This is a genomic window from Ruegeria atlantica, assembly GCF_947495585.1.
Classification (GTDB): Bacteria; Pseudomonadota; Alphaproteobacteria; order Rhodobacterales; family Rhodobacteraceae; genus Ruegeria; species Ruegeria atlantica_G.
Window position 1 is genome coordinate 1 of sequence record NZ_CANLZK010000016.1, and the last position, 53788, is coordinate 53788.

General features: G+C 56.9%; 68 protein-coding genes and 1 pseudogene (1 of these 69 cut by a window edge). 52 read left to right on the forward strand and 17 right to left on the reverse strand.

Going from position 1 to position 53788, the window contains the following annotated elements; all coding sequences use genetic code 11:
- On the forward strand, positions 1-77 hold a 77-nt coding region (locus tag QMP16_RS20230), incomplete at its 5' end, for a hypothetical protein (protein WP_211198660.1).
- A gap of 608 nt (positions 78-685) precedes the next feature.
- Here QMP16_RS20230 and QMP16_RS20235 read toward each other — a convergent pair.
- On the reverse strand, positions 686-1276 hold the full coding sequence (locus tag QMP16_RS20235; RefSeq protein WP_282153866.1) for a hypothetical protein: 591 nt from the start codon (positions 1274-1276) through the stop codon (positions 686-688).
- A gap of 391 nt (positions 1277-1667) precedes the next feature.
- On the opposite strand from QMP16_RS20235, the gene rpsJ reads away from it, so the two are divergent.
- The 7 genes from rpsJ to QMP16_RS20270 all read left to right on the forward strand — a co-directional run bounded on the left by rpsJ (position 1668) and on the right by QMP16_RS20270 (position 6506).
- Positions 1668-1982: a 30S ribosomal protein S10 gene (gene rpsJ / locus QMP16_RS20240; RefSeq protein WP_008756422.1), complete on the forward strand. Its 315-nt coding sequence runs from the start codon at positions 1668-1670 to the stop codon at positions 1980-1982.
- 18 nt (positions 1983-2000) lie between these two features.
- On the forward strand, positions 2001-2726 hold the full coding sequence (rplC, locus tag QMP16_RS20245; RefSeq protein WP_058272361.1) for a 50S ribosomal protein L3: 726 nt from the start codon (positions 2001-2003) through the stop codon (positions 2724-2726).
- Positions 2723-3340, forward strand: a complete 618-nt coding sequence (gene rplD, locus QMP16_RS20250; protein WP_050605826.1) for a 50S ribosomal protein L4 — start codon at positions 2723-2725, stop codon at positions 3338-3340. Before rplC ends, rplD begins: the two co-directional genes overlap by 4 nt.
- Positions 3337-3633, forward strand: a complete 297-nt coding sequence (locus QMP16_RS20255) for a 50S ribosomal protein L23 (RefSeq protein ID WP_058272362.1) — start codon at positions 3337-3339, stop codon at positions 3631-3633. Before rplD ends, QMP16_RS20255 begins: the two co-directional genes overlap by 4 nt.
- Positions 3634-3768: 135 nt before the next feature.
- Positions 3769-4779, forward strand: coding sequence for an aldose epimerase family protein (locus QMP16_RS20260; protein ID WP_282153867.1), 1011 nt, complete (start codon positions 3769-3771; stop codon positions 4777-4779).
- Between the two features lie 272 nt (positions 4780-5051).
- Positions 5052-6086: a fatty acid desaturase gene (locus tag QMP16_RS20265; RefSeq protein WP_282153868.1), complete on the forward strand. Its 1035-nt coding sequence runs from the start codon at positions 5052-5054 to the stop codon at positions 6084-6086.
- Between the two features lie 243 nt (positions 6087-6329).
- A complete protein-coding gene (locus QMP16_RS20270) occupies positions 6330-6506 on the forward strand; it encodes a hypothetical protein (protein WP_050605905.1) in 177 nt (58 codons plus the stop codon).
- A 189-nt stretch (positions 6507-6695) separates the two neighbouring features.
- Here QMP16_RS20270 and QMP16_RS20275 read toward each other — a convergent pair whose 3' ends face one another.
- Entirely contained in the window at positions 6696-7835 is a 1140-nt protein-coding gene (locus QMP16_RS20275; RefSeq protein ID WP_282153869.1) for an MBL fold metallo-hydrolase, read from the reverse strand.
- Positions 7836-7981: 146 nt separating this feature from the next.
- Between QMP16_RS20275 and QMP16_RS20280 the strand changes: the two genes are divergently transcribed.
- The 21 genes from QMP16_RS20280 to rpmD all read left to right on the forward strand — a co-directional run bounded on the left by QMP16_RS20280 (position 7982) and on the right by rpmD (position 18194).
- Entirely contained in the window at positions 7982-8554 is a 573-nt protein-coding gene (locus QMP16_RS20280; protein ID WP_282153870.1) for a TetR/AcrR family transcriptional regulator, read from the forward strand.
- 266 nt (positions 8555-8820) lie between these two features.
- Positions 8821-9663 carry a 50S ribosomal protein L2 gene (rplB, locus tag QMP16_RS20285; RefSeq protein ID WP_008757664.1) on the forward strand — a complete coding sequence of 281 codons (843 nt, stop codon included), beginning with the start codon at positions 8821-8823 and terminating at the stop codon, positions 9661-9663.
- Positions 9664-9666: 3 nt separating this feature from the next.
- Positions 9667-9945, forward strand: a complete 279-nt coding sequence (gene rpsS / locus QMP16_RS20290) for a 30S ribosomal protein S19 (RefSeq protein WP_010437056.1) — start codon at positions 9667-9669, stop codon at positions 9943-9945.
- A 3-nt stretch (positions 9946-9948) separates the two neighbouring features.
- A complete protein-coding gene (gene rplV, locus QMP16_RS20295; protein ID WP_039538267.1) occupies positions 9949-10329 on the forward strand; it encodes a 50S ribosomal protein L22 in 381 nt (126 codons plus the stop codon).
- Positions 10329-11039 (forward strand): 30S ribosomal protein S3, encoded by a 711-nt coding sequence (gene rpsC, locus QMP16_RS20300; protein ID WP_058272367.1) that lies wholly within the window; start codon positions 10329-10331, stop codon positions 11037-11039. Before rplV ends, rpsC begins: the two co-directional genes overlap by 1 nt.
- A 12-nt stretch (positions 11040-11051) precedes the next feature.
- Positions 11052-11465, forward strand: coding sequence for a 50S ribosomal protein L16 (gene rplP, locus QMP16_RS20305; RefSeq protein ID WP_058272368.1), 414 nt, complete (start codon positions 11052-11054; stop codon positions 11463-11465).
- A gap of 162 nt (positions 11466-11627) precedes the next feature.
- Entirely contained in the window at positions 11628-12176 is a 549-nt protein-coding gene (locus tag QMP16_RS20310; protein ID WP_058272369.1) for an amino acid synthesis family protein, read from the forward strand.
- A gap of 49 nt (positions 12177-12225) precedes the next feature.
- Positions 12226-12846, forward strand: coding sequence for a 2OG-Fe(II) oxygenase family protein (locus QMP16_RS20315; RefSeq protein ID WP_282153921.1), 621 nt, complete (start codon positions 12226-12228; stop codon positions 12844-12846).
- Between the two features lie 257 nt (positions 12847-13103).
- Positions 13104-13310, forward strand: coding sequence for a cold-shock protein (locus QMP16_RS20320; protein ID WP_010437077.1), 207 nt, complete (start codon positions 13104-13106; stop codon positions 13308-13310).
- A 184-nt stretch (positions 13311-13494) separates the two neighbouring features.
- Positions 13495-13713, forward strand: a complete 219-nt coding sequence (locus QMP16_RS20325) for a hypothetical protein (RefSeq protein WP_282153871.1) — start codon at positions 13495-13497, stop codon at positions 13711-13713.
- A gap of 193 nt (positions 13714-13906) precedes the next feature.
- Positions 13907-14113 (forward strand): 50S ribosomal protein L29, encoded by a 207-nt coding sequence (gene rpmC / locus QMP16_RS20330; protein ID WP_037311745.1) that lies wholly within the window; start codon positions 13907-13909, stop codon positions 14111-14113.
- A gap of 4 nt (positions 14114-14117) precedes the next feature.
- Positions 14118-14348, forward strand: coding sequence for a 30S ribosomal protein S17 (gene rpsQ / locus QMP16_RS20335; protein WP_058272371.1), 231 nt, complete (start codon positions 14118-14120; stop codon positions 14346-14348).
- Positions 14349-14424: 76 nt separating this feature from the next.
- Positions 14425-14793 carry a 50S ribosomal protein L14 gene (gene rplN / locus QMP16_RS20340; protein WP_008757934.1) on the forward strand — a complete coding sequence of 123 codons (369 nt, stop codon included), beginning with the start codon at positions 14425-14427 and terminating at the stop codon, positions 14791-14793.
- Positions 14794-14795: 2 nt separating this feature from the next.
- Complete coding sequence (gene rplX / locus QMP16_RS20345) at positions 14796-15107, forward strand: 50S ribosomal protein L24 (RefSeq protein WP_058272372.1); 312 nt, start codon at positions 14796-14798, stop codon at positions 15105-15107.
- Positions 15100-15660: a 50S ribosomal protein L5 gene (gene rplE / locus QMP16_RS20350; protein WP_058272373.1), complete on the forward strand. Its 561-nt coding sequence runs from the start codon at positions 15100-15102 to the stop codon at positions 15658-15660. The genes rplX and rplE overlap by 8 nt, the downstream gene beginning before the upstream one ends.
- Before the next feature lie 19 nt (positions 15661-15679).
- The gene (gene rpsN, locus QMP16_RS20355) at positions 15680-15985 is read left to right on the forward strand and encodes a 30S ribosomal protein S14 (protein WP_010437098.1); all 306 of its coding nucleotides are present in this window, start codon (positions 15680-15682) and stop codon (positions 15983-15985) included.
- Between the two features lie 13 nt (positions 15986-15998).
- Positions 15999-16391, forward strand: coding sequence for a 30S ribosomal protein S8 (gene rpsH, locus QMP16_RS20360; protein ID WP_008757119.1), 393 nt, complete (start codon positions 15999-16001; stop codon positions 16389-16391).
- 12 nt (positions 16392-16403) lie between these two features.
- The gene (gene rplF, locus QMP16_RS20365; RefSeq protein ID WP_058272374.1) at positions 16404-16937 is read left to right on the forward strand and encodes a 50S ribosomal protein L6; all 534 of its coding nucleotides are present in this window, start codon (positions 16404-16406) and stop codon (positions 16935-16937) included.
- Positions 16938-16948: 11 nt separating this feature from the next.
- Positions 16949-17308, forward strand: a complete 360-nt coding sequence (rplR, locus tag QMP16_RS20370; protein ID WP_010437103.1) for a 50S ribosomal protein L18 — start codon at positions 16949-16951, stop codon at positions 17306-17308.
- Between the two features lie 115 nt (positions 17309-17423).
- Positions 17424-17993 carry a 30S ribosomal protein S5 gene (gene rpsE, locus QMP16_RS20375; RefSeq protein WP_058272455.1) on the forward strand — a complete coding sequence of 190 codons (570 nt, stop codon included), beginning with the start codon at positions 17424-17426 and terminating at the stop codon, positions 17991-17993.
- 12 nt (positions 17994-18005) lie between these two features.
- Entirely contained in the window at positions 18006-18194 is a 189-nt protein-coding gene (gene rpmD, locus QMP16_RS20380; protein ID WP_008757946.1) for a 50S ribosomal protein L30, read from the forward strand.
- Between the two features lie 102 nt (positions 18195-18296).
- On the opposite strand, the gene QMP16_RS20385 is transcribed toward rpmD, so the two are convergent.
- Positions 18297-18728 carry a MarR family winged helix-turn-helix transcriptional regulator gene (locus QMP16_RS20385; RefSeq protein WP_282153872.1) on the reverse strand — a complete coding sequence of 144 codons (432 nt, stop codon included), beginning with the start codon at positions 18726-18728 and terminating at the stop codon, positions 18297-18299.
- A gap of 77 nt (positions 18729-18805) precedes the next feature.
- Here QMP16_RS20385 and QMP16_RS20390 point away from each other — a divergent pair, with 77 nt between their 5' ends.
- The 20 genes from QMP16_RS20390 (at position 18806) to QMP16_RS20485 (ending at position 37824) form a co-directional block, all read left to right on the forward strand.
- The gene (locus QMP16_RS20390; protein ID WP_282153873.1) at positions 18806-19174 is read left to right on the forward strand and encodes an antibiotic biosynthesis monooxygenase family protein; all 369 of its coding nucleotides are present in this window, start codon (positions 18806-18808) and stop codon (positions 19172-19174) included.
- A 21-nt stretch (positions 19175-19195) separates the two neighbouring features.
- Complete coding sequence (locus QMP16_RS20395) at positions 19196-19642, forward strand: hypothetical protein (protein WP_282153874.1); 447 nt, start codon at positions 19196-19198, stop codon at positions 19640-19642.
- A gap of 205 nt (positions 19643-19847) precedes the next feature.
- Entirely contained in the window at positions 19848-20063 is a 216-nt protein-coding gene (locus tag QMP16_RS20400; RefSeq protein WP_282153875.1) for a DUF1127 domain-containing protein, read from the forward strand.
- A gap of 1144 nt (positions 20064-21207) precedes the next feature.
- Positions 21208-21681, forward strand: a complete 474-nt coding sequence (gene rplO, locus QMP16_RS20405; RefSeq protein ID WP_108861240.1) for a 50S ribosomal protein L15 — start codon at positions 21208-21210, stop codon at positions 21679-21681.
- A gap of 109 nt (positions 21682-21790) precedes the next feature.
- Positions 21791-23155: a preprotein translocase subunit SecY gene (gene secY / locus QMP16_RS20410; RefSeq protein WP_282153876.1), complete on the forward strand. Its 1365-nt coding sequence runs from the start codon at positions 21791-21793 to the stop codon at positions 23153-23155.
- Positions 23152-23820 carry an adenylate kinase gene (locus tag QMP16_RS20415; protein WP_282153877.1) on the forward strand — a complete coding sequence of 223 codons (669 nt, stop codon included), beginning with the start codon at positions 23152-23154 and terminating at the stop codon, positions 23818-23820. The genes secY and QMP16_RS20415 overlap by 4 nt, the downstream gene beginning before the upstream one ends.
- 201 nt (positions 23821-24021) lie before the next feature.
- Positions 24022-24390, forward strand: coding sequence for a 30S ribosomal protein S13 (gene rpsM / locus QMP16_RS20420; RefSeq protein ID WP_058272383.1), 369 nt, complete (start codon positions 24022-24024; stop codon positions 24388-24390).
- A 14-nt stretch (positions 24391-24404) separates the two neighbouring features.
- Positions 24405-24794, forward strand: coding sequence for a 30S ribosomal protein S11 (gene rpsK, locus QMP16_RS20425; protein WP_037311698.1), 390 nt, complete (start codon positions 24405-24407; stop codon positions 24792-24794).
- A 114-nt stretch (positions 24795-24908) separates the two neighbouring features.
- A complete protein-coding gene (locus QMP16_RS20430; RefSeq protein ID WP_058272456.1) occupies positions 24909-25925 on the forward strand; it encodes a DNA-directed RNA polymerase subunit alpha in 1017 nt (338 codons plus the stop codon).
- Between the two features lie 118 nt (positions 25926-26043).
- Positions 26044-26466, forward strand: a complete 423-nt coding sequence (gene rplQ, locus QMP16_RS20435; protein WP_120633899.1) for a 50S ribosomal protein L17 — start codon at positions 26044-26046, stop codon at positions 26464-26466.
- A 105-nt stretch (positions 26467-26571) separates the two neighbouring features.
- Positions 26572-27681, forward strand: coding sequence for a TauD/TfdA family dioxygenase (locus QMP16_RS20440; RefSeq protein WP_282153878.1), 1110 nt, complete (start codon positions 26572-26574; stop codon positions 27679-27681).
- 82 nt (positions 27682-27763) lie between these two features.
- Entirely contained in the window at positions 27764-29149 is a 1386-nt protein-coding gene (locus QMP16_RS20445) for a trypsin-like peptidase domain-containing protein (protein ID WP_282153879.1), read from the forward strand.
- 4 nt (positions 29150-29153) lie between these two features.
- On the forward strand, positions 29154-30464 hold the full coding sequence (locus tag QMP16_RS20450) for a replication-associated recombination protein A (protein WP_282153880.1): 1311 nt from the start codon (positions 29154-29156) through the stop codon (positions 30462-30464).
- A 206-nt stretch (positions 30465-30670) separates the two neighbouring features.
- Positions 30671-31714 carry an RluA family pseudouridine synthase gene (locus QMP16_RS20455; RefSeq protein ID WP_282153881.1) on the forward strand — a complete coding sequence of 348 codons (1044 nt, stop codon included), beginning with the start codon at positions 30671-30673 and terminating at the stop codon, positions 31712-31714.
- Entirely contained in the window at positions 31711-32382 is a 672-nt protein-coding gene (locus tag QMP16_RS20460) for an HAD-IA family hydrolase (protein WP_282153882.1), read from the forward strand. Before QMP16_RS20455 ends, QMP16_RS20460 begins: the two co-directional genes overlap by 4 nt.
- Positions 32383-32386: 4 nt before the next feature.
- Positions 32387-33094, forward strand: coding sequence for an ATP12 family chaperone protein (locus QMP16_RS20465; RefSeq protein ID WP_282153883.1), 708 nt, complete (start codon positions 32387-32389; stop codon positions 33092-33094).
- A gap of 208 nt (positions 33095-33302) precedes the next feature.
- Complete coding sequence (locus QMP16_RS20470; protein ID WP_282153884.1) at positions 33303-34319, forward strand: amino acid ABC transporter substrate-binding protein; 1017 nt, start codon at positions 33303-33305, stop codon at positions 34317-34319.
- 126 nt (positions 34320-34445) lie between these two features.
- Positions 34446-35714, forward strand: coding sequence for an amino acid ABC transporter permease (locus tag QMP16_RS20475; RefSeq protein WP_282153885.1), 1269 nt, complete (start codon positions 34446-34448; stop codon positions 35712-35714).
- Position 35715: 1 nt separating this feature from the next.
- Positions 35716-37020 (forward strand): amino acid ABC transporter permease, encoded by a 1305-nt coding sequence (locus QMP16_RS20480; RefSeq protein WP_282153886.1) that lies wholly within the window; start codon positions 35716-35718, stop codon positions 37018-37020.
- A 12-nt stretch (positions 37021-37032) separates the two neighbouring features.
- Positions 37033-37824 carry an amino acid ABC transporter ATP-binding protein gene (locus QMP16_RS20485; RefSeq protein ID WP_058272392.1) on the forward strand — a complete coding sequence of 264 codons (792 nt, stop codon included), beginning with the start codon at positions 37033-37035 and terminating at the stop codon, positions 37822-37824.
- A 48-nt stretch (positions 37825-37872) separates the two neighbouring features.
- Here QMP16_RS20485 and QMP16_RS20490 read toward each other — a convergent pair whose 3' ends face one another.
- The 14 genes and pseudogenes from QMP16_RS20490 to rpmH form a co-directional block, all read right to left on the reverse strand.
- The gene (locus QMP16_RS20490) at positions 37873-38370 is read right to left on the reverse strand and encodes a SixA phosphatase family protein (RefSeq protein WP_282153887.1); all 498 of its coding nucleotides are present in this window, start codon (positions 38368-38370) and stop codon (positions 37873-37875) included.
- Positions 38367-39053, reverse strand: coding sequence for a ferredoxin (locus QMP16_RS20495; protein WP_282153888.1), 687 nt, complete (start codon positions 39051-39053; stop codon positions 38367-38369). Before QMP16_RS20495 ends, QMP16_RS20490 begins: the two co-directional genes overlap by 4 nt.
- Before the next feature lie 18 nt (positions 39054-39071).
- The gene (gene argB, locus QMP16_RS20500; RefSeq protein WP_058272395.1) at positions 39072-39935 is read right to left on the reverse strand and encodes an acetylglutamate kinase; all 864 of its coding nucleotides are present in this window, start codon (positions 39933-39935) and stop codon (positions 39072-39074) included.
- Between the two features lie 105 nt (positions 39936-40040).
- On the reverse strand, positions 40041-41444 hold the full coding sequence (locus QMP16_RS20505; RefSeq protein WP_282153889.1) for a PepSY-associated TM helix domain-containing protein: 1404 nt from the start codon (positions 41442-41444) through the stop codon (positions 40041-40043).
- 67 nt (positions 41445-41511) lie between these two features.
- Positions 41512-41880, reverse strand: a complete 369-nt coding sequence (locus QMP16_RS20510; protein ID WP_282153890.1) for a DUF2946 family protein — start codon at positions 41878-41880, stop codon at positions 41512-41514.
- A complete protein-coding gene (gene yihA, locus QMP16_RS20515; protein WP_058276193.1) occupies positions 41877-42530 on the reverse strand; it encodes a ribosome biogenesis GTP-binding protein YihA/YsxC in 654 nt (217 codons plus the stop codon). The genes QMP16_RS20510 and yihA overlap by 4 nt, the downstream gene beginning before the upstream one ends.
- Positions 42527-43264, reverse strand: coding sequence for an MOSC domain-containing protein (locus QMP16_RS20520; protein WP_282153891.1), 738 nt, complete (start codon positions 43262-43264; stop codon positions 42527-42529). Before QMP16_RS20520 ends, yihA begins: the two co-directional genes overlap by 4 nt.
- Complete coding sequence (gene yidC / locus QMP16_RS20525) at positions 43261-45090, reverse strand: membrane protein insertase YidC (protein WP_058276195.1); 1830 nt, start codon at positions 45088-45090, stop codon at positions 43261-43263. Before yidC ends, QMP16_RS20520 begins: the two co-directional genes overlap by 4 nt.
- A gap of 123 nt (positions 45091-45213) precedes the next feature.
- Complete coding sequence (locus tag QMP16_RS20530) at positions 45214-46746, reverse strand: putative bifunctional diguanylate cyclase/phosphodiesterase (protein ID WP_282153892.1); 1533 nt, start codon at positions 46744-46746, stop codon at positions 45214-45216.
- 71 nt (positions 46747-46817) lie between these two features.
- Complete coding sequence (gene ttcA / locus QMP16_RS20535; RefSeq protein WP_282153893.1) at positions 46818-47711, reverse strand: tRNA 2-thiocytidine(32) synthetase TtcA; 894 nt, start codon at positions 47709-47711, stop codon at positions 46818-46820.
- A 44-nt stretch (positions 47712-47755) separates the two neighbouring features.
- Positions 47756-49372 (reverse strand): acyl-CoA dehydrogenase family protein, encoded by a 1617-nt coding sequence (locus QMP16_RS20540; protein WP_282153894.1) that lies wholly within the window; start codon positions 49370-49372, stop codon positions 47756-47758.
- Between the two features lie 76 nt (positions 49373-49448).
- On the reverse strand, positions 49449-49688 hold the full coding sequence (yidD, locus tag QMP16_RS20545; RefSeq protein ID WP_282153895.1) for a membrane protein insertion efficiency factor YidD: 240 nt from the start codon (positions 49686-49688) through the stop codon (positions 49449-49451).
- Positions 49685-50111, reverse strand: a pseudogene (rnpA, locus tag QMP16_RS20550) (ribonuclease P protein component). The gene yidD and the pseudogene rnpA overlap by 4 nt, the downstream one beginning before the upstream one ends.
- Positions 50112-50136: 25 nt before the next feature.
- Positions 50137-50271 (reverse strand): 50S ribosomal protein L34, encoded by a 135-nt coding sequence (gene rpmH, locus QMP16_RS20555; protein WP_005632162.1) that lies wholly within the window; start codon positions 50269-50271, stop codon positions 50137-50139.
- A gap of 296 nt (positions 50272-50567) precedes the next feature.
- On the opposite strand from rpmH, the gene QMP16_RS20560 reads away from it, so the two are divergent.
- The 3 genes in view from QMP16_RS20560 to QMP16_RS20570 are tightly spaced (at most 18 nt apart) and all read left to right on the forward strand, a layout consistent with a single transcriptional unit that may run on beyond the window.
- Positions 50568-51299 carry a TVP38/TMEM64 family protein gene (locus QMP16_RS20560; protein WP_432653424.1) on the forward strand — a complete coding sequence of 244 codons (732 nt, stop codon included), beginning with the start codon at positions 50568-50570 and terminating at the stop codon, positions 51297-51299.
- Positions 51300-51303: 4 nt separating this feature from the next.
- A complete protein-coding gene (locus tag QMP16_RS20565; protein ID WP_282153897.1) occupies positions 51304-52722 on the forward strand; it encodes a dihydrolipoyl dehydrogenase family protein in 1419 nt (472 codons plus the stop codon).
- An 18-nt stretch (positions 52723-52740) separates the two neighbouring features.
- Positions 52741-53788, forward strand: partial view of an ATP-binding protein gene (locus QMP16_RS20570; protein ID WP_282153898.1) — the 5' portion only. The gene runs 335 nt beyond the window's last position; only the first 1048 of its 1383 coding nucleotides appear in the window; it begins with the start codon at positions 52741-52743; its stop codon lies off the right edge, out of view.

Below are 53788 nucleotides of genomic sequence, written 5' to 3' on the forward strand. Positions count from 1 at the left end.
AAAACGGCCTGCGTTTCGCCATCCGCGAAGGCGGCCGCACCGTCGGCGCCGGCGTCGTGTCGAAAATCGTCGAGTAAGTTGGCTTTGCCGACTGGTGGGCGGCAGTTGCTCTGAAAGAGCAGTGAGAGCCCACTCGGTTGAACTAAAGAAGGCCGCCCCATATCGGGGCGGCCTTTTTCTTATCACAGCGGGTCCTTGGTACTACGCATCAATCAACCGGCGGTAGTTGTACACTCGGATGGGCGGACTTGAACTTGGTTGGATCTTCCATGCCGAATGGATCAGGAGTGCAAGAAGATCGCCCACATGCCCGCAAGAAATCGACTTTAGGCGATCGGCTCAGAGCAGCTCGTAAGCGTTGTGTTGTTGCGTTTCTCAATTCGAGGCTAGCCACGTCCCATTGCGTGCATGACAATCGCAACACTTCTCAACTAACACTGGAAATTGCCAAGCCTTCGATTAGAAAACCGTTGCTCAGTGGCACTTCTCGCCGCACATCATTTTCCCACTCACGCTTATGCTTAAACATATCCAAGATGTTTTCGGATCGTTCTATACCTGCAAGCCAATCTCGAAGAGCGACAATAGGGCCGTCATCGAATTCTCTGATACTCCTTGAAAGCGCATTTCGTTTAGCTGGTAAGAGGAACTCATTTGCACCTCTCAGGTTGGACGTAGTGGTTATTCAATCAATCAACTCACCATCGGATGTCTCTAGGCGCCATTCACTCATCCAATGCCAATCATCAATTCTATGAGATTTTCTAGTCGAGAAACGATAGCGAAGGGAAGCTGTCGGTTCCGAGACCGGAGTTGCCAACATACAAATGCCCCTCGCAGCGAAGTCTCGCGGCACCAGTTCTACAATCGAAACCAGATAGGGGTTATCTGTGAAAAATATTGGATCACCAACCAGCAACCGAGCATTGCGAACGGGGTCCTGCCCAATTTCAAGCTGCACGCCACTCGCAGGATGAGCTAGCATTGGTGCGCGTCCGCAACTGGAATTGGCATCGGGGCAGTTAAGCTGCATTTGCCCACGCCAGTTCTTTAAAGGCCAATCAAGGTGAATGGATGAGATTTCTCGAGGGTCGAAATCCCAGAATTCGCCGCCGCGCAAGGCGGTTCGATCCTCATCCCCCTCACGCACCCAACTGCGGAGTTCGCCATACTTGTAGAAGTTCGCCTCCACAAGCAGAAGGTAGATGGATAGAATTGTGCAACTGATGAAGAAAAACGTCCCTCGTTTTCTTCGAAACAAGCCCACGACAATCACGACCGCGAATACAAAAGCTACAAGATACCAAAGGGCTAAAACGAGCGTAATGAATCTAAGCTTTCCAAAGCTTTAGTAGTCCTAACAAAGTGGAACACTTCACAAGTGTTCTGAGCAGAAAACGTCGCTCATAGAATGACCAACCACGCGGATAAATCAACGTATCATTCAATCGTGGGTTGAAGGCTCCGGGGATCATTGGTGCTTGTTTGTTTTGGCGAGTATGTTTCTATCGCTTCCCCCTTGCCAAACCCCACCAACCCCTGTAAATCGCGCGAGTTCTCTACAAGAAAATCGAGGCGGGGTGATTCCCGCCTTTTGGGTTCGAAGAGGGTTGGCGATGCGCGCTTGTCCTCCTCTCAACCTCAACGCCTGATAAAAGGCTGTTATTATGCAAAGCCAAAACATCCGTATTCGGCTGAAGGCATTTGACTATCGCGTTCTGGATGCCAGCACGCAAGAGATCGTCAACACTGCCAAGCGGACCGGCGCGAACGTGCGCGGCCCGATCCCGCTGCCGAACAAGATCGAGAAGTTCACGGTTCTCCGTGGCCCTCACGTTGACAAGAAATCCCGCGACCAGTTCGAGATCCGCACGCACAAGCGTCTGCTCGACATCGTTGATCCGACCCCCCAGACCGTTGACGCGCTGATGAAGCTCGACCTCGCCGCTGGTGTGGACGTCGAGATCAAGCTGCAGTCGTAAGATCGGAGGGTATAGATTATGCGCTCTGGTATTATCGCAAAAAAAGTAGGCATGACCCGCCTGTTCATGGAAGACGGCAAGCAGATCCCTGTGACCGTTCTTCACCTGGACGGCCTGCAGGTCGTTGCACAGCGTACCGCTGACAAAGACGGCTACACCGCCGTTCAGCTGGGCGCAGGTGCTGCCAAGGCAAAACGCACCTCGAAGGCTATGCGCGGTCACTATGCCGCTGCAAAGGTCGAGCCTAAGCGTAAGCTGGCCGAGTTCCGCGTCTCTGAAGATGGCCTGATCGAAGTGGGCGCCGAGATTTCGGCAGAACACTTCCTGGAAGGTCAGAAGGTTGACGTTTCGGGTACCTCGATCGGTAAAGGCTTTGCCGGTGCAATGAAGCGCCACAACTTCGGTGGTCTTCGCGCCTCGCACGGTGTTTCGATCAGCCACCGTTCGCACGGTTCGACTGGCCAGTGTCAGGATCCGGGCAAGGTTTTCAAAGGCAAAAAGATGGCCGGTCACATGGGTGCTGCCCGTGTAACCACCCAGAACCTGGAAGTCGTCAAAACCGACGCCGACCGTGGTCTGGTCTTCATCAAAGGCGCCGTTCCCGGACCAAAATCGGGCTGGGTTACCGTCAAGGACGCCGTCAAGAAGAAAGCACCGGAAGGCCTGCCTTTCCCGGCAGCCGTAAAAGGTGCTGCAACTGAAGCACCTGCGGAAGAAGCTCCCGCGGAAGGTGGTGAAGCATGAAACTTGATGTAATCAAACTGGACGGCGGCAAAGCCGGCAACATCGAGCTGGACGCCGATCTGTTCGGCCTCGAGCCGCGCGCGGACATCCTGCACCGTGTGGTCCGTTGGCAGCGCAACAACGCGCAGGCTGGCACCCACAAGGTCAAGACCCGTTCGGAAGTGTCCTACTCGACCAAGAAGATCTATCGCCAAAAAGGCACCGGTGGCGCACGCCACGGCGCTCGCTCGGCACCGATCTTCCGGGGTGGTGGCGTTTACAAGGGTCCGGTCGTGCGTTCGCATGGTCACGACCTGCCGAAGAAGTTCCGTAAACTCGGTCTGCGCCACGCGCTGTCTGCCAAAATGGCAGCTGGTGAACTGGTTGTGATCGAAAACGCCGAAGCCGAAGGCAAGACCGCTGCACTGGCCAAACAGGTTGCAAACCTGGGCTGGAAGCGCGCTCTGGTCATCGACGGGGCGACCGTGAACGAAGGTTTCCTGAAGGCGTCGCGCAACATCGAAGGTCTGGATATCCTGCCGTCGATGGGTGCAAACGTTTATGACATCCTCAAGCGTGACACTCTGGTGCTCACCAAAGCGGCTGTCGAAGCACTGGAGGCTCGTCTGAAATGAGCGCGAAGGCAGAACACTACGACGTGATCCGCAAGCCGATCATCACTGAAAAGTCGACCATGGCGTCCGAGAACGGCGCGATTGTCTTTGAAGTGGCGATCGACAGCAACAAACCGCAGATCAAAGAAGCGGTTGAATCGCTGTTTGGTGTCAAGGTGAAGGCGGTCAACACCACCATCACCAAAGGCAAAGTCAAGCGGTTCCGCGGCCAGTTGGGCAAGCGGAAAGACGTCAAAAAAGCATATGTGACCCTGGAAGAGGGTAACACCATCGACGTAAGCACCGGTCTCTGATCGGACTCGTTCTTTGGGAAAAAACATGGGGCCCCTGCTGATGCAGGGGCCTTTTTTGTTGGCGCAGCTCATCTGGCCGCGTTGAACTTGGCCCGGACCTGTGCACAGTGACCTCTAGGCAGTGAGACGGGTGATATGCAGGCTGAACAGCAGGTTCGCGATTTCGGGAAAACCCGGGATGGTCAGATCGTCAGAAGCATCGATATCGGGCAGGGGACGCTTTCTGCGCGTATCCTGACCTATGGCGCAACGCTGCAGGATCTGCGTTTGCAGGGTTTTGAGCATCCTCTGATATTGGGGTGGCCAGAGATCGCAGGCTATGAAGACAGCACTGCTTACCTAGGAGCCATGGTGGGCCGTTGTGCCAATCGGATCGCGCGCGCGTCATACAGTTTGGATGGTGCAAACTGCCAGCTGGATCGCAATTATTTGGGCACTCATACGTTGCACGGCGGAACGCAAGGTATGGATTGTTTGGTCTGGGAAATTTCCAGCGTTACACCGGGCGCGGTCACTTTGCAGCTGACCCTGCCTGATGGCCATATGGGCTTTGGCGGCGACTTGGAAGTGACGGTGACCTTCCGAGTCGAGGCGGAGGCTACATTGAGTATCGAAATGGAAGCGCGGACAACGTCGGCAAGCCTCTGCAATCTGACCCCGCATATCTACTTCAACCTCGACGGCGGCGCAGACATCCGCCAGCACGAACTAATGGTGCGCGCAGAACACTACACCCCTGTTGACGGGGACCTCATTCCCACAGGCGAAGCGCTTAGCGTTGAGGGCACGCCCTTTGATCTGCGGTCACCGCGACCTTTGGGGGGCTGGGCATACGATCACAATTTCTGCCTGTCCGATCAGCGTCTGCCTTGTCGTCCTGTGGCGACGCTGACCGGTCTGTTCTCGGGTCTGACGATGCAGCTCGAGACGACCGAGCCGGGTTTGCAGGTCTATTCCGGTGCGTCTTTGGATGAAGGTCCACGCATTGGCTTGGGTGGTCAACCCTACGGCCCCTATTCTGGCGTCGCTTTGGAACCACAGGTCTGGCCCGATTCAATCAACCAGCAAGGGTTTCCAAGTGCGGTATTGCGCAAGGATCAAACCTATCGCCATGTTTCGCGATACGTGTTTCAGAGCGAGGTTTAAGGTCAGGCGGTTCCATGGCCAGTTGGGTCGCTGGAAAAGGGACAAAAAAGCATTTTTGATCTAGGCAGAGGGTTACACTATCGATGTGAGCACCTATCTCTGATCGGATCCGCCTACGGATAAGCGTGAGGGTCCCCGCGAAAGCGGAGGTTTTCTTGAGCAACAACACCAGAGAAAATGAGCGCGACACATTCGCCTCAGCCAGAATTCGCTTGCTATGCCGGATCGGTAGTCTATGCGGTTTCTACAAACATAAGTGACATGGCAGGCGTATGACAAAACCCTATCTCTCGACCCCGGACAAACCGGATGTGACCGCCGCGCGGGATTGGGTTACGACACTTGCCAAATACCGCGAGCCAAACCAGTGGCGCAGCTCATTTGAGCTGGGTATCAGCATTGTCCCCTTTTTCGTGCTATGGGCGCTGTCCTGGATGTCGCTTTCAGTCAGCTATTGGTTGGCTTTTGCGATTGCCGTTCTCAACGCGGCCTTCCTGCTGCGCTTGTTCGCGATCCAGCATGATTGCGGGCACGGAGCGTTCTTCAAGAACCGGTCGGTCAGCGACTGGGTTGGGCGCGTCATCGGTGTATTGACCCTGACGCCTTATGACGTCTGGCGCCGCACGCATTCCAACCATCACAACAGCTCGGGCAATTTGGACAAACGGGGAATGGGCGATATCCACACTTTGACAGTCGCCGAGTACCGGTCAAAGACGCCCATGAACCGGTTCTGGTATCGCGTTTATCGCAACCCAATTACACTGTTTGTCCTTGGCCCCGGCTATCTGTTTCTGTTCCAGAACCGCGTCCCGCTGGGTTTGACGGGCAGCATCAGGTTCTGGATCAGCGCGATGGGCACCAATCTTGCCATTCTGGCTGCCCTCGTGGCCGTCTATTACTTTGGCGGCCTGATGCCGGTGCTGCTGATCTTTCTGCCCTCGACCCTGATTGCCGCGACTGCGGGCGTGTGGCTGTTTTACGTACAGCACCAGTTCGAGGATACGCATTGGGACGCTGATAAGGACTGGCAACTGCATGAGGCTGCCTTGCACGGCAGCTCGCATTACATCCTGCCATCCGTGCTGCAGTGGTTCAGCGCCAATATCGGCATTCACCACGTGCACCACCTGTACAGCCGCATCCCGTTCTATCGCCTGACCGAAGTGCTGCGCGACCATGATGAGCTGGCCAACAGCAACAAGATGACCATCCGTGAGAGCCTCGCCAACGCGCGGTTGCACCTGTGGGACGAAAATAACCGCCGTTTGTTGTCCTTCGCTGAGGCGCGTGCGCTGTATGGGTGAGGGGTGTTCCGCTGGGTGGAACACAACGGGAAAGCGTCAAGCAAGCACAGGTGACCCTGGAAGAGGGTAACACCATCCACGTGCCCACCGGCCTCCGATCACAACTGCCTTGGAAAAAGATGAAAGCCCCCACGCAAGCGGGGGTCTTTTGCTATTTGAATGTCTGTTCTGAACGTGCTCTGTCAGATTAGCTCTGTGAAGCTGCCGTTGCTTCGAGTGCACAGAGCAGATAGGCATACATGTATGAAACATGTCCCCAAAGAAACAACAGATGAGGCCCTTATTCAGGAGTTCCTGGATAAAGGAGGCAAAGTCAGCGTCGGCAAGACCAAACCCGCGCCTGCAGAGCTGGGTTTGAGCAAGAATGTCTGGAACGCCAAACTGACCAAAGAAGAGAAGGCCGCGCGCGACAAGAAGTGATTGTGCGAGGCCGGTTGGGCAAGCGGAAAGACTTCAAATAGATATGTGCCCCTCGAAGAGGGGAGCACACATCGACGTGTCCAGCGGTCTCAGGTCGATTCGTTTTGGGAGCGACAAAGGCCCCAGCGCTAGCAGGGGCCTTACTTTGTGAGGATTGGTACCAAGCTGTTTTTGGCACGCTGATCGTGTTTAGTAGAGGTCGCCGTCCGAAGCCTGCAGGATGTTGACCACGCCTTCGTCGATCATCTCTTGCAGAACGCTGAGCCGGTCAAAGTCTTCAGGGCTGTTGTAGTTCTGAACATGAACCATGACGATTCCTTTGACGCCGCTGTCATCTTGTAACTTCTTCATGTCGCTGGGGAACATGTGGTAGGCGCCGATGACCTTCACTTTTTCTTCCTCGGAGTCACCGCCCCAAGGTGCGTACTTGATATTCTTGCGGGTAATGCCCTCGATAAATAGCAAGTCAGCATCTTTGGCTGCATTCACCAGGCCTTCCGAGTAGTGCCCGTCACCGCCAAAGACGAGAACACGGCCGTCGGGTTTGGTCGTAAACCTGTAGGCGTGGGTATTCTCTAAAAACCCGTGCGCTGTTGGGAAGGCTTCGACCAGAACATTGTCATCTTCGAAAATCTTACGTCCGTTGACGTCAACATGTGGCCAGACTGGCACCCCAACTGCGGTTGCGCCGTCGAATTTCTGCACTGTCGACCCTTGTGCCATTTCGTTGCGGTCAATACGCCATGCGTCGTTGATGCTGGCCATCATCTCGTCGACACCGGCGGGGCCGTAAACTTTCTTGTCGACGACGGCCAGGTTCGACCCGAATTTGAACGGATTCAAAATGAAAGACGGCAATCCAACGGTATGATCTTCGTGCAGGTGGGTCAGGAACATGTACTTGATGTTCGGGACGTTCATGATCGTTGCCAGATCCATTGCGTCCTGAGATTGAACCGATTTACCCAGTGCGCGCCACCAGCCTTCTCCAGCGTCTATGAAATAGGGATAGTCGTTTACGATTACCGCCAGAGCCGGGCCATAACGGTAGGGGTTGGGATTCGGGTCGCCGCTTCCCATGACCAGAACTTTGGACGGCTTGTCCGTAGGCGAACGATCTAGTGGCCCTCGGTTCTCAAATATTGGCCAGTTTCCGGGCGAACTGAAGGCCGTCTTCATATTCTTCATTTGCGTGAACGGCACATTGAGATGGTTCTGCTCTGTTGTTGCAGCACCGGCCGCAAGATTTTCTTCCCAGGTTTGCGCAGTTGCAGTTGCGGCAATGACGCAAGCTGTCGCGAGCGTTGCTGATAAAAGTTTCTTAGGCATCGTACATCCCCCTTTAGGTCTGAAAACCTCAACCATTCGAATATGTATATTGGGTACCTTTTGGTATGTTACATACTTAATGGTCTGTAAAGTACTTTTTGGTATGTACGCCTTGACGGAACGCAATTTTGGCTTAAAAAAAGGGCATGCGCGACGCTGAAAAATCCCCGCCTCTTCCTCGATATGACCGTGAAAGATGGTTAGAAACAGCCCTTAATGTCCTTGCGACAGAGGGGGGTGCCCGGCTGCGAATCGACTCTCTCGTCAAAAACCTTGGCGTGACGAAGGGCAGTTTTTATCACCACTTCAAAAACCGTGATGAGTTTGTTCGGGCGCTGATCGACTACTGGTCCAAGGAGTTTACGGAGTCGGTCATCAACGATGTCAATTCGTCCGAGGCTTCACCTTCAGAGCGCCTGTTATCGTTAACGCAATATGTCGAGGCTGAAGGACTTGATCAATTTGATATCGCTTTCCGATCCTGGGCGGCTCAGGACCCCGTCGTGGCGGAAGCCCTGAAAGAAGTCGATCGCAGGCGATATGAGTTTGTGAAGGGAGTTTTTGAGGCTATTGGATTTGAGGGGGCCGAGCTGGAAATGCGGGTTAGGCTGTTTCTTGTTTTTGTCAGCGCGCGCCGGTCTGTGTACACGCCCCAAAGCACGTACGATTCAGCAAGCGAAACACTCCTGAGGCATGAATTTCTCACTAAAAAACGCTAATTGGTATACGAACCAACAAGAGGTTCTAAAGGCACTCCTTCGACCAGGGAATAAAGGGGGAGTGAGACACATACATAATGTTTTTGATTTCTATAGACACCCACCCCCAACACTGCTAAACGCACCCAATCTTACGGCCTCGGATTCGTTCCGGGGCCTATGATATTTGAAACCGGGGACCTTCGGGGCCCTATACCTTTGGCACCTACGGGGGCCTATCACATAGCGGGGAAATCCCCGCACTTGCTAAACGGAAGACAGAAAGCATGGCACTCAAGTCGTACAAGCCGACGACGCCGGGCCAGCGCGGGCTGGTGCTGATCGACCGTTCGGAGCTTTGGAAAGGACGTCCGGTCAAGTCTCTCACTGAGGGTTTGACCAAATCGGGCGGCCGGAACAACACCGGACGGATCACTTCACGCCGCCGCGGCGGTGGCGCAAAGCGTCTCTACCGGATCGTTGACTTCAAACGGAATAAATTTGATGTCGCGGCAACCGTCGAACGGATCGAATATGACCCGAACCGGACCGCATTCATCGCACTGGTAAAATACGAAGACGGCGAGCAGGCATATATCCTGGCTCCGCAGCGTCTGGCTGTTGGTGACAAAGTCGTGGCATCCGCCAAGGCTGACATCAAGCCGGGCAACGCAATGCCGTTCTCGGGCATGCCCATCGGTACCATCGTCCACAACATCGAGATGAAGCCTGGTAAAGGCGGTCAGATCGCACGTGCGGCTGGTACTTACGCTCAGTTCGTTGGTCGCGATGGCGGCTACGCTCAGATCCGTCTGAGCTCGGGCGAGCTGCGCATGGTCCGTCAGGAATGCATGGCCACCGTCGGTGCCGTGTCCAACCCCGACAACAGCAACCAAAACCTCGGTAAAGCCGGTCGTATGCGCCACAAAGGCGTGCGTCCGTCGGTTCGTGGTGTTGCAATGAACCCGATCGATCACCCGCACGGTGGTGGTGAAGGTCGTACCTCGGGTGGCCGTACACCGGTTACTCCATGGGGTAAGGACACCAAGGGTAAGCGTACCCGCAACAAGAACAAAGCGTCCCAGAAGCTGATCATCCGCTCGCGGCACGCCAAGAAGAAGGGACGTTAATCTATGTCTCGCTCTGTTTGGAAGGGTCCTTTCGTCGATGCTTATGTGCTCAAAAAAGCCGAAGCAGCGCGCGAGTCGGGCCGCAACGAAGTCATCAAGATTTGGTCGCGTCGTTCCACCATTCTGCCCCAGTTCGTGGGTCTGACCTTTGGTGTGTACAACGGCCATAAGCATATCCCCGTCAACGTCTCGGAAGACATGATCGGTCAGAAGTTCGGTGAGTATTCGCCAACTCGTACCTATTACGGTCACGCCGCTGACAAAAAAGCGAAGCGGAAGTAAGTCATGGGCAAGGAAAAGAACCCCCGCCGCGTGGCTGAAAACGAAGCAATGGCGAAAACACGCATGCTTCGCACTAGCCCGCAGAAACTGAACCTGGTTGCGCAAATGATCCGCGGCAAGAAAGTTGAGAAGGCTCTGACCGACCTGACTTTCTCGAACAAGCGTGTCGCGCAGGACGTCAAGAAGTGCCTGCAGTCCGCAATCGCCAACGCCGAGAACAACCACAACCTGGACGTTGACGAGCTGATCGTCGCCGAAGCATGGGTTGGCAAGAACCTGGTCATGAAGCGCGGTCGCCCGCGTGCCCGTGGTCGGTTCGGCAAGATTATGAAGCCGTTCTCGGAGATCACCATCAAGGTGCGTCAAGTTGAGGAGCAAGCCTAATGGGTCATAAAGTAAATCCGATCGGCATGCGCCTGCAGGTGAACCGCACCTGGGACAGCCGCTGGTACGCCGACACCAAGGACTACGGTGATCTTCTGCTGGAAGACCTCAAGATCCGTGAGTTCATCAACAAAGAGTGCAAGCAGGCCGGTATTGCCCGTGTGATCATCGAACGTCCGCACAAGAAGTGCCGCGTTACGATCCACACCGCGCGTCCCGGTGTCATCATCGGCAAGAAAGGTGCAGACATTGAAGTTCTGCGCAAAAAGCTTGCTCACATGACTGACAGCGAACTGCACCTGAACATCGTCGAAGTGCGCAAGCCTGAGCTTGACGCGCAGCTGGTTGCCGAGTCTATCGCTCAGCAGCTGGAACGTCGTGTTTCGTTCCGTCGCGCAATGAAGCGCTCGGTTCAGAACGCCATGCGCATGGGCTCTCTGGGTATCCGGGTGAACGTCGCTGGCCGTCTGGGCGGCGCCGAAATCGCACGGACCGAGTGGTACCGCGAAGGCCGTGTGCCTCTGCACACGCTGCGCGCCGACATCGATTACGCACAAGCCGAAGCGATGACTCCTTACGGGATCATCGGGATCAAGGTCTGGATCTTCAAAGGTGAGATCATGGAGCACGATCCGCAGGCACGTGACCGTAAAGCACAGGAACTCCAGGACGGCCCTGCACCTCGTGGTGCTGGTGGCGGTCGTCGCTAAGGAGGGAAAGATATGCTTCAACCAAAGCGTACTAAATTCCGCAAGATGCACAAAGGCCGGATCAAGGGTGAAGCCAAAGGCGGCTCTGATCTGAACTTTGGCACCTATGGTCTGAAAGCTCTTGAGCCTGAGCGTGTAACTGCACGCCAGATCGAAGCTGCACGTCGTGCCATGACGCGTCACATGAAGCGTCAGGGCCGTGTCTGGATCCGCATCTTCCCCGACACCCCGGTCACTGCAAAGCCGATCGAAGTTCGTATGGGTAAAGGTAAAGGTTCGGTCGACCGCTGGGCATGCAAAGTCAAGCCTGGCCGCGTGATGTTCGAGATCGACGGCGTCAATGACGACATCGCACGTGAGGCCCTGCGCCTGGCCGCGATGAAACTGCCGATCAAGACCCGCGTAGTGATCCGCGAAGACTGGTAAGCGATTGGGCGAAAGCCCTTCGTAACAAGTTAACCCCCGTCGGGACACCGGCGGGGGTTTTCTTTTTCGTCAGCCTATTGTGATCCATCCCATCGTTTCGTGAAAGAAGTCGACGATTGTCCATGGCCCCCATAGGCTGACAATTGTGAATGGGAGGGTCATATGTTTCAGCTGCGCAAGAAGGTATTCATCAAAGAGATTATAACCACCGACCAATTGGGGCAACTATGTGCTCCGGTCTGCCGTGTTGCAGCTTTGGCGGTCATACAGAACCCACTCGCCGGTGAATTTTCGGAAGACTTGTCCGAGCTGTTTGAAATAGGAGGTGCGCTCGGCGCTGACCTCGCGGCCGAGGCTGTTTCTCAACTCGACGGGTCTCCGATTTCGTATGGTAAAGCAGCGATTGTTGGCGCGAATGGCGATCTCGAACAAGGCGGCGCACTGATCCACCCGAAACTTGGCGCTCCTATGCGTGCTACAGCGGGTGGGGGCGAAGCTGTCATTCCGTCTAATGCCAAGCTCGGGGCACCGGGATGCTCAATCGATCTGCCGCTTGGGCACAAGGACAACCCGTGGTCCTTTGACCATTTCGATACCATGACTTTGAATATTCCGGATGCGCCGAAACCGGACGAGATCGTCATGTGTCTGGCCTACGCAGATGGCGGACGCCCGATCCCGCGCTGCGGTTCGGGACCGGTCAAAAACTGAAGGCTGGCTGGGGCTGGTCTTGGGTCAGGGCTTGGGCTATGCCCGGCCCATGGCACAGATTGAATCACTCTTCGTTACTCGTCTTTATCGCGCAGCACTTTCCGAATTCGATCCCAAGATCGATCCCGAGGAAATGGAAAACTCTTGTCTTGTCATCGCCGAGGATGATGAGGCCGGGCAGGAATGGTGCGAAGAAAACGGCTATCCCGGCTACACCAGCTATGCCTCGCTGACCGATCTGCCCTGGCGGTTCCCGATCTTTGCCGATTTGGTCAAGGCGTTGGATCTGCACGTTGCAGCCTTTGCCAAGGATCTGGAGTTCGATCTTGGCGAGGGCGAATTGAAGCTCGAAGACCTGTGGATCAACATTCTCCCTGAAGGCGGAATGCACTCCAGCCACCTGCACCCGCACAGCGTGATTTCCGGCACGACCTATGTGGCGATGCCCGAAGGGGCGAGCGCGCTGAAACTGGAAGACCCCCGCTCAGCCCGCATGATGGCGGCACCGACGCGGCTAAAGGGCGGGCGGCGGGATTTGCAGCCGTTCATCTATATGAAGCCGCAGGTGGGAGATGTCTTGCTGTGGGAAAGCTGGCTGCGACATGAGGTGCCAATGAATATGGCTGAGGATGAGCGCATCAGTGTCAGCTTTAACTACAAGTGGGAGTGAGCCGCGGGTCACGACACAGCAATTGTACTAATGTAGCGATTGCGGGACGAATGGGCGGCGCCCCCGCCAATCACTTTTCACTTCGAGTTGTCGAAAAACCTTGCAATATGTGTCGTCATGAACCATGTGAGGCACGCTTACGTTTTTCTTTTTCGACCACTGTCTCCCGAATCTTCGGCGTTCAGTCTCTCGATCCAGACCTACAACGCCGCGCTGTCGCAATTCCGCGGACAGCAATTTAATAGGAGACTACGGATATGGCCAATGGCACCGTAAAATGGTTCAACACAACTAAAGGTTTTGGCTTCATCGCACCGGAGACCGGTGGCAAAGACGTGTTTGTACACATCTCTGCTGTTGAGCGCTCGGGTCTGACCGGCCTGGCCGACGACCAGAAAGTAACATTCGACATCGAGCCCGGCCGTGACGGTCGCGAGTCGGCTGTGAACATCGCTCTGGCGTAAGTCACTTAGACTTAGACAGTTGAAGACGCGGTCTCGTGCAAACGAGGCCGCGTTTTGCGTTTGTGGAAGGTAGTGTCGAAATTGCATTGACTGCACTGCGACGCACTGATGAAGATCGCCGCGAAGGAAGTGATCGGAGTTAGCTTTGACAACAAGTGGTATAAACCCGTGTCTCAAGCAGGCCATGGAAACTGCTACTCCAGTATTTTGGGGGGGCGTGTTGGTGCTGTTTCTGCTGATACTTTATCGAACGGGTTGGAACGTGAGAGAGAGTATTCTGGCGATCATAGGATTGCGCGGAATGCGAAACATCACCCCGGTTGAATTGGTTGTTTCGGCGGTGACGATCAGCGCAACGTTTTATGTCCTGCTTCAAGCTTTGGAAGCCTGCAAGCAAATATAGTTTGTACATGGCTAGTTTGCTTGAATTCTCATGCGCCAAACTTTCCCTTGCCACCCACTGCTGAACCCCCTATAGAGCGGCATCTTGCGTTCCCCCGGCCGAGTCGGGGGATTCGTATGTCTATCATTCATCCACCAGGTCAAAGGTGACCCTGTAAGGGGCCTTCTGGTGTTTTGAGCAAAGGAAAAAGGCGATGAACGCCCAAGAACTGCGTGACAAGACCCCGGACCAGCTCCGCGAGGAACTGGCCAACCTGAAGAAAGAAAGCTTTAACCTGCGCTTTCAACAGGCAACCGGTCAGCTGGAAAGCACCGCCGGCATCAAAGCGGCCCGCCGCAACGCTGCCCGCGTCAAAACCATTCTGAACGAAAAGGCCGCTGCTGCGGCATCGGAGGAGTAATCCTATGCCCAAGCGTATCCTGTCCGGCACCGTAACCAGCGATGCCAACGCACAAACCGTAACCGTGTCCGTCGAGCGCCGCTTTACGCATCCGGTTCTGAAGAAAACCATCCGTAAGTCCAAGAAATACCGGGCTCACGATGAAAAGAACGCCTTCAAGGTCGGTGACTCTGTTCGCATCATCGAATGCGCGCCGAAATCGAAGACGAAACGTTGGGAAGTTCTGGAAGCGTAAGCTTTCAGGATTTTTCCATTTGTCGAAACCCTGGGGGATCTAACCAGACCAGCCCCCACAGGTCGGGAGAAACCACATGATCCAGATGCAGACCAATCTGGATGTCGCTGACAACTCCGGCGCACGCCGAGTTCAGTGCATCAAGGTCCTGGGTGGTTCCAAGCGTAAATACGCCTCCGTCGGCGACATCATTGTCGTCTCGGTGAAGGAAGCCATCCCGCGCGGCCGCGTAAAGAAAGGTGACGTCCGTAAGGCCGTCGTCGTACGCACCGCCAAAGAAGTCCGTCGCGAAGACGGCACCGCGATCCGTTTTGATCGCAACGCCGCCGTCATCCTGAACAACAACAACGAGCCCGTAGGTACACGTATCTTTGGCCCGGTTGTTCGTGAACTGCGTGGCAAGAACTTCATGAAAATCATCTCGCTCGCTCCGGAGGTGCTGTAATCATGGCTGCTAAACTCCGCAAAGGCGACAAGGTCGTCGTGCTGGCCGGCAAGGACAAGGGCAAAGAGGGAACTATCACCTCGGTTAACCCATCTGCCGGAAAAGCTGTTGTTGACGGTATCAACATCGCCATCCGCGCCACTCGCCAGACTCAGAACTCTCAGGGTGGTCGTCTGCCTCAGGCAAACCCGATCGAGTTGTCGAACCTGGCTCTGCTGGACAAGAACGGCAAAGCAACTCGCGTTGGCTTCCGCATGGAAGGTGACAAGAAAGTGCGCTTCGCCAAGACCACGGGGGACGTGATCGATGCTTGATAACGCAACCTACACCCCGCGTCTGAAAGCTCAGTACGCTGAAACCATCCGTGCCGCTCTGAAAGAAGAGTTCGGCTACAAGAACGACATGCAGCTGCCCAAACTGGACAAAATCGTTCTGAACATCGGTTGTGGTGCCGAAGCGGTTAAAGACTCGAAGAAAGCGAAAGCTGCTGTCGAGGATCTGACTGCGATTGCTGGTCAACAGGCTGTTTCCACCAAGGCGAAGAAGTCGATCGCTGGCTTCCGCGTCCGTGAAGACATGCCGCTGGGTGCGAAAGTGACCCTGCGCGGTGACCGGATGTATGAATTCCTGGATCGCCTGATCACCATCGCGATGCCACGTATTCGTGACTTCCGCGGCGTGAAGCCGTCTTTCGATGGTCAGGGCAATTTTGCCATGGGCATGAAAGAGCACATCGTGTTCCCGGAAATCGACTTCGACAAAGTTGACGAAGTCTGGGGCATGGACATCGTAATTGCCACCACAGCGAAAACCGACGCTGAAGCAAAGGCACTGTTGAAAGCTTTCAACATGCCGTTCAACGCGTAAGCGCCGGGAGGATTGAGACATGGCTAAAAAAGCAATGATCGAACGCGAGAAGAAGCGCGAACGCCTGGTGGCCAAATATGCCGCAAAGCGTGCCGAGCTTAAAGAAATCGCGAATGACGAGAGCAAGCCGATGGAAGAGCGCTTCAAAGCGCGTCTGAAACTGGCGAAACTGCCGCGCAACAGCTCGGCTACTCGTCTGCACAACCGCTGTCAGCTGACCGGTCGTCCCCACGCTTACTACCGTAAGCTGAAGGTCAGCCGTATCGCGCTGCGCGAGCTGGGTTCTGCTGGTCAGATCCCCGGCATGGTGAAATCGAGCTGGTAAGGGAGAGAATGATATGAACGATCCTATCGGCGATATGCTCACCCGTATCCGCAACGCGCAAATGCGTGGCAAGTCCACCGTTTCCACCCCGGCTTCTAAGCTGCGCGGTTGGGTTCTGGACGTGCTGGCGGACGAAGGTTACATCCGTGGCTACGAAGCGACGACCGGTGAAAACGGTCATCCGGCCATCGAAATCAGCCTGAAATACTACGAAGGCACCCCTGTCATTCGCGAACTGAAGCGGGTCTCTAAGCCCGGTCGTCGCGTGTACATGGGCGTCAATGACATCCCGCAGGTCCGTCAGGGTCTGGGTGTGTCGATTGTCAGCACTCCGAAAGGTGTGATGTCGGACCAGAACGCACGCTCCAACAATGTTGGTGGCGAAGTGCTCTGCACCGTCTTCTAAGGAGGTCTGTCAATGTCTCGTATTGGTAAACGTCCGGTCGAATTGCCCAGCGGCGTAACTGCCTCGGTTTCCGGCCAGACAATCGAAGTCAAAGGCCCAAAAGGCGCCCGCAGCTTCACTGCGACCGACGACGTTACGCTGTCGGTCGAAGATAACGTGGTTCAGATCAACCCTCGCGGTATGTCCAAGCGCGCGCGCCAGCAGTGGGGCATGAGCCGCACAATGGTCGCAAACCTGGTGACCGGTGTGACCGAAGGCTTCAAGAAAGAGCTGGAGATCCAGGGTGTTGGTTACCGGGCTCAGATGCAGGGCAACACCCTGAAGCTGAACCTGGGCTACAGCCATGACGTTGATTTCGTCGCTCCGGAAGGTGTCACCATCACCGCGCCGAAGCAGACCGTGATCATTGTGGAAGGTAACGACCAGCAGCAGGTGGGCGAAGTCGCGGCGAAAATCCGTGAATGGCGCCGTCCCGAGCCCTATAAGGGCAAAGGCATCCGCTATAAGGGCGAGTTCATCTTCCGCAAAGAAGGCAAGAAGAAGTAAGGACGCAAACAATGGCAAACAGCAAAAGAACCCTGTTTCTGAAGCGCCGCCTGCGCGTTCGGAACAAACTTCGCAAGGTCAACGCGGGTCGTCCGCGTTTGTCCGTACACCGTTCGAACAAGAACATCTCTGTTCAGCTGATCGACGACGTACGTGGCGTGACCCTGGCCTCGGCCTCGACCCTGGAAAAAGATTTGGGTGTTGTTGGCAAGAACAACGTCGAAGCGGCCACCAAAGTGGGCGCGGCCATCGCCGAGCGTGCCAAGAAGGCAGGCGTCGAAGAGGCCTATTTCGATCGTGGCGGCTTCCTGTTCCACGGCAAAGTGAAGGCTGTCGCCGACGCTGCGCGTGAAGGTGGTCTGAAGATCTAAGACTTGCGGGCGGGTTTCGATCCGCCCCGATGATCCGGGGGCCTTGGCAATGCCGGGGCCCACTTGGATTGAACAAACGACGCCGCAAGCGTCACCAAAGAAAAGGGATGCCAAAATGGCAGAACGTGATAACCGCCGGGGCCGTGGACGTGACCGCGACGAAACTCCGGAATTCGCAGATCGTCTGGTTGCGATCAACCGCGTATCGAAAACCGTAAAAGGTGGTAAGCGCTTTGGCTTCGCTGCTCTGGTGGTCGTAGGCGATCAGAAAGGCCGCGTAGGCTTTGGCAAAGGTAAAGCGAAAGAAGTACCTGAAGCCATCCGCAAAGCGACCGAACAAGCCAAGCGTCAGATGATCCGCGTGCAACTGCGCGAAGGTCGTACCCTGCACCACGACATCGAAGGCCGTCATGGCGCCGGTAAAGTGGTTATGCGCAGCGCACCTGAAGGTACCGGTATCATCGCCGGTGGTCCGATGCGTGCCGTGTTCGAAATGCTGGGCGTAAAGGACGTTGTGTCCAAGTCGCTTGGCTCGCAGAACCCGTACAACATGATCCGCGCCACCATCAACGGCCTGCAGAAAGAGCAGAGCCCGCGTTCGGTTGCCCAGCGTCGTGGCAAAAAGGTTGCTGACATCCTGCCCAAGCGGGACGAAGCACCAGCTGCTGCTGAAGCAGAAGCATAAGGAGAGCGACCCATGGCAAAAACCATCGTCGTCAAGCAAATCGGTTCCCCGATCCGTCGCCCCGCTGAACAGCGCGCAACTCTGATCGGCCTGGGCCTGAACAAGATGCACAAAACCCGCGAGCTGGAGGATACTCCTTCGGTCCGCGGCATGGTCAACAAGATCCCGCATCTGGTTGAGATCATCGAAGAGCGCGGCTAAGCGCCTTGCTACTAAGAGCTAGAAACGCCTCCGATCAGTTCGGGGGCGTTTTTTTTGTTGAAGGGCAGTGTTGGCTGTCGCCTCACCCGATGTGGTTTTAGTTCAACTTGAACGTATTCCGCTTATTACCCGCCGCATATAGTCCATGAACTGCGCCCGCTCAGGCTCAGTCAGAACTTGCAGGGCTTTGGCGTTTACGGTCTGAGCCGACTCATAGGCGCTGTTTCTAAGTGCGGCGGCCTTTTCGGTTAACCAGATCAACTGGGCCCTGGCGTCAGCGGGGTTTTTTGTTCTTTTGATCAAACCGTCGCGCTCCATACGGTTGAGCGTGTTGGCCAAAGTCGCTTGTTCGACGTCAATTCTGGCCAGCAGATCCTTTTGGGTGACCCCGTCTTTGAGCCAAAGCTCCAGCAAGACTGGGAACTGTCCAACAACGATGCCCAAAGGCGCAATGTGGTGCTGCAGCTCTTTCGCGAACAATCGCGCCATGTGATTGACCAGATATCCGGCCGAGTTCTCTTTTTCGAAATCCATGCTTGAGATTTACACTTGAATAGCAAGCTATGCAATAATATATAGCAAGCTATACAAAAAAGCAGAAAGGAATCGAAATGGCTCATATCGAAGAGATGGATAAGGTCGTCACACTGGCTGATCAGATGCAGGCCGAGGAAGGCCCTGTGGTGCTGATCAACGTATTTACAGTGGACGCGAAAGACGAAGAGGCGCTGTTGAAGGCCTGGGCACATGATGCTGACTTCATGAAGTCCCAGTCGGGATATATATCGACTCAGCTTCATCAGGGGATCGCTGGCAGTTCGACTTTCGTGAACTACGCGATCTGGCAGGACGTCAAAAGCTTTCGCGACGCCTTCACCCACCCAGAGTTCCAGCGTCGAATTGCAGACTATCCCGAAAGCGCCGTGGCGCGTCCACATCTTCTAAGAAAGCTCACAGTCGAAAACCACTGCGTCGCCTGATGCCAAAAGCGGAGTAGGCAAATGATAAAATCAATTCACCCCATCGCCGGTATAATAGGATTCCTGACAATATTCATGTTCTGGACATCCACTTTGTACAGCGAATTGTTTGCGACCCATGCGACTGTCGCGGCCGTAAAGTCCATGATCGTCAGCGGGCTGTTTATCCTTGTGCCCGCGATGGTGATCGTGGGTGCATCCGGCATGTCCCTTGGGCGTCGACGCAAGGACGCACCGGCGCTAGCCAAGAAGAAGCGAATGCCGATCATCGCGATGAACGGTCTGTTGATCCTTGTTCCCGCTGCAATCTTCCTGAACGCGAAAGCGAGCGCTGGTTCCTTTGACATCAGTTTCTACGCTGTGCAGGTCGTTGAGTTGCTCGCTGGTGCCACTAACCTCACTTTGATGGGGTTGAGTATACGCGACGGCCGGGCGATGACTGCCCGCAGAAGACGTGCGGGAAAGTAGCTGCACCAGTAGTAGAGCCGCTTACTCCCATGCAATAGGTCTCACAGCTGCGCGACCTGCTGCTCAGCTATTCAATAGATGCATAACGGCTAGACCGAAACTTCGGTTGTTAGCGATATCGTCCGGGCCTATCTCAGCCCTGTCCAAACAAGGAACGCAAACAGTTTCCGGGGAATTCGCCCCGGGCAGAGAAAGGAAATACATCATGGCACACACAGCAACGCTGACCCACGGCAGCTTCAACCTTAACGCCCGAATTGCAAACTTGATCGAGCGCGTGAAAGAGAACCACGCCCGTGCGAACGAGTATAACCGCACCTACGCCGAGCTTCAGCGCCTGACCAACCGCGAACTGGATGACATCGGAATCCGCCGCTGCGATATCGCGGACATCGCCCGCGAGCACGCATATTGCTCGTAAGAAAAAGTTGGGAACATTCCGAATCAAAGGCGCCAATTTGGCGTCTTTTTTGTTACGGTGATGCGCGTGACAATACTTCTCTGGTAGCAATTGCGGGTGGGTCTGAAATCCGCCATGTCCGAGTAATGCAGCAGCAAAAGGCCGCATTAGTCTAAACGAAAAAAGGCCAGGCGACGTGCAAGCTCAACAGATCGGGATGTTATGGTTCGATGGCCCGTTGAGTTTTCTAGAACAACTGTGCATCAAGCCCTTTCTAGATGCTGGTTAACCGGTTCGCCTTCATACCTTCGGAACAGTCACATAGATTCCGAACGTTTTAGAATGCCGTGACGCTCTGGAAACCCTACTGGATAGTGAATTCGTGACGCATGGCCGGACTGACAGTCCAGCGCCGCACTCCGACAAGTTCCGGTATCGCATGCTGGCGAAGGAGCCTGGGCTGATTTGGGCGGATGCGGATGCCTATTGTGTCAAGCCGTTTTCCACGCTTAACGGACACTACTATGGTCATCTCGAAGGCGAGGTCGCAATCGGAGTTTTGGGTCTGCCATCGGACAGCGAAAAGCTCGGCTTGTTGAATGAATATACAAGTGACCCTTTCCGTATTCCTCCATGGTTGCCCAAACGGATCATGCGGCCCAGCATGCGGGCGAACCCGTCAATGTATGGGAAACATATTGGGGCGTTTGGGGCCCTAAGGCCATAACGTGGGCAATCAACAAATCCAAGGAAGTCCGCTTTGTGCTGCCCGAACACGTCTTTTACCCATTGAACTTTACGGGGCGGAGGGCTTTGGCGAGTCTAGCCGTGGATCTGTCTCGGTTCATAAAAGAAGGCACGGTCTCAATCCATTTCTACGACCGCCGTTTGCGGTCCATCCTGGCCAACAAATTTGGCGGGACCGCACAAACAGATAGTCTGGAGGGGAAACTGTTTGCAAAACATGAAATTTATCCACAAGAAGCGCCCATCATCCGGCATGGCGCTTAAGCCGCGGCGTAATAGACGGACATCAAAACTTGCATACTGGCGCGCAAAGCTGTATCGGGCTCCGGTGGCAGCCTGTCCACGAGAATCAAAACCAATAAATGCCGTGTCTGACCCATCACGCTTCGCGGGTCATTTCCGGCTTAGGAGAAGCGAAATGAAACTGAACGAATTGCGCGACAATCCTGGCGCCACACCGAAACGCACCCGCGTTGGCCGTGGTCCGGGTTCCGGCAAAGGTAAAATGGGTGGCCGTGGTATCAAAGGCCAGAAATCCCGTTCGGGTGTGGCCATCAATGGTTATGAAGGCGGTCAGATGCCTTTGTACCAGCGTCTGCCCAAGCGTGGCTTCAACAAGCCGAACCGCAAGGCATTCGCCGTTATCAACCTGGGCCTGATCCAGAAATTCGTCGACGCCGGCAAGCTGGACTCCAAAGCTGCGATTACCGAGGATGCACTGGTTGCCTCCGGTCTGGTTCGTCGCAAGCTGGACGGTATCCGCGTTCTGGCCAAAGGCGAAATCAGCGCCAAATTGAACCTGGAAGTCACCGGTGCTTCGAAGGCTGCTGTTGAAGCAGTTGAGAAAGCGGGCGGCTCACTTACGGTCACAAAAGCTGCTGCGGCAGAGTAAGCGCTTGTGAGCGGGCCAAGACCCGCTTACATAGTCCTCAGAGTTTTCCAAGACGCCGCCCGAGCCGGAAAACGGTTCCGGGCGGTGTTTTCATAAGAGAGACCGATTTATGGTATCAGCAGCAGAACAAATGGCAGCCAACACGAGCTGGTCTGCCCTTGGTAAAGCCACCGATCTGCGCAACCGCATCCTGTTCACGCTTGCATTGCTGATCGTCTATCGTCTGGGCACCTTTATTCCGGTGCCGGGGATCGACGGACAAGCACTGCGCGAGTTCATGGAGCAAGCGGGGCAGGGCATCGGCGGCATGGTTTCGATGTTCACTGGCGGGGCGCTGGGGCGGATGGGTATCTTTGCCCTCGGCATCATGCCTTACATTTCAGCCTCGATCATCGTGCAACTGCTGACATCCATGGTTCCCGCGCTCGAACAGCTCAAGAAAGAGGGCGAGCAGGGGCGCAAGAAAATCAACCAGTACACCCGCTTCGGCACTGTGGCCCTGGCCACCGTGCAGGCCTATGGTCTGGCGGTTTCGCTGGAATCGGGCGATCTGGCCACCGATCCTGGGCTTTTCTTCCGCATGTCGACCATGATTACTCTGGTTGGCGGTACGATGTTCCTGATGTGGCTGGGTGAACAGATCACCGCGCGCGGCATTGGCAACGGTATCTCTCTGATCATCTTCGTCGGCATCATCGCCGAGGTTCCGGCCGCTCTGGCGCAGTTCTTTGCGTCGGGTCGCTCGGGTGCAATCAGCCCCGCCGTGATCATCGGTGTGATCGTCATGGTTATCGCGGTCATTACCTTCGTGGTGTTCATGGAACGCGCGCTGCGCAAGATCCACATTCAATACCCGCGCCGTCAGGCCGGTATGAAGGTATACGAGGGCGGCTCCAGCCACCTGCCGGTCAAAGTGAACCCGGCGGGCGTTATCCCGGCGATTTTTGCCAGCTCTTTGCTGTTGCTGCCGGTAACGATCTCGACCTTCTCTTCGGGTGCCACAAACGGTCCGGTCATGTCGTGGCTGCTGGCCAATTTTGGCCCCGGCCAGCCGCTGTATCTGCTGTTCTTCGCGTCGATGATCGTGTTCTTCGCCTATTTCTACACCTTCAACGTCTCGTTCAAACCGGATGATGTTGCGGACAACCTGAAAAAGCAGAACGGTTTTGTGCCCGGCATTCGCCCCGGCAAGAAAACCGCCGAGTATCTGGAATACGTGGTCAACCGCGTGCTGGTTCTGGGTTCGGCCTATCTGGCGCTGGTATGTCTGCTGCCTGAAATTCTGCGGAACCAATTCGCTATCCCGTTCTACTTCGGCGGCACCTCGGTTCTGATTATCGTCTCTGTGACCATGGACACGATCCAGCAGGTGCAGAGCCATTTGCTGGCGCATCAATACGAAGGGCTTATCGAAAAGTCCCAGCTGCGCGGTAAAAGCAAGAAACGCGGCAGGAAGGGACCCGCTCGTCGATGAACATCATTTTGTTGGGCCCGCCGGGTGCGGGCAAAGGAACGCAAGCGCGTCATCTGGTTGAAACGCGTGGTATGGTGCAACTGAGCACCGGTGACATGCTACGAGAAGCCAAGGACAGCGGGACCGAAATGGGCAACCGCGTCGCCGAGGTGATGGCCAAAGGTGAACTGGTAACCGACGAGATCGTCATCGGCCTGATCCGTGAAAAACTGGAACAAGGTGCCAAGGGCGGTTTCATCTTCGACGGTTTCCCGCGCACGCTGGCGCAGGCTGACGCGTTGGGAGATCTGCTGAACAGCACCGGCGAAACGCTGGATGCGGTCATCGCGATGGAAGTCAACGATGACGCGCTGGTCGAACGGATCACCGCACGCTCGACCTGTGGTGGCTGCGGCGAGGTCTACAATGACGTCACCAAGCCGATCCCGGCGGACGGAAAATGCACCAACTGCGGCAAGGAAAACGACTTCAAACGCCGCGCAGATGATAATGAGGAAAGCCTCAAGACCCGTCTGATGGAGTACTACAAAAAGACCTCGATGCTGATCGGCTATTACTATGCCAAGGGCAACCTGTCCTGGGTTGACGGCCTGGGTGAAATTGGCGCCGTTCAAAACGAGATTTCGCAGGTTTTGGATGGTGGCGTCGACGTCGGAAACGGCTGATCCATTTCTGCCCTTGACCTGAGCGGGAAAAGCCCATATCGACCCCCATCCCTAACGGGAATCACGACCGCATGCGGGATTCGTTCCGGATGCCCCGACCACCTCGAATAATACTGGATCCTCTGGCGTCACTGCCAAGATCGAGTGTTGTGAAAAAAGGTTCCGGAGCTACGGAACCGCAACAAAAAAGGAAAGTGACACGTGGCACGTATTGCCGGCGTAAACATCCCGACTGCAAAGCGGGTACCTATCGCCCTCACATATATCACCGGTATCGGAAACACCTCGGCCAAAGCGATCTGCGAAGCCGTAGGCATCGACGCGACCCGTCGCGTCAATGAACTGTCCGACGCCGAAGTTCTGGCCATCCGCGAACATATCGACGCAAACTTCACCGTTGAAGGTGACCTGCGCCGCGAAGTTCAGATGAACGTCAAGCGCCTGATGGACCTGGGCTGCTACCGCGGTCTGCGTCACCGTCGTAACCTGCCCGTTCGCGGTCAGCGTACCCACACCAATGCTCGTACCCGCAAAGGCCCCGCAAAGGCCATTGCTGGTAAGAAGAAATAAGGAGGGTCTGACTGATGGCACGCGAAAAGACTCGTACCAAGAAAAAAGAGCGCAAGAATATCGCATCGGGCGTCGCCCACGTGAATTCGACCTTCAACAACACCAAGATCCTGATCTCGGATGTGCAAGGCAACGCCATTGCCTGGTCTTCGGCAGGAACCATGGGTTTCAAAGGTTCGCGTAAATCGACACCTTACGCCGCTCAGATGGCTGCAGAAGATGCAGGCAAGAAGGCGCAGGATCACGGTGTCAAGACGCTGGAAGTCGAAGTTCAGGGCCCCGGCTCTGGTCGTGAATCGGCTCTGCGCGCGCTGGCTGCTGTGGGCTTCAACATCACGTCGATCCGTGACGTGACACCGATTGCTCACAACGGTTGCCGCCCGCCGAAGCGCCGCCGCGTCTAAGCGATTTTGAATTGAGCTGGGGCTGTGTTTTCGCACGGCCCCAGCACGTCATTTTGAACCTCGGGCGTCTGCACCTTGTTGGTCATGGGGCGCGGACAGGAATGGAGGGATTACATGATCCATAAGAATTGGGCTGAATTGATCAAGCCGACACAGCTGGATGGCAAGCCGGGCAACGACCCAGCGCGTCAGGCTACCTTGGTTGCTGAACCGCTGGAGCGTGGCTTTGGTCTGACCTTGGGCAACGCGCTACGCCGCGTTCTGATGAGCTCGCTGCAAGGTGCGGCCATCACCAGCGTCCAGATCGACAACGTATTGCACGAGTTCTCGAGCGTCGCTGGCGTTCGCGAAGACGTCACTGACATCATCCTGAACCTCAAGCAGGTTGCCCTGCGTATGGAAGTCGAAGGCCCCAAGCGCCTGTCGATCAATGCCAAAGGCCCTGCAGTTGTTACCGCCGGTGACATCAGCGAAAGCGCTGGTATCGAGGTTCTGAACCGCGATCACGTCATCTGTCACCTGGACGATGGCGCCGACCTGTTCATGGAACTGACCGTCAACACCGGTAAGGGCTATGTTTCGGCTGAGAAGAACAAACCGGAAGACGCGCCTATCGGTCTGATCCCGATCGACGCGATCTATTCGCCGGTCAAAAAGGTTGCCTACGACGTTCAGCCAACCCGCGAAGGTCAGGTACTGGACTATGACAAGCTGACCCTGAAGATCGAAACCGATGGTTCGATCACGCCGGAAGACGCGCTGGCTTTTGCCGCACGTATCCTGCAGGATCAGCTGTCAATCTTCGTCAACTTCGACGAGCCCGAAGCGGCTGGTCGCCAGGACGAAGACGATGGTCTGGAATTCAACCCGCTGCTGCTGAAAAAAGTAGACGAGCTGGAACTGTCGGTCCGTTCGGCAAACTGCCTGAAGAACGACAACATCGTTTACATCGGCGACCTGATCCAGAAAACCGAAGCCGAGATGCTGCGCACCCCGAACTTCGGCCGCAAGTCGCTGAACGAGATCAAAGAAGTGCTGTCCGGCATGGGTCTGCACCTCGGCATGGATGTCGAGGACTGGCCGCCTGACAACATCGAAGATCTGGCGAAGAAATTCGAAGACGCGTTTTAAGCGCGTCTTCCCCAATGCCCGGGCTGCCGGGGACAAAACGGGCACTTCCGCCCCAAGGAGAGCCGGTGACACGCATCGCCGGCCAGACAAAGCAAAACGCTGAAGAAGGAACTAGAAAATGCGTCACGCACGTGGTTACCGCCGCCTGAACCGTACTCATGAGCACCGTAAGGCTCTGTTTGCAAACATGGCTGGCTCGCTCATCGAACATGAGCAGATCAAAACAACTCTGCCCAAAGCAAAAGAACTGCGCCCGATCGTTGAAAAACTGATCACCCTGGGCAAGCGCGGCGATTTGCACGCCCGCCGTCAGGCCGCATCGCAGCTGAAAGAAGACCAATACGTCGCAAAGCTGTTCGAAATCCTGGGTCCCCGCTACGCCGAGCGTCAGGGCGGTTATGTCCGTATCCTGAAAGCAGGCTTCCGCTATGGCGACATGGCCCCAATGGCGATCATCGAATTCGTTGATCGTGATCTGGACGCCAAAGGCGCGGCTGACAAAGCCCGCGTTGCCGCCGAAGAGGCCGCAGACGAAGAATAAGAAAGCCCGGCTTTCTGAATTCAAACCCCCGCGTTTCGGACGCGGGGGTTTTTTCTTTTTGGTCCCTTGGTGTCGCGGTTAGAGCATTTTCGGCAATATCCGTTGATGAATCCCCGAACCTCACGGATCATGCTGCACGATGAGCGTGGAGGACGGATGATGGCAATCCCAACTAAATTACCGAAAGAACTCACGGGACCGTCTGTGTGGACCGGTTGGGACATGCGTACGCGTCGGAGTGAATGGATCATTGATCTGACGGCGGACGACATCGAGGATCTTGAGCAAGCTGCTCGTCAGTACCTGAGCCTCGAAAGAGATATCGGTGAGATCACAAAGCCCGCTTTCCCCCTAAAACGGTTTCACCGGCATCTGGCAAGCCTGCGAGAGAAGCTGATCAACGGGATCGGTTTCGAAGTGATCCGTGGCCTTCCGGTGCAGAACTATACGCAAGAGGTCGCGGCCACGATTTTCTGCGGTGTCGGTGCTCATATGGGCTCGGCCCGGTCACAAAACGCGCAGGGACACATTCTGGGGCATGTGCGCGACATCGGTGCAGATGCGAACGATCCGAATACCCGGATCTATCAAACGCATGAGCGCCAGACATTTCACACCGACAGCGCCGATATCGTCGGCCTGCTGTGCCTGCGAGAGGCTAAGGAGGGCGGAGACTCGCTGCTGGTCAGTGCCGAGACGATCTATAATAGGATGCGGTCAGAATGCCCGGAATTGCTGGAACTGTTGTTTGACCCAATAGCGACCGACCGGCGCGGGGAAGTACCAGACGGGATGGAACCTTTTATGTCGATCCCGCCGTTCTCCTGGCACGATGGTAAGCTGACGGTGTTCTACAAAAGGCAGTATATCGTCAGTGCGCAACGATTTCCTGAAGCGATGCGGCTGACACCGGATCACATTGAGGCGCTGGACCGGTTTGATGCGCTGGCGAATGATCCCGACCTCTGTCTTTCTATGCGGCTGCAACCGGGCGACATGCAGTTCGTGTACAACCATTCGCAACTGCACGACCGGACCGGGTTCGTGGACTGGCCTGATCGGGCAGAGCGCCGTCATTTGCTGAGGCTTTGGCTGTCGCCGGAAGGAGACCGCGAATTGCCCGAAGTTTTCAGGCAACGGTACGGCACTATCGAGGTGGGCCAGCGCGGCGGGATTATCACGGAAGGCACGCGGCTGCACGCTCCGTTGGATTGACGCCTCCAACACGCTGAACGGATGCTTGCATTGCGGCCCGTGTAGACGCATATCCGATAGGCGATTAACCGACGGATGGATCATGCGGAAAGTTCTCTGTTCTCTAATGCTGGCGGCGCTTGCAGTGTCAGCAAATGCTGAAACAAAGGTGCCAACATCGCAGGCCGAAATCGGCCTTGGTTTCGCCCCTGTGGTGAAACAGGCCTCACCCGCAGTCGTCAATATCTACGCCAAGATCGTAAGGCAGGGCGGGGCCAATCCTTTTTTCTCGGACCCGTTTTTTGAAGAGTTCTTTGGCAGGGGATTTGCCGAACCGCGCCCACGTGTACAGAATTCACTGGGCTCTGGCGTCATTCTGTCAGAAGACGGTTATGTGGTCTCGAACTATCACGTTGTTGGCTCGGCTACCGAAATCCGCGTGGTGACAACCGATCGACGCGAATTTTCAGCGCAAGTGGTGCTGGGCGACAAGGAAAGCGATATTGCCATCCTGCGGTTGGAAGACGCCAAGGACTTGCCGCATCTGAACTTCCGCGACTCCGACCAGATTGAGGTAGGGGAACTGGCGCTTGCGATCGGTAACCCGTTTGGCGTGGGCCAAACCGTGTCTTCCGGAATCATCTCAGGTCTGGCGCGGACCGGGACGGCCACCGGCAACGCGCGTGGGTACTTCATTCAAACCGATGCCGCGATCAATCCTGGCAACTCCGGCGGGGCGCTAATCGACGTGAATGGTGATCTGATTGGGATTAACACCTCAATCCTGACGCGATCCGGCGGCTCCAACGGCATCGGGTTCGCGATCCCGGCGAATCTGGTTGCCGAATTTTTGCGCCAGGCCAAGGCCGGGAATGACAGGTTTGTCAGCCCTTGGGCCGGGGTCGCTGGTCAGCACATGAGTGCGGATATCGCCGAATCTCTAGGGTTAGTATTCCCCATGGGTGTTGTGATTTCGGACCTGCACGCCCTGAGTCCGCTAGGTGAGGCAGGGCTGCGCGTGGGGGATGTGGTGACCCATGTGGATGGGGATGAGGTGAATTCCCCAGCCGAGATGAAGTTCCGCATGTCTGTCGCCGGCGTCGGTGGCACTTCGGTCCTGACCCGGCTACGGGGTCAGGACAGTGCGGATATCGAGGTTGCCCTGATCAAGGTCCCGGAAACTCCACCGGCTGATGAAACCGTTCTGAACGATGACACCGTGATGCCGGGCCTGAAGGTGTCGCGCATCAACCCGGCGATCATTACCCAGATGGGGCTTTTGCTGTCGCAAACTGGAGTGGTGATTGTGGATGCAGGCCGGTACGGTGGACGATCCGGATTGCGCGCGGGTGATGTGGTCCTAAGCATCAACGGAACGGAAGTCCAGCATCCTGTGGACGTGGTGGATGCGATGACCTATCCGGGGCGCAGATTGAATTTGGATGTTCTGCGGGGCGGACGGGCCGTATCTCTGCGGTTCCGGCTGTAACTCCATGAGCGATCTGTTCGATACCGGGGCGAGCGAGCCTGCACCATCCCCGCACCGCCCGTTGGCTGACCGGCTGCGCCCACAGTCTTTGGCCGAGGTCATCGGACAGCAGCAGGTGCTGGGCCCGGATGCTCCGCTGGGCGTCATGTTGGCCTCGGGCAGTTTGTCTAGTTTGGTTTTTTGGGGCCCGCCGGGTGTTGGGAAAACCACGATCGCGCGCTTGCTGGCGCAGGAAACCGATCTGCATTTCGTTCAGATCAGTGCAATTTTCACCGGTGTTCCAGACCTAAAGAAAGTGTTCGAAGCGGCAAAGATTCGGCGACAGAACGGGCAGGGCACGTTGCTGTTTGTCGATGAGATTCACCGCTTCAATAAGGCACAGCAAGATGGGTTTCTTCCACATATGGAGGATGGGACTATCCTGCTGGTCGGGGCCACGACCGAAAATCCGTCTTTTGAGCTGAACGCCGCTGTGCTTAGCCGAGCACAGGTTCTTGTCCTTGAACGGCTCAGCCTCGCCGACCTTGAACGTCTGACACAGCGCGCAGAGAAAGAGCTGGACCGCGCCCTGCCGCTGACGGGCAATGCCCGCGAAGCTCTGCAGGAGATGGCGGATGGCGACGGGCGCGCGTTGTTGAATCTGATCGAACAGGTTGCGGCTTGGAAGGTGGATGCACCGCTGGACCCTGATGCGTTGTCGACAAGATTGATGCGCCGCGCGGCCAAATACGACAAATCCGGTGACGAGCATTACAATTTGATCTCGGCCCTGCATAAGTCCGTACGCGGATCTGACCCGGATGCGGCGCTTTACTGGTTTGCGCGGATGCTGACAGGTGGGGAGGATCCGCGCTATCTGGCGCGGCGGATCACGCGGATGGCGGTCGAAGACATTGGTCTTGCCGATCCGCAGGCGCAGACGATCTGCCTGCACGCGTGGGAAACTTACGAACGCTTGGGTAGCCCCGAGGGTGAATTGGCCATAGCGCAGGCGCTGGTTTATCTGGCGTTGGCCCCGAAATCGAACGGGGCCTATGTCGGGTACAAGGCGGCGATGCGATTGGCCAAGCAGTCAGGCAGCGAACCCCCGCCAAAACACATTCTGAACGCACCGACATCGTTGATGAAAGATCAGGGCTATGGCACGGGATATGCCTATGACCATGACGCCGAAGATGGCTTTTCCGGACAAAACTATTTCCCCGACGGCATGAAGCGGCCGGAATTGTATAAACCCGTGGAGCGTGGGTTCGAGCGTGAATTGAAGAAGCGTCTGGACTACTTCGCCAAGCTGCGGGCACAGAGGAACGAGTAGCACACCGCTGCGTGATGCGTTGAAGAACGAATGCGCAAACGACCAAGAGGTGATCCGACGCCGAAACAACGCAGGTGCCTGAGTTTCCCGGGCATTTGATCGGCTTGACTCTTGGCCTTTTGCACGGCACAGACGCGCATGTTTTCTAGGGCACTTACACACTTGTTTAGCGGGCGGATATTCCGCGCGACGCAGAGGATATCGGCATGAGCGGCGTACAGATGATCACCGTGGCAGAGGGTGACGGCGACCAGCGGCTGGATCGGTGGCTGCGCCGCCTGTTCCCGCATGTCAGCCAGGGCCGCATCGAAAAGATGTGCCGCAAGGGTGAGGTGCGTGTAGAAGGCGGGCGGGTCAAAGCCTCGACCCGGCTTGAGGTCGGGCAGGTCGTGCGCGTGCCACCCTTGCCGGATGCTGATCACAAGCCGGTTGCAGTCAAACGAGGCATCTCGGATGCCGACGCCAAGATGATCCAGTCCTGCGTGATCTATCGCGACGATCATGTTCTGGCCCTGAACAAGCCACAAGGTCTTCCAGTGCAGGGCGGCAGCGGCCAGACCCGCCACGTAGACGGTCTGTCCGAGGCTTTGCGCTTTGGCTATGACGAAAATCCGCGCCTCGTGCACCGCTTGGACAAGGACACATCGGGTGTATTGCTGATGGCCCGCACCCGCGAGGCCGCCAAGGGGCTGACGGCCGCCTTCCGGCATCGCGATACACGCAAGATCTATTGGGCACTGGTTGCTGGCGTGCCGACCCCGTATCTGGGCGAGATCAAGACCGGGCTGGTCAAGGCATCCGGTCACGGTAAACAGGGTGAGGGCGAGAAGATGATCGCCGTACATCTGAACGAAATCAACGACACGCCGGGCGCGAAACGGGCGCATACGCTGTATGCAACGCTGTATCGCGTGGCCGGGCGCGCCTCGTGGGTGGCGATGGAGCCGATCACCGGACGTACGCACCAGCTGAGGGTGCACATGGCGGCGATTGGTCACCCAATCGTTGGCGATGGCAAATACGGTGGCTCGGGGCAGGAAAATCTTGGGGACGGTTGGGGCGCGCAACTGGGCGGGGTCATCAGCAAGAAGCTGCACCTGCACGCGCGGCAGGCCTCATTCCAGCATCCGGTCACGCGCAAGACCATAACCGTCAAAGCTCCGCTGCCTGAGCATATGAAACACAGCTGGGACACGTTCGGCTGGACCGAGGATCTGGCCGCAGAAGACCCGTTCGAGGAACTGCAATGAGCGCACCCTTGCGTTTGGTGCTTTTCGATGTGGACGGAACCCTTGTCGACAGCCAGGGCAGCATTGTCGCGGCGATGACCGCCAGTTTCGGGGCCTTGTCCCTGATGGTCCCTGACCGCGAGGCGATTTTGTCCATCGTCGGTCTGTCCTTGCCCAACGCCATGGCCCGGCTTGCGCCCGAGCAGAGCGAAACGGTTCAACACAATCTGGTTGAGGGCTACAAACAGGCCTATCACGCAAATCGTTTGGAGCAGGGGGCCGCAAGCTCACCGCTCTATCCAGGTGCGCGGGACGCAATCGAAACCCTGCATGACATCCCCGAGGTGCTGCTGGGTGTGGCCACCGGAAAATCCCAACGCGGTCTGGATGCCTTGATCGAAGCACATGACCTGGAGCGCTATTTCGTGACCCGGCAGGTTGCGGACCATCACCCCTCGAAACCGCATCCGTCGATGATCGACACGGCCCGTTCTGAAACCGGCGTTGATGCGGCAGATACGGTGATGATTGGCGATACTCGGTTCGACATGGATATGGCGAGGGCTGCCGGAGTAGCCGGGATCGGCGTATCCTGGGGATATCATGACCGATCAGCCCTGAACGGCGCGGTCCGCATAATTGAAACTTTCGACCAGTTGCCCCGTGCGCTGGATAATATTTGGACCTGAAGACATGAGTGACTGGAAGCCCAAGCGATTTTGGACCGCAAGCGCGGTTGTCCAAGCGGAAGACGGATACACCGTCGAACTGGACGGTCGCCGGGTTAAGACACCGGCCAAGGCCGCGTTGATCCTGCCGACGCAAGCAATGGCCGACGCGGTTGCTGCAGAATGGGATGCGCAGGAAAAAGAGGTCGATCCGACCCTGATGCCGTTTACCCGGTCTGCAAATGCGGCCATCGACAAAGTGCGTCATCAGCACGCCGAGGTTGCGGACATGCTGGCCGATTACGGCGATTCGGATTTGTTGTGTTACCGGGCGACACACCCGCAAACGTTGCAGCAGCGACAGGCAGATCAGTGGGACCCGGCCCTGGATTGGGCAGCTGAAACCCTAGCCGCGCGATTGGTTCCTGTGGTTGGTGTGCTGCATCAGCCACAGTCAGCCGAAGCGCTCAGCACACTTCGAGGCCGCGTACACGAATTCAATGACTTCCAGCTCGCCGCCTTCCACGATCTGGTCAGCCTGTCCGGCTCACTGGTACTGGGATTTGCCGCCGCCATGGACTGGCGCGCGGCGGATGATATCTGGGACATCTCAAGGCTTGACGAGGCCTGGCAAACCGAACAATGGGGCCACGATGACGAGGCGCACGCGGTTGCCGAGATCAAAAAAGCTGCGTTTCTACACGCTAAACGGTTCATTGAAATCTCTATCTGAGCCTATTGGGCATCAATTTTTGACACAGATCCGGTCATCGCTGAATTGACTCATCGTTTTCCCTGATCCGACCCTTGACGTTTGTTTATGAATGCGAGCAAACTCATGCCCACTAAAGGGGAGACACCTTTGGAGTAACCTTTCTGGTGCCAGAGGTGCCGGACAGAGCCGTCCCGGAATAGGGGCGGGTAAACAGGAAGAGGTAAAAATGAAAAAATCCGTAATTTTGGGCGTGGCCACAGTCGCCGGTCTGGCTGCTGCGGCAGCGACAGCGGGCACTGTTGACGACGTCAAAGCGCGCGGCAAGCTGAACTGTGGCGTGTCCTCCGGACTGGCCGGCTTTTCGCTGCCTGACGCGAATGGCGAATGGCAAGGTTTTGACGTCGCAGTCTGCCGTGCCGTCGCTGCGGCCGTTCTGGGCGATTCCAGCGCTGTCGAGTTTGTGCCGACCACTGGTAAGACGCGCTTTACTGCGCTGGCTTCGGGTGAGATCGACATGCTTGCACGTAACACCACATGGACCTTCAGCCGCGATGTCGACCTGAAGTTCGAATTTGCTGGCGTCAACTACTATGACGGCCAGGGCTTCATGGTTCCAAAAGCACTGGGCGTAAGCTCGGCCAAAGAACTGGACGGCGCGACCGTCTGCATCCAAACCGGCACCACCACCGAGCTGAACCTGGCCGATTTCTTCCGTGCCAACAACATCAGCTACGAGCCGGTTCCGATCGAAACCAACGCCGAAGCGCAACAGCAGTATCTGGCTGGCGCATGTGACGTTTACACCACCGACGCATCGGGCCTGGCTGCAACCCGCGCCACGTTTGAAAACCCCGGTGATCACGTCCTGCTGCCTGAAATCATCTCGAAAGAGCCGCTGGGCCCGCTGGTCCGTCATGGCGATCACGAGTGGGGCGACGTTGTCCGCTGGACTCTGAACGCACTGGTTTCGGCTGAAGAGCTGGGCGTGACCTCGGCAAACATCGACGAGCTGAGCGCTGGCACCGACAACCCGGAAGTAAACCGTCTGCTGGGTACCGAAGGTACTCTGGGCGAGATGCTGGGTCTGAACGCAGATTGGGCAGCAAACGCCATCAAAGCGGGTGGTAACTACGGCGAAGTGTTTGCCAAGAACATCGGTGAAGAAACTCCGATTGGTCTTGCGCGCGGCCTGAATGCCCAGTGGACCGATGGTGGTCTGCTGTATTCGCCGCCGTTCCGCTAAAATCCACGGGAAAGGGCGCGGGGCAACCTGCGCCCTTTTTCCATAAATAAGAAACACTCCCGGATGGATTGAGCGAAGATCAACTTCGCCGGCAAAAAACGGGATGCACGGGGAAATACATAGGTCATGACGACTCTCACTGACCCGCCGAAGGAGCAGTTCCGGCTGTCCATGCTCCTTTACGATACGCGGTACCGATCAGCGACCATTCAGGTCATTGCATTGATTGGTTTCATGCTTCTGGCAGCCTGGATCATCTCAAATACCATTCAAAACCTTGAAGGGTTGGGAAAACCGGTCGAATTCGGTTTTTTTGCAGAATCCGCAAGTTATGACATTAACCAGCGATTGCTGGAATACACCTCACAGGACAGCCATCTTCGCGCCGCCTTCATCGGTTTGCTGAACACGCTGGTTGTTGCGGTTCTCGGGTGTATCACGGCGACGATAGTCGGCGTTTTTGTCGGCGTGCTGCGTCTGTCGAACAACTGGTTGGTCGCGCGTATCATGACCTTCTATGTCGAGATTTTCCGTAACGTGCCTGTCCTGCTGTGGATCGTTCTGGCCATGGCCATTTTGATCGAAGGCTTGCCCGCACCTAATGCGTTCCGAGGTGATAACCCCACGGCAACGATGGATCTGTTCAACACCGTCGCCGTTACCAATCGGGGTGTGTATATCCCGGAGTTCCTGTTCTCGCGTAGTTTGGGCGACATCCACTTGTTCGGAACATCAAGCCTTCGGTTTGATATTTCGCTGGATCTTGTCGCGTTTCTGGTCGTTCTGGGTGGCAGCATCTTTACCATGCGCAAAGTGTCCGCCTGGGCCGCCGCCACACAGGAATCAACCGGCGATCGTCCTAAGATCTGGCATATCCAGCTGGGCATTCTGTTCGTCCCGATGATCATCCTGATGACTGCACTGGGCTTACACCTTGGATACCCGGAATTGAAAGGATTCAATTTCAAAGGCGGCACGCATATGCGCAACTCTCTGATCGCGCTATGGCTGGCTTTGTCGCTATATACGGCGGCCTTCATCGCCGAGATCGTACGCGCCGGCATTCTGGCTATTTCCAAGGGTCAGACCGAAGCTGCGTCTGCGCTGGGCTTGCGTCCGGGTCGCACCATGCGGCTGGTTATCCTGCCTCAGGCGCTGCGGGTGATCATCCCGCCGATGATCTCGAACTATCTGAACCTGACCAAGAACTCGTCGCTGGCGATTGCGGTCGGATACATGGACATCACGGGGACCCTGGGTGGCATCACCATGAACCAGACCGGCCGCGAGCTGGAATGCGTTCTGCTGCTGATGCTGGTCTATCTGGCCATCTCGCTGAGTATTTCGGCGGTGATGAACTGGTACAACAACCGTGTCAAACTGGTGGAGCGGTAATATGAGTGATGTTTCATTTGTCCGCACGGAAATGTTGCCGGAACAAGCCCCGCCAGCGTCCGAAGTCGGAGCAATCGGGTGGATCAGGCACAATCTGTTCTCAGGCTGGTTTAACTCGATCCTGACGTTGGTTTCGCTTTACGCGATCTGGTACGTTTTGTCGGGCGTTCTGCCATGGATCTTTCAGTCTGTCTGGAACGCCAACTCGCTGAACGAATGCCGCGAGATCATGATCGCCACCTGGGGTTCAACCCATGGCCATGCCTGCTGGGCGGTGATCAATGACCGTTGGCTGCAGTTGCTGTTCGGGTTCTACCCGAGCCACCTGTACTGGCGTCCGATTGTATCGCTGATCCTGCTGTTGGTCGCATTGGCGCCGGTCCTGTACTCGGATCGTGTGCCGTCCAAGATGCTGATCGTCACGGCGATCTATCCGTTCCTGATGCCATTCCTGATGTGGGGCGGCACCATTTGGGGACCGATCGCGGCAGCGTTGGGGTTTGTTGTCGGCTGGGGTGCCTACACCCTTGTCAGCAAACAACTGAGCGGTCTGTTTGGCATGATTGCGGGTGTAGCAGCGTCGGTTATCTGGTGGCTGGTTCTGTCCAGCTATTTCGTCGGTGCCTTGGACTCGATCCTGCCAATCGGTATCGAAGCCGTCCAAAGCCGCCAGTTCGGTGGCTTCATGCTGGCGATCTTGCTGGGTGTCGTGGCCATTGGTGTCTCGTTGCCGATCGGAATCGTACTGGCGTTGGGCCGTCAGTCCGACCTGATGATCGTCAAGTACCTGTGCGTGGGCTTTATCGAGTTCATCCGCGGCGTGCCGCTGATCACGCTTTTGTTCGTGGCCTCGCTGCTGCTGAACCTGTTCCTGCCGCCGGGCACCAACTTTGACATCATCCTGCGGGTGATGATCATGATGACCCTGTTCTCAGCTGCCTATATGGCCGAGGTTATCCGGGGTGGTCTGGCTGCCCTGCCACGGGGTCAGTATGAAGGTGCCGACAGTCTCGGCCTGAACTACTGGCAAGCACAGCGACTGATCATCATGCCGCAAGCCCTGAAAATCTCAATTCCGGGCATCGTGAGCACATTCATCGGGATCTTCAAGGATACGACACTGGTGTCGATCATCGGATTGTTCGACGTGATCGGACTGGCATCTGCCATCCGCGCCGACACCGCCTGGAACGGCATCTACTGGGAACTGTTCGCGTTCATCGCGGCGCTGTTCTTTGTCGTCTGCTTCTCCATGTCCCGTTACTCCATGTATCTGGAGCGCAAGCTTCAGACTGGCCACCATTAAGGAGTTCAACATATGTCTGAACTTGCAATTGACCGTCAAATCGATCGCTCGAAGATGCAGGTGAGCGACGAGGTCGCCATCGAAATCAACAACATGAACAAGTGGTACGGATCTTTCCACGTGCTGCGCGACATCAATCTGACCGTCAATCAGGGCGAGCGGATCGTGATCGCGGGGCCTTCCGGTTCCGGGAAGTCCACATTGATCCGTTGTCTGAACGCGCTGGAGGAACACCAGCAGGGCACGATCATGGTGGATGGGACCGAGCTGTCGAATGACCTCAAGAACATCGACAAGATCCGGTCCGAGGTTGGCATGGTGTTCCAGCACTTCAACCTTTTCCCGCACCTGACCATTCTGGAAAATTGCACGCTGGCCCCGATCTGGGTGCGCAAGACGCCTAAGAAAGAGGCCGAAGAGCGCGCGATGCACTTCCTGGAAAAGGTGAAAATCCCTGAACAGGCGGATAAGTATCCCGGTCAGCTTTCAGGTGGTCAGCAGCAGCGTGTGGCGATTGCCCGCTCGCTGTGCATGATGCCGCGGATCATGTTGTTCGATGAACCGACATCGGCGTTGGACCCAGAGATGATCAAAGAGGTGCTCGACACCATGATCGAGCTGGCCGAGGAAGGCATGACCATGCTGTGCGTCACGCACGAGATGGGCTTTGCTCGTCAGGTCGCCAACCGCGTGATCTTTATGGATGCCGGTCAGATCGTGGAACAGAACGAACCGGAAGAGTTCTTCAACAACCCGCAGAGCGAGCGGACCAAGCTGTTCCTCAGCCAGATTCTGGGGCACTGAACCCGGTTACCAATTCAGGAAAAGGCGGGGCTTTGGCCTCGCCTTTTTCTATTCCAGCAACTCGCGAGGAATAACAAACCCCTGCACATCGCCGCTATGCCACCGGACGCCGGACCAATCCGCAATGTCAAAGCGGATCACAGCTGTTGCACAGGTTGGGTAGTCGTAGAACCGGGCGTGATCCGGCGGGTGCTTAACGATTTGGTTCGCAAAAGCGGCAATGCCGGGATTGTGGCCCAGCATTAAAACGGTTTGTTTCGTTGCGCCCGATAACTCAAGCAGCATATCTGCGGGGTCCGCATGATAAAGTGTTCGGTGAAAGCAAACGCTATCTGCCTGCAGGCCCATCCTCTCCCACGTCTCGCGGGTTCTGGCCGAGCTTGAGCTGAGAACTTCATCCGGCAGCCAATCGTTTTCACGCAGCCATGCACCAATTGCTGCAGCCGACCTGCGCCCGCGCTTGTTCAACGGGCGATCATGATCGGCAAGGGCCATACAGTCCCAACTGGATTTCGCGTGGCGCGTCAGGATCAGAGTGCGGGTCATGATGGGTGAAATGCTCTCATGTGATGCGCGGATTGTTCGGGATCACGCCCTGCACCCGAGCTGAGAGGACAGGACAGCCGCACAAGACAACCACCGGTCATGCAGGTTTGCCCTTCGTCGGTGGACAGATGGTCATGGCAGGTCGACACATCATAAAAGTCCCGACTGTTCAAAGCGCCCACTGGGCATGTCTGGGTGCAGGGGGCGGCGCAGGTGGTGCAGGGGGACGCGCCAGGAGGCGCGGGTATGGGAATTTCGTTGGTGAAATGCAGCGCGCCCCGGAATGAGATCATCATGCCGACCTCATCGTGCACCAAAGCGCCCACCGGGCTGCTGAACGTGCGTCCCGATTTCAATGCCCAGTCGATAAAGGGCGTATAGGGCGGGCCGCCAAACGGAAAATAAGCGGTGGCGGATAAATCCTGCGCCATTTGCCTCACCACACGCGACGACCAATGGTCAACCGGGTCACCACCTCGCCATTCAGGTGAGGATTTTAGGGCAGGCCAGAATGCCCACCCTGCACCCAGCAGGATCAGCGTGCCGCCTTCCAACTGCTTGGCGTCTGTAACGCGAGGGTGCAGCGCGCCCATGATGATCAGGCCAACGTCCTGTGCAGCCTTTTCGATATCAGCATAGCTATGCGCTGCAGGGTCAGAGGAGGGGGGATGGCGCTTGGTCATGTCTCCTCCGCTAAAGTTTCAGTCCGGCCGGATCAGCGACCCGGCGCCGTGTTCCGTATAAAGTTCAAGCAAGACGGCATTGGGCGCGCGTCCGTCAAGGATAACCACGGCACGGACCCCGCTGTGCAGCGCGTCCAGAGCCGTTTCGGTCTTGGGTATCATGCCGCCCGCAATGGTGCCGTCCAGCGTCATCTCGCGGATCTGACCCGCCTTTAGTTCGGTCACGACGTCCCCGGCGGCATTCTTAACGCCCGAGACATCGGTCAACAGTAGCAGTCGATCGGCCTTTAGCGCGGATGCAATAGCACCTGCGGCAGTATCTCCATTGACGTTGAAGGTTTCACCGTTCCGACCGGCACCCAGAGGGGCGATCACCGGGATTACGTCATGTGCAAACAGGTCGTGCAGAATTTTCGGGTTCATCTCTGCGGGACTTCCGACAAAACCCAGGGATTCATCGGTCTGATCACAAGTCATCAACTGCGCATCTTTGCCCGACAGACCCACGGCCGAGCCGCCCTGACCGTTGATCGCCTGAACGATGCGCTTGTTCACGAGGCCGGACAGCACCATCTCAACTACTTCAACAGTTGCTTTGTCGGTGACACGCTTGCCGTTCACGAATTCGGACTGGATATCCAGCTTATCCAGCATCGCGTTGATCATCGGACCGCCGCCGTGCACGACAACCGGGTTTACGCCCACCTGACGCATCAGGACGACATCTCGGGCGAAGCTTTCCATGGCTTCGTCACTGCCCATGGCGTGGCCGCCAAGTTTAATGACGACAATAGCGCCGTCATAGCGTTGCAGGTATGGCAGTGCGCTGTTCAGCGTTGCGGCGGTGGCGATCCAGTCCCGGTTCATGTCTCTTGTCTTCATGGCTGCAGTCCCTCTGGGAACCCGTGTTAGGGCCTTTGTACAGCTCTGCCAAGACCGGATCGCGCATAGGGCCGCACCGGTTGCCCGGATGCGGCTGTTTGTGTGTCAGGTTATCGCGCGTTTCATCGCCGGGATGTTGCTGATCAGCAGCAAATCGACGGCCAGTACGGTCAACAAGGTCAGGCCCACCAGCGGGAACGCCATCGCGGTGAACAACCCGATCAGGACAGCCCCTTTCCACAATGGCAGCTCTGCAGGCATCGGCGGTGCAGCCAGACGCCCAGCCCGCTGAGGCCGGCGTTTAATCCACATTGCAACGCCTGAGACGCAGACAAAGATGACCGACAGGCAGAACACCAGGTTCAGGACAAAGTTCCACATGCCCATCAGACCCATGTGAAACGGGATCCCAATGGCCATGGATTTTCCAATCAACGAGTAATCCTCATACCGGACATCTGCCAGAATCTTGCCGGTAAATTGGTCCACGTGGACAGTGCGGTCGTTCACCGGATCGGTCGAGTCGCTGCTCATGCTGTCGCGGTTCAGGGTCCAGACACCATCCTCGCCGCTGGGATAGGCCACACGAAACCGGCCTGTCATGTCCAAAGCGGTGCCAAGGGCCACAAGCGCGTCGATATCGACCGGCGTGCCTTGTGGGACGCCGCCGGTCCCGGCCTCGGACCCAGAGGCGGGCATGGGCGTTTGTTCCAACGCCCATGGGACGTCATTCTGGTGGCCGTGGTTCATGCTGGCGTGGATGTCATCGGACAGGGGGACATTGTCCCATTTTTTGGCCGGAAAGCTGCTCCATGGCTGAACGATCATACCGCCCCAGACGCCCGCCCAGGAGAGGCCCGAGATCAGGAAGACCACCAACAGCCCGGACATCCAGAACCCAATCACAGCGTGCAGCGACCGCCACAATGCGCGGCCGCGTGCGCGCAGATTGGGCACAAAAGCGGCCAAGGTGTTTCCACGCGGCCACCACATGTAAAGACCGGTAAAGACCAAAAGCAGGCTCAGCCCCGCTGCGATTTCAATAATGCGGTCTCCGGTCGTGCCAATCAGAAGGGTCGAGTGAATGTTGTCGGCCAGGTCATACCATCCGGCGCGACGATCCCAGACCTGCAGAACCTCTCCGGCATAAGGATCGACGGCGATAAGACGCTGACCTTCTTCGGTTTTGATGCGAAACACAGTGGCCAGATTATCAGCCTTCGGACCGATCCACTCGGCAACCGTGCCGGGCACCTCATCAAGGGCGATAAGGGCCTGTTGTGAGGCCGGCAACGCTTGCCCGTGGACATCCACGGCGATTTTTTCGCCGTCGCGACCGTCGAACTGAGTGATGAACATCATCATTAGTCCGGTTACTGCCAGAATGATCAGGAACGGGATGACGAAGATCCCGGCATAAAAGTGCCACCGCCAGGCGGCGAAATAGAATTTTTGCGCAGCAGTGTTCTGCGCCGGGGTATCCCCCAGGTTTTGGCTGTCCAGTGCCATTTTTGTTCTCCGGATTCGATTATTGCCCCGCGCAGCGCGTGCACGGGTTCAAAAGTGTTGAGCTGAATCAGGAAAAGAAGGGTGGCCCCCGCGCATCATAGCGGGCGTAGAACCCGGCACTGCGATGGGTGAAATCACGATGGATCCAGCGTGGCTGGATTTTCGCCGTAAAAGGGACGATCTCGCCGACTGACGGCAAGTGTGTATCCGCCGTTAGGCCCGCGAATGGGCACATTGCGCGCGAATCCGTGTCGTCGTGCCCAGGATCGCCGGGGTTCAGGTCAACCCATTGTTCGACTGTTCCATCGCCAGTACAGATCACCAGCAGCACTTTCCCATCGCTGTCCATCGCTGGCATCCAGCCCTGCGGGATCATGCCGGTCAGCACAACTGCCAGCAACGTAAGGATTGGGAAAATGCGGCCGATCCGGATCATTCCAGATGTGCGATGATCGAACGAAGGGTCGGAATACCGTCACCCTTTTCGGACGACGTCAGCACGATTTCCGGATATGCCGCCGGGTGCTTGGACAATGCGCCGCGTACCTGATCCAACACCTTCTGCCGGTCATTGGCCTTGACCTTGTCCGCCTTGGTCATCACGCATTGAAATGTAACAGCGCTGGAATCCAGCAGCTTCATGATCTCGGCATCGACCGGCTTCACCCCATGGCGCGAGTCAATCAGGACAAAGGCCCGTCGCAGGGTCTGGCGGCCGCTTAGATACTGTTTCAACAGCCGCTGCCATTTTTCAACGACCTTCACCGGGGCGTTGGCGTAGCCGTACCCGGGTAGGTCAACCAGATAAAGCTCGGGTCCTTGGGTGAAAAAGTTGATCTCTTGCGTGCGGCCAGGAGTGTTGGACGCGCGTGCCAGACCTTTGGTGCCGGTCAGCGCATTGATCAGGCTGGACTTGCCTACGTTTGAACGCCCGGCAAAGCAGACCTCAAGCCGGTCAGGGGTCGGCAGGCCATTCATTGCAACCACGCCTTTGACAAACTCGGATTGTCCTGCAAACAATTTGCGGCCGCGTTCCAGCGCGAACTTGTCCGGGTCTTCGACCAGTGGGAAGGGTAGGGTGCTCATAACGGATGAACCTTATCGCCAACTGAGATTGCGCCGCCTCGGACAACCTCGGCATAAACGCCGAAATCCTGATGGCCCCAGCTGTTCAATGTGCCCAGCATATCCGCATCGCGCACGCCGGTTTTGGGATTTGCCGTTGTCGCCAAACAGCGTCGGATGCGTTCTTTGACATGAAACACGGCCTCACCGATCTGTACTTCGCGATCCAGCCAGTCGAATTCTTCCCACAGGGGCAGGCCATCGAACCAGATGTTGCCACGCCAGCGCTGGATCGACAGATTGCTGCCAAGCTTTTGCTCGACCGCGCGGTGCGATGCCATGTTGCACAGGCTGATCGAGGGGTAGTCACTGTCAGTCATGCCGCGACCCGGCACTCGGATAATCCGGGCTGACGCCGCCCGATCCGTAGGCATCAACGGCTGGACCCAGTCCAAAAAGACCTGCTGTTCGCCATCCGGATTAAAAGTCAGATCCGGACGATCTGGATGTGTCAGAGTTATCGTGTCGCCGTTCAGCCGGGCCGAGATAGCCATCAGTTGCGGTGCTTTCGCCCCGCGACTGAAATTGGCGCAAGGCACCCATTGAGAGCCATCCGCCTTCGACGCCTCGTGCGCGACTGCCCAAACGCGATCCCCGGGCATGGTCTGCCCGGGGGTCACTGATACGGTCTGGAGGGCCTCGCGACCATGGCTTTTGATCGGATGCCGCCACATATGGGTTACTTCAGCATTCATTTGTCGTCCGTTTTGGGCGTCCGCTTGAAGCCGGATTTGATGTTGCCGAACACGTCAGGCTTATAGCCCTGACTGCGCATGATCAGGTATTGCTGCGTGAAGGTGATCGTGTTGTTCGCGATCCAGTAAACAACCAGTCCGCTGGCAAAGCTGCCCAACATGAACATGAACACCCAAGGCATCCAGGCAAAGATCATCGCCTGAGTCGGGTCAGTTGGTGCCGGGTTCAGCTTTTGCTGCAACCACATCGAGATCCCCAACAGCAACGGCAGGATGCCGATGAAGATCAGTGCCATGAAGGTATCTGGCTGCGGACCGGCAAAGGGCAGCAAACCAAACAGGTTCATGATCGAAGTCGGATCAGGTGCGCTGAGGTCCTGGAACGGGCCAAACCAGGGGGCCTGACGCAGTTCGATAGTGACGAAGATCACCTTATACAGCGAGAAGAAGATCGGGATCTGCATCAGGATCGGCAAACAGCCCGCGGCGGGGTTTACCTTTTCCTTCTTGTACAGCTCCATCATGCCCTGCTGCATCTTTTGGCGATCGTCGCCTGCGGCTTCTTTCATGGCCTCCATTTGCGGCTGAAGCTCTTTCATCTTCGCCATCGAGACATAGGATTTGTACGCCAGCGGGAACAGGATCGCCTTGATGATCAGCGTCAGGCCAATGATCGACCAACCCATGTTGCCGATCAGGGCGTTGATGTTGTGCAGTAGCCAGAAAATCGGCTTGGTCAGGAAGTAGAACCAGCCCCAGTCGATGCTGTCGACGAACTTCTGTACACCGTCAGCCTGATACTCGCGGATGGTTTCCCATTCTTTGGCACCCGCGAACAGTTGGGTGGTGACTTCTTCAGTTGCGCCGGGCGCGACAGTCAGCGTCGGCAGAACCGTTTCGGTCTGATAAATCTTGCGGCGGGCGTCATATTTAGCCGCAGCCTTGAATGCCGATCCCTCTGCAGGGATCAGAGTGGTCATCCAGTAGTGATCGGTAAAGCCGACCCAGCCACCTTCCTTGACCTGAAAGACTTCGGCTTGCGCACGCTCATTCGGGTCAATGTCAAAGTCGCGCACATCGCCATAGTCGATCTCGTCCAGAACGCCGTCAGCCATGACCATAACGCCTTCATGTAGGATGAAGAAGTTTTTCAGATCGGGCAGGTCGCCGTCTTCGCCAATGCCGTGACGGGCCAGGATGCCATATGGGGCCATGCCGACCTCGGCCTGGGTATTGTTCTCAACCGACTGGGTGACGGTGAACATGTAGTCCTGGTCAACCTCAATAGTGCGGCGGAAGGTCAGGCCCTTGCTGTTGTCCCATTTCAGAGTGACCGGGGTATCGACCCCCAGGGTTTCGCCGTCTTCGACGGTCCACAACGTATTAGGGCCGGGGACGTCAGCGCCGGCAACACCTGCGCCCGGTGCCCAACCGTACAAGGCATAGTAAGCCGATTCCGAACCAACGGGCGACAGCAGCTCGACAATGGGCGCGCCTTCTTCGATCGAAACTTTGTAATCTTTCAGGAACAGCTCATCGATACGACCGCCGGACAGGGACAGGCTGCCTTTCAGGCGCGGTGTTTCAATCTCGACCCGAGGTGCTTGGGCGTCGGGCTCGATCTCGGTGGCGTCTGCGGTTGCTTCACCAACTGTATTGGTGCCAGCAGCGCTTGGGGTCTGAACCTCTGTACCATCAGTCGCGCTGATCTCGGCAGATTCCGGTGCGGTCGTCGGCTCGGGCGGTGGAAACAGCACGAACCAAACCAGGATCACGAGAAAGCTGAGCGCGGTTGCGAGGATGAGGTTCTTGTTCTGATCGTCCATCGGGGACAGCCACCTTAAGCAGTGAAAGACACCCGCTGGGTTCAACAGAGTGCGGGCCCAAAGGTCAAGCGGAATCGCCCTGTAATTCATCACCGATTGGGGTTCTGTGGCGTTAATTCGCGCCTAAGGACGTGCCTGACGCCCGATTTTTGGCATTCCGTTGAGTTTGTTTTGATGTGCGGCCATCCAGTCCAACGTCTTTTCAAAGGGCATGGGCTTTCCAATTCCAAACCCCTGCACGTGATCGCAGCCCAGTTGCGCCATCAAGGCATGCTCGCCTTGTGTTTCGACCCCCTCGGCCAGGGTTTCGACATTCAGTCGCTCCGCCATAGTCAAAATCGCGCTGACCAACTGCTGCTGGCTTGCGTCCCGATCCGCCTTTGCCACGAAGGACCGATCGATTTTAATGCGTGAGACGTCAAAGCGCTTGATCGACGCTATGGAGGCGTGGCCGGTGCCGAAATCATCGAGGTCAATGCAGCAGCCGAGCTTGGACATACTTATTACGTTGCGGGTGATAACGTCATCGGGCCGCCTGGAAAACACTGTTTCAAGAATCTCGACGGTCAATCTGTCGGGCGTCAGGTCATTTTGATCCAGCTCCCATTTCAGACGGTCGATCAACGCCGGGTCGCGCAGCTCTTCTGATGAGAAATTCACGCCAATCCGAGGCACGACGACACCGGCACGGTTCCACTGGTGCATGGCGGCGAAAGCGTGATGGCGCATCACCTGACCCAAGCGTTCCATAAGATCGGCTTGTTCTGCAAAAGGCAGGAAAACCGGCGGTCCCAGCACGCCTTTCTGTGGGTGTTCCCAACGGGCAAGCGCCTCGAACCCGGTAACATGGCCGGTGTCGGTGGAAATCTGTGGCTGAAACCATGGGCGAATTTCGCCACTATCCAAGGCCGCAATAAACTCATTGCGCAGGTTGGCACGCACGCGTGCCCGCCGCTGCGTTTCAGATGAAAAGGCGCGGATGGTTGCAGGACCGTTCCTTTGTGCTTCGGCCAAGGCCGCGTTGGCGGCATCGATCCACTCGGCAAAGGTGATGTCGGGCAAAGTGGATTGCAGACAAAACCCGATTGAACATGACATGTAAACGCTGGTGCCATTTAGCATGATTGGCTCATCGACGGCGGCCTGAATGCGCCCCGACATCTGAATGCAGGCCTCCAGATCCAGATTCTGCGCGGCGTGCAGGCCGATTGCGATCTTGCCCTGGTCCAGCCCAGTGGCAATGTCATGTGAGCGTATGGCCGAAAGTACCCGGCTGCGGAATTGGTCAGCCATTACGTTCCCGGCCGCATTTCCGTGCAGATCAAGACATTCAGAAAACCCGTCCAATTCAACAATCATACAGGAGGCTTCGTGGCCAGTGCGCTGATTTTCCGCAAACAGCGATTCCATCTGGGCCGCAAACCTGTCGAGAGGAAGGAGGCCGTTACCGTCTTTTTCCCGATTGCTGGCCTTGTGCGCGGTCGATACCGCGGCGACCACAAGCGGCAGGGTAAGTGCCACGACAACCAATGCCCGCTCACCACCAATCCAATACGCGGCCAGACTGATCGCAGGCGCGAAGGCCAAGGTGGGCGGGCCGCTTAGCACCATGGCAAGAGAGTCAAAAATTCTGCTGACTGAGATATGTTTCCACATCGGATCTTCGGGCCTCTACCTTGCGTTTGAAACGCTCAGGTCGACCCTAGGAAACCAATCTGAGTCACTCGTTAACGGAGCTGAGGAATTTCGTCCGAATTTTCGTCATTTTCATTCGGTTTGAGCGCAAGATTTTGAAAATCAAACAATTTTGGGTCCAAAAGATGCGACGGACGCGCGTTTGTCAGGGCCCGGAACATCACTTGACGGCGTCCGGGGCTGTTCTTTTCCCACTGATTCAAAATCTGTTTGACCTGCTGACGTTGCAACCCATCCTGACTGCCGCAGAGGTCACAGGGGATGATCGGATAGTTCATCGAGGTCGCGAATTTCTCGCAATCGGCCTCAGCCACATGGGCGAGGGGGCGGAAGACGAACAAATCGCCTTCTTCGTTCACCAGCTTGGGCGGCATGGTGGCCAAACGCCCGCCATGGAACAGATTCATGAAGAACGTCTCAAGGATATCGTCGCGGTGATGGCCCAGTACGACGGCCGAGCATCCTTCTTCCCGCGCGATGCGGTACAGGTTGCCTCGGCGCAGGCGCGAACACAGGGCGCAATAGGTACGGCCTTGTGGAACTTTATCCATGACGATGGAATAGGTGTCCTGATATTCGATGCGATGCGGAACGCCCATGCGTTCCAGAAACTCAGGCAGGACGGTGGCCGGAAATCCGGGCTGACCCTGATCCAGATTACAGGCCAACAGATCAACCGGCAGCAGACCGCGCCATTTCAGCTCATAGAGAACCGCCAACAGGGTATAGCTGTCTTTGCCGCCTGAGAGGCACACCAGCCAGCGAGGCGGTTTGCCGTCTTTGTCATGTGCGGAAGAGTTCACCATCCCGTACTGCTCAATGGCCTCACGGGTCTGGCGCACGATGCGTTTGCGTAGCTTTTTGAACTCGGTGGTCGAGGGCGCGCCAGCAAAGAGCGGGTGGATATCGTCAGCTTCGTCAAACATGCGCAGCCCCTACAGCAGTTGAGGCAACCGGGCAAGTGGCCGGGTCAGCCCAGTCGGGCAAGCAGGGCGTCCGTGTCCAGCCCGGATACTGATCCGTGAATGCGACCGCTGTTGCCCAAAAGCCTTGTGGCGATGAACCCGTCTGCAACGGCCGCGGGTGCGCGACGCAATAGCTGAGCGGCTGTCAGCAGCAATGCAGTACGTTCGGCAAACCAACGGGCTTCACTCTCAGGCGGCAGCCCGGGCCACCGATCACGATGCGCCTTGAGCGCGGCGTCATAGCCGTGGTCGACACCCGTTGCTATATCCAGTTCGGCCTGCAGGACCTGAGCGGCCAGCGGGTCGCGAGCCAGGCTGCGCAGAATGTCGAGACAGATCACATTGCCCGACCCCTCCCAAATACCGTTCAGCGGGGCTTCGCGATACAGCAGGGGCAGGGGCGTGTCTTCGACATAGCCCATGCCACCCAGCACCTCCATTGCCTCAACGACTACGGCCGGGCACCGCTTGTTATTCAGGAACTTGGCCAGTGCGACACCGATACGGGCAAAGGCCTTGTCTTCGGGTGACTGGCCGTCGAAGGCCTGCGCGACGCGCATCCCAAGCGTCAACGCGCCCTCCCAGTCCAACACGAGATCCGCCAGAACAGCACGCATCAGAGGTTGGTCGATCAACCGGCGCTGAAAAGCGCTGCGCTGGGCGACCCAATGATGCGCTTCGCTGAGGGCTGCGCGCATCAGGCCCGCTGGGGCCACGGCTGTATCCAGCCGGGTGTGATGGACCATCTCGATAATTGTCCGAACACCTGCGCCTTCGTCGCCTAATTGGTAAGCCAGTGCATCGTGATATTCGATTTCGGACGAGGCGTTGGATTTGTTCCCCAGCTTGTCTTTTAGTCGCATCAGGTGAATGGCGTTGCGTTCACCGTCCAGCCAGCGTGGGACGAGAAAACAGGTCAGCCCGCCCGGCGCTTGCGCTAGGGTCAGAAATCCGTCCGACATCGGGGCCGAGCAGAACCATTTATGCCCGCGCAGGCGCCAATGCTCTCCGTCCTGGCTGGCAACAGTGGTATTGGCGCGCACGTCCGAGCCGCCCTGCTTTTCGGTCATTGCCATGCCCAATGTGGCGCTGGCCTTTTGTTCAATCGGTTTCTTCGCCGGATCATATCTGCGCGCCATGAGCTTAGGTCGCCACACGGAGGCGATCTGTTCATTGGCCCCAAGGGCCGGGATCGCCGCATATGTCATTGTCAATGGGCAGCAATGGCCGGGCTCAACCTGGCTGGCCATATATATCATCGCGGCGTGGGTCGCGTGGCCGCCGGGCTGACCGTCCCAGGCCAAGGCCGCATAGCCAGCAGATTGGCTGATCTGCATCATCTCATGATAGGCGGGATGAAATCGTACCTCGTCCAAACGCCTGCCGCCCTGATCGAACAATCGCAATTCGGGGAGGTGCCGATAGGCCTCACGCCCCAGCTCGCGGGTTTCCGTCTGTCCCAACGTTTCCCCGTAAGCCGCCAGAGGCGCTTCGCGCCCGCCCGTGAAATGCACGGCGTTTCGCAGGACGGGATCTGCAGACCAAAGGTTAGAATCCCCGCGCACAGGCGGCTGATTCAATACGTCATGTGTCGGCAGGGAATGGCGGGCGTCGGATGTCATCTGAACCTCGGACAGTACGAGTTCAAGTGTTCAGCGCATGTCCGAATGGGTCAAGTCTGACGGAGGGTCATAAAGATCAGATGTCATCTTCCTTGCGGCTTGGCACGGGGTCGTACCCATCGCCGCCCCAGGGATGGCATCGGCCAATCCGCCGTGCCGCCAGCCAGCTTCCCTTGATGGCCCCATGCTTTGCCAATGCTTCCAGCGCATAGGCCGAGCAGGTGGGCTGGTATCGGCAATTGAAGCCAACCCAGGGACTGAAGACCAGCCGATAGGCCCTGACAGGCAGAGCCACGATATGAGAGAAGAGGGTCATTTCCGCCCGCTGTGCACTTTGCGAAGCGCATAACGCAGATCGTCCAGAAGCGCCTCATATGGTCGAGCGGCTGTGGTTTCGGCCCGACCAATCAGGACGTAATCCCACCCGTCAAGGCCATTGACGGGCAGAACAGCCCGCGCGGCCTCGCGCAACCTGCGCTTGGCGCGGTTGCGGGCAACGGCATTGCCGACTTTCTTGGAGCAGGTAAAACCAACCCGAATTCCAGCTGCTTCATCCGGGGTACGTTTGCGAGCCTGCACCATCATCGAGGATGTGCCCTGCCTGCGGGCACGCGCTGCCTTAAGGAAATCAGATCGTTTCCTGAGAACGGTCAAAGTTTCAGGCGCGCAAACGGACGCCGCCGGGGGCGTTTCCCCGGGCTGGTTCTTACCATCCACGAGGGGCCTCCGGCGGCGTCATGTTCATAACCTGATCGGTGAGCGGTTTACGCGCTCAGCGACTTGCGGCCGCGTGCGCGGCGCGAGTTCAGGATTTTGCGGCCGGCCTTAGTGGCCATGCGCGCGCGGAAACCGTGGCGGCGTTTGCGAACCAGGTTCGAAGGCTGATAGGTGCGTTTCATCGCTCCGTCTCCAATCTATGCGGTCGGGTGCAGCGCGGATTCGCCTGCCCGTGGTGTTCGAAGCCCGTCCTCTACTGGGTAGTGGGGGGTAAGTCAAACCCCTAGGTGGGGGTTTTCGCGGCTTTTGCAACAATTCTGTAATCGGGTCGGGCAAAAGGTTTCAAAACAGCGGGATTATCGCCCCAAACCCTCACATTCCCTACCAAAAACATCAAGGCAGCGTGAGCCCCCTGTTGCGAGGGCCGCAAGCAGCGCATGTTGGGGTCAGAATGAAACGTAACAAACCGGACAGCCTTATGAGCGAAACGACTCAGGCACCGCGCAATGGGTTGGCGCGGCATATTCCATTGCTGGTGATTCTCGCCGTCGCTGCGGTGGGATTCTTCACACTGGGCGACTACCTGACTTTTGAGACCCTGCGCGACAATCGTGAGGCGCTATTGGCCTGGCGCGACGCCAACTACTGGGCGATGGCGGCAGCTTTCGTTGGCATTTACATTGTCATCGTCGCGTTTTCGCTGCCGGGTGCCGCAGTGGCGTCAATGACCGGCGGGTTTCTTTTTGGCCTGTTCGCCGGAACCGTGTTCAACGTGTTTGCGGCAACCATCGGAGCCTCTGCAATCTTTCTGGCGGCACGCTGGGGGTTGGGCGAATCCCTGACCAAACGGCTTGAGTCCTCGGAAGGGACGATCAAGAAGCTGAAGGACGGGCTACGCGAGAATGAGATCTCGGTGCTGTTTCTATTGCGTCTTGTTCCCGTTGTGCCGTTCTTTGTGGCCAATCTTGTGCCTGCGCTGGTTGGCGTGAGGTTCCGCAATTTCCTGATCACCACCGCGCTGGGCATTATCCCTGGCGGAATCGTCTACACCTGGATCGGTGTCGGGCTGGGTGGTGTGTTCGATCGGGGTGAAACACCTGATGTATCGCTGTTATGGGAACCATTTGTGATTGGCCCGATCATCGGCTTGTGTGTGCTGGCCACGCTGCCAATTGTCATCAAATCCCTGCGTGGCCGAAAGGACCGCTGAAATCATGCAAGAATTGAAAACCGACATCCTGGTGATTGGCGCCGGGTCCGGGGGGCTGTCAGTCGCTGCTGGCGCCAGCCAGATGGGTGCCGATGTGATTCTGCTGGAAGGTCACAAGATGGGTGGCGATTGCCTCAACTTCGGCTGTGTCCCGTCCAAGGCCCTTATTGCAAGCGGCAAGGCCGCTTACGGTCAGGCACATTCTACCGCGCTGGGCGTGGCTGACGTGGTTCCCCAGGTCGACTACGCCGCCGCCAAGGACCACGTTCACGATGTTATCGCTCAGATCGAGCCGATGGACAGTCAGGAACGGTTTGAAGGTTTCGGCGTAAATGTGATCCGGGAATTCGGCAGCTTCGTCTCTCCGACACAGGTGCAGGCGGGCGACAACATGATCACCGCACGGCGCATAGTGATCGCAACGGGCTCTTCGCCTTTGGTGCCTCCGATTCCGGGATTGGATCAGGTGCCATTCTATACCAACGAGACGATCTTTGACCTGCGCGACAAGCCTGAACATCTTTTGATTATTGGTGGCGGACCGATCGGGATGGAGATGGCGCAAGCGCATGTCCGACTGGGCAGTAAGGCCACGGTTGTCGAAGGCCTGAAGGCGCTGGGCAAGGATGACCCCGAGGCCGCCGCGGTCGTTCTGGACAGCTTGCGCGCCGAAGGTGTGGTTATTCATGAGCAGGCTATGGTCGCCCAGATTCGCGACAACAAAGGGGCCATAGAAATTGTGACCGAGGCGGGTGAGATCTATTCGGGGTCTCATTTATTGTTGGCCGCCGGGCGTAAGGCCAACACAGACCGTTTGAACTTAAAGGCTGCCGGGATTGAACCAACCCGCAACGGGATCAAGGTCGATGACGCGCTGCGCACGACGAATCGCAGAGTTTACGCCATTGGCGACGTCGCTGGTGGTCTGCAATTCACTCATGTCGCTGGATATCACGCAGGGATCATCATCCGTTCTGCGTTGTTTGGCCTGCCCTCGAAGGCAAAAGCCGCACATATCCCTTGGGCGACCTACACCGACCCGGAATTGGCGCAGGTGGGCCTGACCGAGGCTCAGGCCCGTGAACAACATGGTGACAAGGTCGAAATCGCGCGCTTTGACTATCATCATAACGACCGGGCAATCTCTGAGCGGAAAACCAAAGGGTTCATTAAGGTCATGGTCGTAAAGGGTCGGCCTGTGGGGGCCACAATCGTAGGGCATCAGGCCGGAGAGCTGATCAACTTGTGGTCGCTTGCGTTGGCCAATAACCTGAAGATGGGTCAGATTGCTGCGATGGTTTCGCCCTATCCGACGATCGGAGAGCTTAACAAACGGGTGGCGGGTGCCTATTTCTCGCCAAGGCTGTTTGAGAATCAGATGGTTAAACAAGTGGTCAGGTTCGTCCAGCGCTGGATGCCCTAACCAAGAAGGGAGAGCAGATTGAATTCGCTGTCGGGCCGATTTCTGATCCTGACGACGGTCTTCGTGATGTTGGCCGAGATTTTGATCTTTGTTCCTTCAATCGCGCGCTTTCGCGAAGACTTCCTGCTGAACCGGCTTGAGCGCGCACAGATCGCGTCCTTGGCGCTGCTGGCTGACGATATGCTGGCCGAAGACCTTGAGGCCGAATTGCTGGCCAACGCGGGTGTCTATAACGTCGTGCTGCGTCGCGATGAGGTGCGCCAGCTTATGCTGTCATCGCCCATCCCGGAACAGATCACCAAGACCTACGATCTGCGCGACGCAGGGCCCTGGGTGTTGATCCGCGACGCGCTGGCGCGACTGTTCACTACTGAGAACGAAGTCATCCGCGTTATTGGCGAACCCGTCAAAGGGGCAGGTCTGCTGATTGAAGTCACCATAGACAGCATGCCGCTGCGAATGGCGATGACAGATTATGGCCTGCGCATTCTGGGGCTGTCCTTCGTAATTTCCATCATCACCGCGTTCTTTTTGTTTTTGGCTGTGCGCGTCGTTTTGGTGAAACCGATCAAAAGTGTTGTTGGTTATATGCAGCGCTATGCAGAGGCGCCCGAAGACGCACGAGGAATCATCTCGCCCAATTCCAAAGTGACCGAACTTCGCGAGGCCGAGGAAGCATTGCAGCAATTGCAGACCGAGCTGACGCAGGCCTTGAAGCAACGCGAACGGCTGGCGCAACTGGGCGGAGCGGTGGCCAAGGTCAGCCACGACTTGCGGAACATATTGACTTCGGCACAGCTCTTTACCGACCGGATTGAGACCAGCGATGATCCCTTGGTGCGGCGTATGGCGCCCAAGCTGGTGAACTCGATCACACGTGCGGTGTCGTTATGCGAAAGCACACTGGCCTTCGGACGCGCAGAAGAACCTGCGCCGACACTGACCATGGTGCACATGCATGATGTTGCCTCCGATGTTGTTGCCAGCGAACAGCTGGCTGTTGCGGATGCCTGCGTCGAGATCGTGAACGACGTGCCCAAAGACCTTGTGGCCCGGGCAGACCCAG

What these genes read in the sequence shown, in the direction of transcription:
- QMP16_RS20415 (WP_282153877.1), top strand. Translation starts at nt 23,152, where the DNA reads ATGAACATCATTTTGTTGGGCCCGCCGGGTGCGGGCAAAGGAACGCAA.
- rplB (WP_008757664.1), top strand. Translation starts at nt 8,821, where the DNA reads ATGGCACTCAAGTCGTACAAGCCGACGACGCCGGGCCAGCGCGGGCTG.
- QMP16_RS20430 (WP_058272456.1), top strand. Translation starts at nt 24,909, where the DNA reads ATGATCCATAAGAATTGGGCTGAATTGATCAAGCCGACACAGCTGGAT.
- QMP16_RS20395 (WP_282153874.1), top strand. Translation starts at nt 19,196, where the DNA reads ATGATAAAATCAATTCACCCCATCGCCGGTATAATAGGATTCCTGACA.
- QMP16_RS20475 (WP_282153885.1), top strand. Translation starts at nt 34,446, where the DNA reads ATGACGACTCTCACTGACCCGCCGAAGGAGCAGTTCCGGCTGTCCATG.
- QMP16_RS20470 (WP_282153884.1), top strand. Translation starts at nt 33,303, where the DNA reads ATGAAAAAATCCGTAATTTTGGGCGTGGCCACAGTCGCCGGTCTGGCT.
- QMP16_RS20320 (WP_010437077.1), top strand. Translation starts at nt 13,104, where the DNA reads ATGGCCAATGGCACCGTAAAATGGTTCAACACAACTAAAGGTTTTGGC.
- QMP16_RS20520 (WP_282153891.1), bottom strand. Translation starts at nt 43,264, where the DNA reads ATGAATGCTGAAGTAACCCATATGTGGCGGCATCCGATCAAAAGCCAT.
- QMP16_RS20325 (WP_282153871.1), top strand. Translation starts at nt 13,495, where the DNA reads ATGGAAACTGCTACTCCAGTATTTTGGGGGGGCGTGTTGGTGCTGTTT.
- ttcA (WP_282153893.1), bottom strand. Translation starts at nt 47,711, where the DNA reads ATGTTTGACGAAGCTGACGATATCCACCCGCTCTTTGCTGGCGCGCCC.
- QMP16_RS20465 (WP_282153883.1), top strand. Translation starts at nt 32,387, where the DNA reads ATGAGTGACTGGAAGCCCAAGCGATTTTGGACCGCAAGCGCGGTTGTC.
- rplR (WP_010437103.1), top strand. Translation starts at nt 16,949, where the DNA reads ATGGCAAACAGCAAAAGAACCCTGTTTCTGAAGCGCCGCCTGCGCGTT.
- QMP16_RS20490 (WP_282153887.1), bottom strand. Translation starts at nt 38,370, where the DNA reads ATGACCCGCACTCTGATCCTGACGCGCCACGCGAAATCCAGTTGGGAC.
- rpsH (WP_008757119.1), top strand. Translation starts at nt 15,999, where the DNA reads ATGAACGATCCTATCGGCGATATGCTCACCCGTATCCGCAACGCGCAA.
- QMP16_RS20275 (WP_282153869.1), bottom strand. Translation starts at nt 7,835, where the DNA reads ATGCCTAAGAAACTTTTATCAGCAACGCTCGCGACAGCTTGCGTCATT.
- yihA (WP_058276193.1), bottom strand. Translation starts at nt 42,530, where the DNA reads ATGAGCACCCTACCCTTCCCACTGGTCGAAGACCCGGACAAGTTCGCG.
- rplO (WP_108861240.1), top strand. Translation starts at nt 21,208, where the DNA reads ATGAAACTGAACGAATTGCGCGACAATCCTGGCGCCACACCGAAACGC.
- rpmD (WP_008757946.1), top strand. Translation starts at nt 18,006, where the DNA reads ATGGCAAAAACCATCGTCGTCAAGCAAATCGGTTCCCCGATCCGTCGC.
- yidD (WP_282153895.1), bottom strand. Translation starts at nt 49,688, where the DNA reads ATGACCCTCTTCTCTCATATCGTGGCTCTGCCTGTCAGGGCCTATCGG.
- rplD (WP_050605826.1), top strand. Translation starts at nt 2,723, where the DNA reads ATGAAACTTGATGTAATCAAACTGGACGGCGGCAAAGCCGGCAACATC.
- QMP16_RS20510 (WP_282153890.1), bottom strand. Translation starts at nt 41,880, where the DNA reads ATGATCCGGATCGGCCGCATTTTCCCAATCCTTACGTTGCTGGCAGTT.
- rpsE (WP_058272455.1), top strand. Translation starts at nt 17,424, where the DNA reads ATGGCAGAACGTGATAACCGCCGGGGCCGTGGACGTGACCGCGACGAA.
- QMP16_RS20565 (WP_282153897.1), top strand. Translation starts at nt 51,304, where the DNA reads ATGCAAGAATTGAAAACCGACATCCTGGTGATTGGCGCCGGGTCCGGG.
- QMP16_RS20455 (WP_282153881.1), top strand. Translation starts at nt 30,671, where the DNA reads ATGAGCGGCGTACAGATGATCACCGTGGCAGAGGGTGACGGCGACCAG.
- secY (WP_282153876.1), top strand. Translation starts at nt 21,791, where the DNA reads ATGGTATCAGCAGCAGAACAAATGGCAGCCAACACGAGCTGGTCTGCC.
- QMP16_RS20495 (WP_282153888.1), bottom strand. Translation starts at nt 39,053, where the DNA reads ATGACCAAGCGCCATCCCCCCTCCTCTGACCCTGCAGCGCATAGCTAT.
- QMP16_RS20265 (WP_282153868.1), top strand. Translation starts at nt 5,052, where the DNA reads ATGACAAAACCCTATCTCTCGACCCCGGACAAACCGGATGTGACCGCC.
- rplQ (WP_120633899.1), top strand. Translation starts at nt 26,044, where the DNA reads ATGCGTCACGCACGTGGTTACCGCCGCCTGAACCGTACTCATGAGCAC.
- rplF (WP_058272374.1), top strand. Translation starts at nt 16,404, where the DNA reads ATGTCTCGTATTGGTAAACGTCCGGTCGAATTGCCCAGCGGCGTAACT.
- QMP16_RS20530 (WP_282153892.1), bottom strand. Translation starts at nt 46,746, where the DNA reads ATGTGGAAACATATCTCAGTCAGCAGAATTTTTGACTCTCTTGCCATG.
- rpsN (WP_010437098.1), top strand. Translation starts at nt 15,680, where the DNA reads ATGGCTAAAAAAGCAATGATCGAACGCGAGAAGAAGCGCGAACGCCTG.
- QMP16_RS20560 (WP_432653424.1), top strand. Translation starts at nt 50,568, where the DNA reads ATGAGCGAAACGACTCAGGCACCGCGCAATGGGTTGGCGCGGCATATT.
- rplV (WP_039538267.1), top strand. Translation starts at nt 9,949, where the DNA reads ATGGGCAAGGAAAAGAACCCCCGCCGCGTGGCTGAAAACGAAGCAATG.
- QMP16_RS20270 (WP_050605905.1), top strand. Translation starts at nt 6,330, where the DNA reads ATGAAACATGTCCCCAAAGAAACAACAGATGAGGCCCTTATTCAGGAG.
- QMP16_RS20505 (WP_282153889.1), bottom strand. Translation starts at nt 41,444, where the DNA reads ATGGCACTGGACAGCCAAAACCTGGGGGATACCCCGGCGCAGAACACT.
- QMP16_RS20385 (WP_282153872.1), bottom strand. Translation starts at nt 18,728, where the DNA reads ATGGATTTCGAAAAAGAGAACTCGGCCGGATATCTGGTCAATCACATG.
- yidC (WP_058276195.1), bottom strand. Translation starts at nt 45,090, where the DNA reads ATGGACGATCAGAACAAGAACCTCATCCTCGCAACCGCGCTCAGCTTT.
- QMP16_RS20440 (WP_282153878.1), top strand. Translation starts at nt 26,572, where the DNA reads ATGAATCCCCGAACCTCACGGATCATGCTGCACGATGAGCGTGGAGGA.
- QMP16_RS20255 (WP_058272362.1), top strand. Translation starts at nt 3,337, where the DNA reads ATGAGCGCGAAGGCAGAACACTACGACGTGATCCGCAAGCCGATCATC.
- rpsC (WP_058272367.1), top strand. Translation starts at nt 10,329, where the DNA reads ATGGGTCATAAAGTAAATCCGATCGGCATGCGCCTGCAGGTGAACCGC.
- rplX (WP_058272372.1), top strand. Translation starts at nt 14,796, where the DNA reads ATGGCTGCTAAACTCCGCAAAGGCGACAAGGTCGTCGTGCTGGCCGGC.
- QMP16_RS20390 (WP_282153873.1), top strand. Translation starts at nt 18,806, where the DNA reads ATGGCTCATATCGAAGAGATGGATAAGGTCGTCACACTGGCTGATCAG.
- rplP (WP_058272368.1), top strand. Translation starts at nt 11,052, where the DNA reads ATGCTTCAACCAAAGCGTACTAAATTCCGCAAGATGCACAAAGGCCGG.
- rpsJ (WP_008756422.1), top strand. Translation starts at nt 1,668, where the DNA reads ATGCAAAGCCAAAACATCCGTATTCGGCTGAAGGCATTTGACTATCGC.
- rpmH (WP_005632162.1), bottom strand. Translation starts at nt 50,271, where the DNA reads ATGAAACGCACCTATCAGCCTTCGAACCTGGTTCGCAAACGCCGCCAC.
- QMP16_RS20540 (WP_282153894.1), bottom strand. Translation starts at nt 49,372, where the DNA reads ATGACATCCGACGCCCGCCATTCCCTGCCGACACATGACGTATTGAAT.
- QMP16_RS20480 (WP_282153886.1), top strand. Translation starts at nt 35,716, where the DNA reads ATGAGTGATGTTTCATTTGTCCGCACGGAAATGTTGCCGGAACAAGCC.
- argB (WP_058272395.1), bottom strand. Translation starts at nt 39,935, where the DNA reads ATGAAGACAAGAGACATGAACCGGGACTGGATCGCCACCGCCGCAACG.
- QMP16_RS20310 (WP_058272369.1), top strand. Translation starts at nt 11,628, where the DNA reads ATGTTTCAGCTGCGCAAGAAGGTATTCATCAAAGAGATTATAACCACC.
- QMP16_RS20280 (WP_282153870.1), top strand. Translation starts at nt 7,982, where the DNA reads ATGCGCGACGCTGAAAAATCCCCGCCTCTTCCTCGATATGACCGTGAA.
- QMP16_RS20260 (WP_282153867.1), top strand. Translation starts at nt 3,769, where the DNA reads ATGCAGGCTGAACAGCAGGTTCGCGATTTCGGGAAAACCCGGGATGGT.
- QMP16_RS20445 (WP_282153879.1), top strand. Translation starts at nt 27,764, where the DNA reads ATGCGGAAAGTTCTCTGTTCTCTAATGCTGGCGGCGCTTGCAGTGTCA.
- rpsS (WP_010437056.1), top strand. Translation starts at nt 9,667, where the DNA reads ATGTCTCGCTCTGTTTGGAAGGGTCCTTTCGTCGATGCTTATGTGCTC.
- rplN (WP_008757934.1), top strand. Translation starts at nt 14,425, where the DNA reads ATGATCCAGATGCAGACCAATCTGGATGTCGCTGACAACTCCGGCGCA.
- QMP16_RS20485 (WP_058272392.1), top strand. Translation starts at nt 37,033, where the DNA reads ATGTCTGAACTTGCAATTGACCGTCAAATCGATCGCTCGAAGATGCAG.
- QMP16_RS20315 (WP_282153921.1), top strand. Translation starts at nt 12,226, where the DNA reads ATGGCACAGATTGAATCACTCTTCGTTACTCGTCTTTATCGCGCAGCA.
- rpsQ (WP_058272371.1), top strand. Translation starts at nt 14,118, where the DNA reads ATGCCCAAGCGTATCCTGTCCGGCACCGTAACCAGCGATGCCAACGCA.
- rplC (WP_058272361.1), top strand. Translation starts at nt 2,001, where the DNA reads ATGCGCTCTGGTATTATCGCAAAAAAAGTAGGCATGACCCGCCTGTTC.
- QMP16_RS20460 (WP_282153882.1), top strand. Translation starts at nt 31,711, where the DNA reads ATGAGCGCACCCTTGCGTTTGGTGCTTTTCGATGTGGACGGAACCCTT.
- QMP16_RS20450 (WP_282153880.1), top strand. Translation starts at nt 29,154, where the DNA reads ATGAGCGATCTGTTCGATACCGGGGCGAGCGAGCCTGCACCATCCCCG.
- QMP16_RS20400 (WP_282153875.1), top strand. Translation starts at nt 19,848, where the DNA reads ATGGCACACACAGCAACGCTGACCCACGGCAGCTTCAACCTTAACGCC.
- rplE (WP_058272373.1), top strand. Translation starts at nt 15,100, where the DNA reads ATGCTTGATAACGCAACCTACACCCCGCGTCTGAAAGCTCAGTACGCT.
- rpmC (WP_037311745.1), top strand. Translation starts at nt 13,907, where the DNA reads ATGAACGCCCAAGAACTGCGTGACAAGACCCCGGACCAGCTCCGCGAG.
- rpsK (WP_037311698.1), top strand. Translation starts at nt 24,405, where the DNA reads ATGGCACGCGAAAAGACTCGTACCAAGAAAAAAGAGCGCAAGAATATC.